The sequence below is a fragment of the Oerskovia rustica genome, from assembly GCF_014836555.1.
In the GTDB taxonomy this organism is placed as follows: Bacteria; Actinomycetota; Actinomycetes; order Actinomycetales; family Cellulomonadaceae; genus Oerskovia; species Oerskovia rustica.
On the sequence record NZ_JACSQQ010000015.1, the window covers coordinates 25172 to 80896 of the forward strand.

The 55725-nt window shown below is 73.0% G+C and carries 56 protein-coding genes and 3 tRNA genes (1 of these 59 running past the window's edge); 26 read left to right on the forward strand and 33 right to left on the reverse strand.

Features of this window, described 5'->3' with window-relative positions:
- From H9652_RS10340 to H9652_RS10355, 4 genes are all read left to right on the forward strand, one after another.
- On the forward strand, positions 1-1198 hold a 1198-nt coding region (locus H9652_RS10340), incomplete at its 5' end, for an AMP-binding protein (protein ID WP_225228048.1).
- Positions 1195-2376, forward strand: a complete 1182-nt coding sequence (locus H9652_RS10345; protein ID WP_318244096.1) for a thiolase family protein — start codon at positions 1195-1197, stop codon at positions 2374-2376. The genes H9652_RS10340 and H9652_RS10345, both read left to right, overlap by 4 nt.
- Positions 2377-2387: 11 nt before the next feature.
- Positions 2388-3137, forward strand: coding sequence for an energy-coupling factor ABC transporter ATP-binding protein (locus H9652_RS10350; protein ID WP_191796168.1), 750 nt, complete (start codon positions 2388-2390; stop codon positions 3135-3137).
- Positions 3134-3772: an energy-coupling factor transporter transmembrane component T family protein gene (locus H9652_RS10355; RefSeq protein WP_191796169.1), complete on the forward strand. Its 639-nt coding sequence runs from the start codon at positions 3134-3136 to the stop codon at positions 3770-3772. Before H9652_RS10350 ends, H9652_RS10355 begins: the two co-directional genes overlap by 4 nt.
- A gap of 3 nt (positions 3773-3775) precedes the next feature.
- On the opposite strand, the gene H9652_RS10360 is transcribed toward H9652_RS10355, so the two are convergent.
- Both H9652_RS10360 and H9652_RS10365 read right to left on the reverse strand, forming a co-directional pair.
- Positions 3776-4729: a phosphotransferase gene (locus H9652_RS10360; protein ID WP_191796170.1), complete on the reverse strand. Its 954-nt coding sequence runs from the start codon at positions 4727-4729 to the stop codon at positions 3776-3778.
- A gap of 109 nt (positions 4730-4838) precedes the next feature.
- Positions 4839-5384, reverse strand: coding sequence for a hypothetical protein (locus tag H9652_RS10365; protein ID WP_225228049.1), 546 nt, complete (start codon positions 5382-5384; stop codon positions 4839-4841).
- Between the two features lie 304 nt (positions 5385-5688).
- On the opposite strand from H9652_RS10365, the gene H9652_RS19755 reads away from it, so the two are divergent.
- From H9652_RS19755 to H9652_RS10375, 3 genes are read left to right on the forward strand one after another with little or no spacing between them, the layout of a single operon-like run.
- Complete coding sequence (locus H9652_RS19755) at positions 5689-6240, forward strand: hypothetical protein (protein ID WP_225228078.1); 552 nt, start codon at positions 5689-5691, stop codon at positions 6238-6240.
- Entirely contained in the window at positions 6210-7991 is a 1782-nt protein-coding gene (locus H9652_RS19760; protein WP_318244097.1) for a choice-of-anchor I family protein, read from the forward strand. The genes H9652_RS19755 and H9652_RS19760 overlap by 31 nt, the downstream gene beginning before the upstream one ends.
- A gap of 6 nt (positions 7992-7997) precedes the next feature.
- Entirely contained in the window at positions 7998-9056 is a 1059-nt protein-coding gene (locus H9652_RS10375) for a WxL protein peptidoglycan domain-containing protein (RefSeq protein ID WP_191796171.1), read from the forward strand.
- Between the two features lie 51 nt (positions 9057-9107).
- Here the strand turns inward: H9652_RS10375 and H9652_RS10380 are convergent, their stop codons facing one another.
- Genes H9652_RS10380 through H9652_RS10390 form a run of 3 tightly spaced genes read right to left on the reverse strand, consistent with a single transcriptional unit; the run spans position 9108 to position 11916 of the window.
- Positions 9108-10373, reverse strand: a complete 1266-nt coding sequence (locus H9652_RS10380; protein WP_191796172.1) for an MFS transporter — start codon at positions 10371-10373, stop codon at positions 9108-9110.
- Complete coding sequence (locus tag H9652_RS19765; RefSeq protein WP_225228050.1) at positions 10370-11104, reverse strand: ArsR/SmtB family transcription factor; 735 nt, start codon at positions 11102-11104, stop codon at positions 10370-10372. The genes H9652_RS10380 and H9652_RS19765 overlap by 4 nt, the downstream gene beginning before the upstream one ends.
- A 50-nt stretch (positions 11105-11154) precedes the next feature.
- Positions 11155-11916: a phosphatase PAP2 family protein gene (locus H9652_RS10390; protein ID WP_191796173.1), complete on the reverse strand. Its 762-nt coding sequence runs from the start codon at positions 11914-11916 to the stop codon at positions 11155-11157.
- Between the two features lie 149 nt (positions 11917-12065).
- Here H9652_RS10390 and H9652_RS10395 point away from each other — a divergent pair, with 149 nt between their 5' ends.
- A complete protein-coding gene (locus tag H9652_RS10395; RefSeq protein ID WP_191796174.1) occupies positions 12066-12215 on the forward strand; it encodes a hypothetical protein in 150 nt (49 codons plus the stop codon).
- Positions 12216-12318: 103 nt separating this feature from the next.
- Here H9652_RS10395 and H9652_RS10400 read toward each other — a convergent pair whose 3' ends face one another.
- On the reverse strand, positions 12319-12894 hold the full coding sequence (locus H9652_RS10400) for a type 1 glutamine amidotransferase domain-containing protein (protein WP_191796175.1): 576 nt from the start codon (positions 12892-12894) through the stop codon (positions 12319-12321).
- 188 nt (positions 12895-13082) lie between these two features.
- Between H9652_RS10400 and orn the strand changes: the two genes are divergently transcribed.
- From orn to H9652_RS10420, 4 genes are all read left to right on the forward strand, one after another.
- A complete protein-coding gene (orn, locus tag H9652_RS10405) occupies positions 13083-13757 on the forward strand; it encodes an oligoribonuclease (RefSeq protein WP_225228061.1) in 675 nt (224 codons plus the stop codon).
- Positions 13758-13827: 70 nt separating this feature from the next.
- A tRNA-His gene (locus H9652_RS10410) sits at positions 13828-13903 on the forward strand.
- Positions 13904-14042: 139 nt separating this feature from the next.
- Positions 14043-15449, forward strand: a complete 1407-nt coding sequence (locus H9652_RS10415) for an FAD-binding oxidoreductase (RefSeq protein ID WP_318244098.1) — start codon at positions 14043-14045, stop codon at positions 15447-15449.
- Complete coding sequence (locus H9652_RS10420) at positions 15446-16720, forward strand: class I SAM-dependent methyltransferase (RefSeq protein WP_191796177.1); 1275 nt, start codon at positions 15446-15448, stop codon at positions 16718-16720. The genes H9652_RS10415 and H9652_RS10420 overlap by 4 nt, the downstream gene beginning before the upstream one ends.
- Positions 16721-16799: 79 nt before the next feature.
- Here H9652_RS10420 and H9652_RS10425 read toward each other — a convergent pair whose 3' ends face one another.
- Positions 16800-17192 (reverse strand): nuclear transport factor 2 family protein, encoded by a 393-nt coding sequence (locus tag H9652_RS10425; RefSeq protein WP_191796178.1) that lies wholly within the window; start codon positions 17190-17192, stop codon positions 16800-16802.
- A gap of 293 nt (positions 17193-17485) precedes the next feature.
- Here H9652_RS10425 and H9652_RS10430 point away from each other — a divergent pair, with 293 nt between their 5' ends.
- Positions 17486-17965: an aromatic ring-opening dioxygenase LigA gene (locus H9652_RS10430; RefSeq protein ID WP_138825011.1), complete on the forward strand. Its 480-nt coding sequence runs from the start codon at positions 17486-17488 to the stop codon at positions 17963-17965.
- Between the two features lie 162 nt (positions 17966-18127).
- On the opposite strand, the gene H9652_RS10435 is transcribed toward H9652_RS10430, so the two are convergent.
- The gene (locus tag H9652_RS10435) at positions 18128-19048 is read right to left on the reverse strand and encodes an ATP-grasp domain-containing protein (protein WP_191796179.1); all 921 of its coding nucleotides are present in this window, start codon (positions 19046-19048) and stop codon (positions 18128-18130) included.
- Between the two features lie 66 nt (positions 19049-19114).
- Entirely contained in the window at positions 19115-20161 is a 1047-nt protein-coding gene (locus tag H9652_RS10440; RefSeq protein WP_191796180.1) for an ABC transporter ATP-binding protein, read from the reverse strand.
- A 68-nt stretch (positions 20162-20229) separates the two neighbouring features.
- Between H9652_RS10440 and H9652_RS10445 the strand changes: the two genes are divergently transcribed.
- From H9652_RS10445 to H9652_RS10455, 3 genes are all read left to right on the forward strand, one after another.
- Positions 20230-20970, forward strand: coding sequence for an ABC transporter permease (locus H9652_RS10445; RefSeq protein WP_191796181.1), 741 nt, complete (start codon positions 20230-20232; stop codon positions 20968-20970).
- Complete coding sequence (locus tag H9652_RS10450) at positions 20967-21647, forward strand: ABC transporter permease (protein ID WP_191796182.1); 681 nt, start codon at positions 20967-20969, stop codon at positions 21645-21647. The genes H9652_RS10445 and H9652_RS10450 overlap by 4 nt, the downstream gene beginning before the upstream one ends.
- Before the next feature lie 86 nt (positions 21648-21733).
- Entirely contained in the window at positions 21734-22744 is a 1011-nt protein-coding gene (locus tag H9652_RS10455) for a glycine betaine ABC transporter substrate-binding protein (RefSeq protein ID WP_191796183.1), read from the forward strand.
- A gap of 31 nt (positions 22745-22775) precedes the next feature.
- Here H9652_RS10455 and H9652_RS10460 read toward each other — a convergent pair whose 3' ends face one another.
- Positions 22776-24287, reverse strand: a complete 1512-nt coding sequence (locus tag H9652_RS10460; protein ID WP_191796184.1) for a dihydrolipoyl dehydrogenase family protein — start codon at positions 24285-24287, stop codon at positions 22776-22778.
- Positions 24288-24367: 80 nt separating this feature from the next.
- Positions 24368-24817: a MarR family winged helix-turn-helix transcriptional regulator gene (locus H9652_RS10465; RefSeq protein ID WP_191796185.1), complete on the reverse strand. Its 450-nt coding sequence runs from the start codon at positions 24815-24817 to the stop codon at positions 24368-24370.
- 108 nt (positions 24818-24925) lie between these two features.
- Here H9652_RS10465 and H9652_RS10470 point away from each other — a divergent pair, with 108 nt between their 5' ends.
- Positions 24926-25405: a nuclear transport factor 2 family protein gene (locus tag H9652_RS10470; RefSeq protein WP_191796186.1), complete on the forward strand. Its 480-nt coding sequence runs from the start codon at positions 24926-24928 to the stop codon at positions 25403-25405.
- A gap of 43 nt (positions 25406-25448) precedes the next feature.
- On the opposite strand, the gene H9652_RS10475 is transcribed toward H9652_RS10470, so the two are convergent.
- The 7 genes from H9652_RS10475 to H9652_RS20305 all read right to left on the reverse strand — a co-directional run bounded on the left by H9652_RS10475 (position 25449) and on the right by H9652_RS20305 (position 31517).
- Positions 25449-26027, reverse strand: a complete 579-nt coding sequence (locus tag H9652_RS10475) for an AAA family ATPase (RefSeq protein ID WP_191796187.1) — start codon at positions 26025-26027, stop codon at positions 25449-25451.
- Positions 26028-26149: 122 nt separating this feature from the next.
- The gene (locus H9652_RS10480; RefSeq protein ID WP_449866968.1) at positions 26150-27706 is read right to left on the reverse strand and encodes a solute symporter family protein; all 1557 of its coding nucleotides are present in this window, start codon (positions 27704-27706) and stop codon (positions 26150-26152) included.
- 110 nt (positions 27707-27816) lie between these two features.
- A complete protein-coding gene (locus tag H9652_RS10485) occupies positions 27817-28158 on the reverse strand; it encodes a DUF485 domain-containing protein (RefSeq protein ID WP_191796188.1) in 342 nt (113 codons plus the stop codon).
- Between the two features lie 312 nt (positions 28159-28470).
- Positions 28471-29208 carry a tRNA (guanosine(46)-N7)-methyltransferase TrmB gene (gene trmB / locus H9652_RS10490; RefSeq protein ID WP_191796189.1) on the reverse strand — a complete coding sequence of 246 codons (738 nt, stop codon included), beginning with the start codon at positions 29206-29208 and terminating at the stop codon, positions 28471-28473.
- A 43-nt stretch (positions 29209-29251) separates the two neighbouring features.
- Positions 29252-30589: a TrpB-like pyridoxal phosphate-dependent enzyme gene (locus H9652_RS10495; RefSeq protein WP_225228051.1), complete on the reverse strand. Its 1338-nt coding sequence runs from the start codon at positions 30587-30589 to the stop codon at positions 29252-29254.
- A gap of 274 nt (positions 30590-30863) precedes the next feature.
- A tRNA-Lys gene (locus H9652_RS10500) sits at positions 30864-30939 on the reverse strand.
- 110 nt (positions 30940-31049) lie between these two features.
- Positions 31050-31517: a GroES family chaperonin gene (locus H9652_RS20305; protein WP_318244099.1), complete on the reverse strand. Its 468-nt coding sequence runs from the start codon at positions 31515-31517 to the stop codon at positions 31050-31052.
- A 65-nt stretch (positions 31518-31582) separates the two neighbouring features.
- Here H9652_RS20305 and bcp point away from each other — a divergent pair, with 65 nt between their 5' ends.
- Both bcp and H9652_RS10515 read left to right on the forward strand, forming a co-directional pair.
- The gene (gene bcp, locus H9652_RS10510) at positions 31583-32062 is read left to right on the forward strand and encodes a thioredoxin-dependent thiol peroxidase (protein ID WP_191796190.1); all 480 of its coding nucleotides are present in this window, start codon (positions 31583-31585) and stop codon (positions 32060-32062) included.
- Positions 32063-32123: 61 nt separating this feature from the next.
- Positions 32124-32205: transfer RNA gene (locus tag H9652_RS10515), tRNA-Leu, on the forward strand.
- Positions 32206-32219: 14 nt separating this feature from the next.
- On the opposite strand, the gene H9652_RS10520 is transcribed toward H9652_RS10515, so the two are convergent.
- Positions 32220-32690: a hypothetical protein gene (locus H9652_RS10520; RefSeq protein ID WP_191796191.1), complete on the reverse strand. Its 471-nt coding sequence runs from the start codon at positions 32688-32690 to the stop codon at positions 32220-32222.
- Positions 32691-32794: 104 nt separating this feature from the next.
- On the opposite strand from H9652_RS10520, the gene H9652_RS10525 reads away from it, so the two are divergent.
- Positions 32795-33391: a protein-L-isoaspartate O-methyltransferase family protein gene (locus H9652_RS10525; RefSeq protein WP_318244100.1), complete on the forward strand. Its 597-nt coding sequence runs from the start codon at positions 32795-32797 to the stop codon at positions 33389-33391.
- Here H9652_RS10525 and H9652_RS10530 read toward each other — a convergent pair.
- The 3 genes from H9652_RS10530 to H9652_RS10540 are packed head-to-tail and all read right to left on the reverse strand — an operon-like array spanning position 33378 to position 38505.
- Complete coding sequence (locus H9652_RS10530; RefSeq protein WP_318244101.1) at positions 33378-33995, reverse strand: thymidine kinase; 618 nt, start codon at positions 33993-33995, stop codon at positions 33378-33380. The genes H9652_RS10525 and H9652_RS10530 overlap by 14 nt on opposite strands.
- 59 nt (positions 33996-34054) lie before the next feature.
- A complete protein-coding gene (locus tag H9652_RS10535) occupies positions 34055-34618 on the reverse strand; it encodes a GNAT family N-acetyltransferase (protein WP_318244102.1) in 564 nt (187 codons plus the stop codon).
- A gap of 38 nt (positions 34619-34656) precedes the next feature.
- Complete coding sequence (locus H9652_RS10540; RefSeq protein ID WP_318244103.1) at positions 34657-38505, reverse strand: Rne/Rng family ribonuclease; 3849 nt, start codon at positions 38503-38505, stop codon at positions 34657-34659.
- A 514-nt stretch (positions 38506-39019) separates the two neighbouring features.
- Here H9652_RS10540 and H9652_RS10545 point away from each other — a divergent pair.
- The 4 genes from H9652_RS10545 to cydC are packed head-to-tail and all read left to right on the forward strand — an operon-like array spanning position 39020 to position 45386.
- A complete protein-coding gene (locus H9652_RS10545) occupies positions 39020-40540 on the forward strand; it encodes a cytochrome ubiquinol oxidase subunit I (protein ID WP_191796194.1) in 1521 nt (506 codons plus the stop codon).
- A gap of 33 nt (positions 40541-40573) precedes the next feature.
- On the forward strand, positions 40574-41749 hold the full coding sequence (gene cydB / locus H9652_RS10550; protein WP_191796195.1) for a cytochrome d ubiquinol oxidase subunit II: 1176 nt from the start codon (positions 40574-40576) through the stop codon (positions 41747-41749).
- The gene (gene cydD / locus H9652_RS10555) at positions 41746-43542 is read left to right on the forward strand and encodes a thiol reductant ABC exporter subunit CydD (RefSeq protein WP_191796196.1); all 1797 of its coding nucleotides are present in this window, start codon (positions 41746-41748) and stop codon (positions 43540-43542) included. Before cydB ends, cydD begins: the two co-directional genes overlap by 4 nt.
- On the forward strand, positions 43539-45386 hold the full coding sequence (cydC, locus tag H9652_RS10560; protein ID WP_191796197.1) for a thiol reductant ABC exporter subunit CydC: 1848 nt from the start codon (positions 43539-43541) through the stop codon (positions 45384-45386). Before cydD ends, cydC begins: the two co-directional genes overlap by 4 nt.
- 34 nt (positions 45387-45420) lie before the next feature.
- Here the strand turns inward: cydC and H9652_RS10565 are convergent, their stop codons facing one another.
- The 4 genes from H9652_RS10565 to H9652_RS10580 form a co-directional block, all read right to left on the reverse strand.
- On the reverse strand, positions 45421-45825 hold the full coding sequence (locus tag H9652_RS10565) for a DUF4259 domain-containing protein (protein WP_191796198.1): 405 nt from the start codon (positions 45823-45825) through the stop codon (positions 45421-45423).
- 84 nt (positions 45826-45909) lie between these two features.
- Positions 45910-47298 (reverse strand): dipeptidase, encoded by a 1389-nt coding sequence (locus H9652_RS10570; RefSeq protein WP_318244104.1) that lies wholly within the window; start codon positions 47296-47298, stop codon positions 45910-45912.
- Positions 47295-47795 carry a hypothetical protein gene (locus H9652_RS10575; protein WP_191796199.1) on the reverse strand — a complete coding sequence of 167 codons (501 nt, stop codon included), beginning with the start codon at positions 47793-47795 and terminating at the stop codon, positions 47295-47297. The genes H9652_RS10570 and H9652_RS10575 overlap by 4 nt, the downstream gene beginning before the upstream one ends.
- A gap of 1 nt (position 47796) precedes the next feature.
- Positions 47797-49350, reverse strand: coding sequence for an APC family permease (locus H9652_RS10580; RefSeq protein WP_225228052.1), 1554 nt, complete (start codon positions 49348-49350; stop codon positions 47797-47799).
- A 272-nt stretch (positions 49351-49622) separates the two neighbouring features.
- Here H9652_RS10580 and H9652_RS10585 point away from each other — a divergent pair, with 272 nt between their 5' ends.
- Complete coding sequence (locus H9652_RS10585; RefSeq protein WP_191796200.1) at positions 49623-50597, forward strand: phosphoglycerate dehydrogenase; 975 nt, start codon at positions 49623-49625, stop codon at positions 50595-50597.
- Positions 50598-50615: 18 nt separating this feature from the next.
- Here the strand turns inward: H9652_RS10585 and mutM are convergent, their stop codons facing one another.
- The 6 genes from mutM to coaD all read right to left on the reverse strand — a co-directional run bounded on the left by mutM (position 50616) and on the right by coaD (position 54477).
- Positions 50616-51599, reverse strand: coding sequence for a bifunctional DNA-formamidopyrimidine glycosylase/DNA-(apurinic or apyrimidinic site) lyase (gene mutM / locus H9652_RS10590; RefSeq protein WP_191796201.1), 984 nt, complete (start codon positions 51597-51599; stop codon positions 50616-50618).
- Positions 51592-52365, reverse strand: coding sequence for a ribonuclease III (rnc, locus tag H9652_RS10595; protein ID WP_318244105.1), 774 nt, complete (start codon positions 52363-52365; stop codon positions 51592-51594). The genes mutM and rnc overlap by 8 nt, the downstream gene beginning before the upstream one ends.
- A gap of 5 nt (positions 52366-52370) precedes the next feature.
- A complete protein-coding gene (gene rpmF / locus H9652_RS10600) occupies positions 52371-52565 on the reverse strand; it encodes a 50S ribosomal protein L32 (RefSeq protein WP_030150858.1) in 195 nt (64 codons plus the stop codon).
- Between the two features lie 2 nt (positions 52566-52567).
- Entirely contained in the window at positions 52568-53155 is a 588-nt protein-coding gene (locus H9652_RS10605) for a YceD family protein (protein ID WP_318244106.1), read from the reverse strand.
- A 255-nt stretch (positions 53156-53410) separates the two neighbouring features.
- Positions 53411-53935: an ATP synthase subunit B family protein gene (locus H9652_RS10610; RefSeq protein ID WP_191796203.1), complete on the reverse strand. Its 525-nt coding sequence runs from the start codon at positions 53933-53935 to the stop codon at positions 53411-53413.
- Positions 53932-54477: a pantetheine-phosphate adenylyltransferase gene (coaD, locus tag H9652_RS10615; protein WP_191796240.1), complete on the reverse strand. Its 546-nt coding sequence runs from the start codon at positions 54475-54477 to the stop codon at positions 53932-53934. Before coaD ends, H9652_RS10610 begins: the two co-directional genes overlap by 4 nt.
- Before the next feature lie 151 nt (positions 54478-54628).
- Here coaD and H9652_RS10620 point away from each other — a divergent pair, with 151 nt between their 5' ends.
- A complete protein-coding gene (locus H9652_RS10620; RefSeq protein ID WP_191796204.1) occupies positions 54629-55513 on the forward strand; it encodes a hypothetical protein in 885 nt (294 codons plus the stop codon).
- Between the two features lie 129 nt (positions 55514-55642).
- Here H9652_RS10620 and rsmD read toward each other — a convergent pair whose 3' ends face one another.
- Positions 55643-55725, reverse strand: the final stretch of a protein-coding gene (gene rsmD / locus H9652_RS10625; RefSeq protein ID WP_191796205.1) for a 16S rRNA (guanine(966)-N(2))-methyltransferase RsmD. The gene runs 502 nt beyond the window's last position; 83 of the gene's 585 nt are visible here — the last part of the coding sequence; the start codon falls outside the window, past its right edge; it ends in the stop codon at positions 55643-55645.

The following is a 55725-nucleotide window of genomic DNA, read 5'->3' on the forward strand; positions in this document are numbered from 1 at the left end:
CCCCCACGGGTGGCCGCGCGCCCAGCGCGCCGAGGTCCTGCGCACCATCGCCCCGGCGGGCTTCGTCGAGGTCCCGCTCCCGCGGGGCAGCGCGACGGACGCGCTCGCCCCGCTCGGCGGCCCGGTCGCGGACAGCGGGCCCGACGACGTCGCTCCCGCCGAGCCATCGGCGTCGGATCTCGCGTGGGCCGGGTTCTCGTCGGGGAGCACGGGCCGGCCGCGCGCGGTGGTGCGCACCCGCGCTTCGTGGACAGGCTCGTTCCCGGCGACCGCGCGACTCACCGGCACCGGTCCCGAGGACACCGTGCTGGTGCCCGGTCCGCTCGCGTCGTCGCTGTACTGCTTCGCGGCCGTGCACGCACTCGCGACGGGGGCGTGCGTCCAGCTCGCCAGGGGCGACGCCGCGATCACGACGGCCCTGGCGACCTCCGACGTCGTGCACCTCGTGCCCTCGGCGCTCGAGCGGATCCTCGACGCGATCGAGGCGGGCACCCCGAGCCGACTGCGGACCGCCGTGGTCGGGGGCGCGTCGCTGCCGAACGACGTGCGCGAGCGCGCGGCCCGCGCGGGGGTGGGCGTCGTGACGTACTACGGGGCCGTCGAGCTGTCGTTCGTCGCGATCGACACCGACGGCACGGGCCTGCGCCCCTTCCCGGGCGTCGAGGTCGAGGTGCGCGAGCTGCCGGGGGCGACGCTCGGCGAGGTCTGGGTGCGGTCGCCGTGGGTCGCGCAGGGGTATCTCGCCCGCGCGACCGGCCCGTTCCGCCGCGACGGCGAGTGGTGCACGGTGGGCGACCTGGCCGAGGTGCCCGTCCCCGAGCCCACCACGGGAGAGGATGTCCCGCTGGTCCTGCGCGGCCGGGGAGACGGCGCGATCCTCACCGGCGGCGCGACGGTCGTCCCGGAGGACGTCGAGGTCGTGCTGCGCGCGATCCCGGGCGTCGAGGACGTCGTGGTCGTCGGGACCCCGCACCGCCGGCTGGGCGCGGTCGTGACGGCCGTGGTGCAGTGCGCGGACCGGCCGGGGCTCCGCGCGCACCTCGAACGCGTGGCCCGGGCCTCGCTGTCCTCGGCCCAGCGCCCGCGCCACTGGTACGGCGTGCGCGAGCTGCCCCGGACGCCGTCGGGCAAGGCCGCGCGCGGCGCGATCAGCGAGGCGCTGCTGTCCGGGGAGCCCGCGTACGAGGCGCTGCGGTGAGCGCGTCGCCCGACTCCCCCGTGGTCGTCGCCGCGCGGCGGACCTGGATCGGCACGGCGGGCCACGGGCTCGCGGGCGTCGGCGCGGTGGACCTCGCCGCGCCGGTCCTGGGCGCAGCCCTCTCCGACCTCCCCGGGGGCCTGGACGTCGACGACGTCGTGCTGGGCAACTGCACTGGACCGGGCGGGAACCTTGCGCGGGTCGCGGTCCTCGCGGCCTCGCTGCGCGACCCGGACGGGCCGTTGACCGAGCACGTCCCCGGGGTCACGGTCGACCGGCAGTGCGGCAGCGGCCTGGCCGCGATCCTGCTCGCGGCCCAGGGCGTCCGCGCCGGTGACGGCGACGTCGTGCTGGCCGGGGGCGTCGAGAGCGCCTCGACCGCCCCGCTGCGCGCCCACCGCCCGCCGCGCGGATCGGAGAACCTGCCCGTCCCCTACGACCGCGCCCCCTTCACGCCGCCCGAGCTCGGCGACCCCGACATGGGCGCCGCCGCCGACGCCCTGGCCCGCGAGCGGGGCATCGGCCGCGAGCGCCAGGACGCCTATGCCGCACGATCGCACGCACGCGCCCTCGCCGCCCACGCGGCGGGCAGGTTCGCCGACGAGATGGTCCCGGTCGGGACGCTCGACCGCGACGAGCGCGCTCGCCGGCTCGACCCTGCGCTGCTCGCACGCCTCCCGGCCGTGTTCACCCCGGGCGGGACAGTGACCGCGGGCAACGCGAGCCCGCTCAGCGACGGCGCCGCAGCGGTCGTGATCGTCCCGGAGCGGGTGCGCGCCCGCCTGGGGGTGCCCGGCCTGCGGCTCGTCGGCGGTGTGACGCACGGCTGCGACCCGCGGCTGCCGGGCTGGGGGCCTGTCCCGGCGGTGCGCGAGCTCCTGGCCCGTACGGGCCGGAGCATCCACGACGTCGCCGCGATCGAGCTCGTCGAGGCCTTCGCGGCGCAGGTCCTGGCGTTCACGGGCGCGCTCCGACTGCCCGACGACGACGCTCGCCTGTGCGCGGACGGCGGCGCCCTGGCGCTGGGGCACCCGTGGGGGGCGAGCGGCGCCGTGTCGGTCGTGCGGCTGTTCAGCCGCCTCGTGCGCGCGGGGGCCCCGGCGGGCTCGCTCGGGCTCGCGGCCGCGGCGGTGGGCGGCGGCCTGGGTGTGGCTGGGTTGTTCGAGGTGGTCCGATGAGAGGGGCACGCATGCACAGGTCGACCGTCGAGAACCAGACACCGGACCCGGCGACCGCGCCCGCCGAGGTGGGCTGCGTCGTCGGGCTCGAGGACGTGCACGTGCGTCTCGGCGAGCGCGACGTCCTGCGCGGGGTCACCGCCCGGTTGCGCGAGCGGCGCATCGGGATCGTCGGCGCGAACGGCTCGGGCAAGAGCACCCTCGCGCGGCTGCTCAACGGGCTCGTCCTGCCCACCCACGGCACCGTGCGGGTCGACGGCCTCGACACGCGCCGCTCCGGGGCCCAGGTCAGGCGACGTGTCGGCTTCGTGTTCTCCGACCCCGACGCGCAGATCGTCATGCCCACCGTCGCCGAGGACGTCGCCTACTCGCTGCGACGCAGCGAGCACGACCGCGCCGTCCGCGACCGTCTCGTCGCGGACTGGCTCGAACGCCACGGGCTCGACGGTCACGCCGACCACCCCGCGCACCTGCTCTCGGGCGGCCAGAAGCAGCTCCTCGCGCTCACGTCGGTCCTCGTGACCTCGCCGCGCCTCGTCGTCGCCGACGAGCCGACGACCCTGCTCGACCTGCGCAACACGCGCCGCGTCGCCGCACTGCTGTCCGAGATCCCGCAGCAGGTCGTGCTCGTCTCGCACGACCTCGACCTCATGACGGGCTACGACCGCGTGCTCGTGATCGACGAGGGCCGGGTCGTGGCCGACGACGAGCCCGCACCGGCCGTCGCGTACTACCGCCGGCTCCTGGACGAGCGGCCATGACCCCTGCGAGCGCGGCCCGGCCGAGCACGGCGGCGGGCACGGCCGGTGCCTACGTCGTCGGGCGCTCGCTGCTGCACCGCGCACCCGCAGGACCCAAGCTCGCCGCGCTCATGGTGTGCTCGCTCGCCCTGCTGCTCGTGCGCGACGCCGTGGGCGTGGGCCTCGCGGCCCTCGCGGTCGTGGGGCTCTACGGGTTCGCGGGCCTCGGGTGGCGCAGCGCGTGGGGCCAGGTGCGCCCTCTGCGCATGTTCCTGCCCGTGGTGTTCGCGCTCCAGTGGTGGCTCATGGACCTCACGTCCGCCGCGGTCCTCAGCACGCGCCTCCTGGTGCTCGTGGCGCTCGCGGGCCTCGTGACCTGCACGACGCGGGTCGCCGACCTGCTCGCGGCGATCGAGCGCGGGCTCTCGCCGCTCGGCCGCGTCGGAGTGGACGTCGAGCGCATCGCTCTCGTGCTGGCCCTCGCGCTGCGCAGCGTGCCCGTGATCGCGGACCTCGCGGGACGGGTCCGCGACGCGCAGCGAGCCCGCGGCCACGAACGCGACGTGCGCGCCTTCGCCGTGCCGCTCGTCGTGGGCGCGATGCGGCAGGCCGACGCGCTCGGCGAGGCGCTGCGGGCGCGCGGTTTCGACGACTGACCGTCAGGCCCGCCGCTGCTCGAGCCACTCGATCGCGACGGCGCCCTGCCGCCGCTGGAACGCGCGCAGGGTCGGCATGTTCAGCGGGGCGGGGTGGCGCGCCGCGTCGAAGAAGTACCCGGCGAGTCCGGCGAGGAACGCGTCGACGTCCTCGCGCGTGGCCCCCCGGAACAGCGGGTGGGTCGCCGCGATCCGGTCGACGTCGACCGTGCTGCCGTTGACCCGCGCGTCGAGCAGCAGGGTCACGCCGTCGATCCAGCGCGCACCCGTCCCGGCCCAGGGCCAGTCGACGACCCACACGCGGGCGGACGTGTCGACCAGCAGGTTGTCGAACCGCAGGTCGAGGTGGACGAGCCGGTCGCCGTGCGCGGCGCGGGCTGCCCCGGCCGCGAGCGCCTCGAGCTCGTCGAGGTGGCTGGCGGCCCAGGCCGGGAGCGCCGACACGTCACCGTCGGAGCGCAGCCGCGTCCAGCCGTCGAACGACGGCGCGAGCTCGGCCGTCGCCTCGGGGAACGGCGCGGCGCCCGAGGGGTCCCGGACCACGGGCTGCTCGAGCAGCGCACCGAGGAGCGCGATGAGCTCGCGGCGCTCGGGCGGCAGACCGGGGTGGCGGCCGTCGACGTCCTCGATCACGAGCGCGACCCACTCGTCGGACTCGTGCGCGCCCAGGAGCCGGGGGGCCGGCGCGGCATCGGGCAGGCGGCGCAGCACGTCGAGCTCACGGCGGTGGATGTCGTAGGCGTCGGCGCTTCGGGTGCGACTCACGGCCTTGACGAAGGCCCGGTCGCCCGCAGCGGTGCGCACGCGGTCGGCGCTGCCCGGGGAGTACCCGTGCGCCTGGCTCTCGGCCAGGACCACCTCGCCGCCCAGGATCGTCTCGACGTCCGCGCGCACCTGCGGTGCGAGCTCCTGCCAGGTCGTGCGCCGCGTCGAGACGGTGCGTCGTGTCGAGTCCATCCGGGTGACAGTAGTCGGCGCGCGGCGCGGGACCGTTGAGCGCGCGCCCGCGAGTCCTGTCGTGTCCTCGCAGGTCAGCCGCATCACCCGCGCCGAGCGCCTCGCGCGCCTACTTCCCCTCGGGGGTCGGCTGCTTCTCGATCTCGACCCTCGTGAGCTCGGGGGTGAACGCGTACACGTCCTCGCCGTCCGAGGAGATCCACCACTTGCCGCACATCACGGTGCTCGCCTTCTCCTGACCGTCGGGCCACCACGCCGCCAGCAGGGTGGCGTCCGTCCGGAAGTCGTCGGCCGTGAACCCCTCGCGCTCGGGCTGCGGGATGAGCGGGTTCTCGGCCGAGACCGTGGTGCAGTCGGCCGGCAGGCCGTCGAGGCTCCCGCGGTACGTGAGCAGGCGCTCCATGCCCGTGGTGCGGAAGATCCCCTGGACGGTCGCGGCGTCGTCGGGCACCCAGGACGGGACGACCTCGTCGACCTTGCCCGCCTTGCCGGTGTCGAACGCGTAGGTCTTGGTGTGGCCGTCGTTGCGTTCCTCGAGGCTCTCGGAGAGGCCCCCGCACGCGCTGAGCGTGAGGGCTGCGAGGCCGCCGAGGGCGACGACGGCGAGCGTGCGGGGTCGGCGGGCGATGGACGGGGACGTGGTGTTCGTGGTCATGGCATCGACGCTACGGAGGCGCCCGGGGGCGACGCGTCGGGTCCTGGTCGGGTCCTGCGCGCGCTCGTCTGCACCGCTCGCGGGACCCTGTGGCAGGCGGTCTCCCCCTCTCGTCGCAGGCCGAGGGCGAGTCCCCCAGGGTCATCCCCTAGTCGCCGAGATGCCGGATTCGTCGCGTACGCCCCATCGGCCATCCGGCGGCCCTCGTCCCGTCGGCCGCCGTTCACCGGCCGGTCACCGGCCGGGCCTAGGTTCCGAGCGTCCGCCCTGCACCCTGTGGGGCCATCGGAACGAGGAGCACGGAATGCGCGTGGTTCACCAGTCCCGCCTGCGGCACCCGAGGTCGGCCGGGATCGTGGCCGTCGGCCTCACGGTCGCGGTCGCCGCCGGGACGTTCGGGGTCGTCGGCACCGCCGTCGCGGCCCCCGACCCGTCCGTCCCCCCTGCCGTCACGCTCTCGCCGCTCGGCACGTACTCGACGGGCCAGCTCGACGAGTCCGCGGCGGAGATCGTCGCGTTCCACGCGGCCTCCACGCGACTGTTCGTCGTCAACGCCCAGTCCGGGAAGGTCGACGTCCTCGACGCCCGGGACCCTTCGGCCCCGACCCGCCTGTTCGAGCTCTCGGTCGGCGGCACGGCTTCCGCGGACGGCTCGGTCGTCGCGGCCGACGCCGTCGTGAACTCGGTCGCGATCCGCCCCGACGGCCTCGCGGTGGCCGCGGTCGAGTCGAGCACCAAGACCGACGACGGCTGGCTCGTCCTCTTCGACGCGGCCGCGCCCGTGACCACGCCGGGGGCCGCCCCCGCGACGCGATCCTCGGCGCCGTGCGCGTGGGCGCGCTGCCCGACATGGTGACGTTCTCGCCCGACGGCTCGCGCATCGCGGTCGCGAACGAGGGCGAGCCTGCGGACGACTACAGCGTCGACCCCGAGGGCTCGATCTCGATCGTCACGGCCCCCGCCGGCCTCGCGAGCGCCGCCCAGGCGGACGTCCGTACGGCGACGTTCCACGCGTTCGAGGCGGGTGGCGCCATGCCGCTCCCGGCCGGGGTCCGCGTGTTCGGCGGCCGGGAGGCCGCGGGCACCGGCACGCCCGATCGCCCGGTGTCGGAGAACCTCGAGCCCGAGTACATCGCGTGGGACGCGACCGGCACCCTCGCCTACGCGAGCGTCCAGGAGGCGAACGCGCTCGCGGTCGTCGACGTCGCGAGCGCGACCGTGACGGACCTGCTGCCGCTCGGGACGCAGGACCACGCCGCCGCGGGCACGGGCCTCGACGCGTCCGACAAGGACGGGAAGATCGACATCCGCGCGTGGCCGGTCAAGGGCCTCTACCAGCCCGACACGATCGCCTCCTACCAGGCGGGCGGCGCGACGTACCTCGTCACGGCCAACGAGGGCGACTCGCGCGACTGGGCCGGGTACTCCGAGGTCGCGCGCGCCAAGGACCTCGGCAAGAAGGGTGTCCCGGGTCTGTGCGCCGACGCGTTCTCGACGTTCGTCGGCGCGCCCGGCAACCCGGCGACGCTCGCCGACCTCACCGCGGACGCCCACCTGGGCCGGCTCAACGTCAGCACAGCGAGCGGCCTGCGCGCCGACGGCTCGTGCTACGAGGAGCTGTACTCCTACGGGTCGCGCTCGTTCTCGATCTGGTCGACAGACGGCCGTCAGGTCTTCGACTCGGGCGACGCGTTCGAGCAGCTCGTGGCCTCGGTCAACCCCGACTTCTTCAACTCGAACCACACCGCGTCCGGGTTCGACGGGCGCAGCGACGACAAGGGCCCCGAGCCCGAGGGCCTCACGCTGGGCGCGGTCGGCGGTCGCACGTACGCGTTCATCGGCTTCGAGCGCGTGGGCGGCATCGCGGTCTTCGACATCACCGACCCCGCGCGCGCGACCTCCGTGTCCTACGTCAACCGCCGCGACTTCTCGGTGAGCGCCGAGGCGACGCCCGAGAGGCTCGCCGAGGCAGGCGACCTGGGGCCCGAGGGCCTCACGTTCGTCCCCGCGAGCGACTCGCCCACGGGCGCGCCGCTGCTCGCGGTCGGGAACGAGATCTCGGGCACCACGACGTTCTACGGCGTCGACGTCCCCGGGGCCGAGCCCGACGACGGGCGGATCGACCTCACGGTCACCATCCCCGCCGCACCCGTCGAGCCGGGCGAGTTCGTGTGGACGATCGACGGCGGCAGCCGCGTCGTGGACCTCGGCACGGCCCGGCTCGCGGGCGACCACCTCGCGGCCATGGGACGGCTGAGCGCCGTGACGGTCACCGACACCCGTGCGACGGCTCCCGCATGGTCCGTCTCGGCCCAGGTCGACGACTTCACGAGCGGCGCCGGCGCGGGTGCGCGCACGCTGCCCGGCAAGCACCTCGGCTGGACCCCGTCGCTCGTGACGGCGGGCGGCGGGACGTTCGCGGGCGCCCCCGTGGCCTCGGGTCTCGTGAGCGGCAACGGCCTCGCCGACTCGGCCCTCCTCGGCTCGGCCGCAGCCGGGCACGAGCTGGGCAGCGCGGTCCTCGGGGCCGACCTCGACCTGCGCTTCCCGGTCGACGCCGCCGCGGGCACGTACACCGCGACACTCACGCTGACCGCGATCGGCTGACCGGCCGTGGATCGTCGCGCCGCGGCCGCCCGTCGTCGTCGCAGTGCGGCGGCCGTCCTCGCCGGGGTGGTGGCAGCGCTGCTGTCGACCGCCCCGGCCGGGGCCCTCGAAGCGCCCGACGGCGCAGCACCGGTCGAGCCCGTGCCGGTCGGCGAACCCGTCAGCTGGGGCGTGGCCCCCGCCTCGGCCCCGACGTTCGACCTCGTCCTCGACCCCGGGGCCACGGTCACCGACGAGCTCGTCGTGACCAACCACGGCGACGTCCCGCTCGACCTCGCGGTCTACGCGGCCGACGCCTTCACCTCGCCCACGGGTGCTCTCGACGTCCTGCCCGCGGGCACGCCGTCCGAGGACCTGGGCGCCTGGATCACCCCGGACGCCGCGCGCGTCGCGGTAGGCCCGGACGAACGGGTCACGGTCCCCTTCACCCTGACCGTCCCGGCCGGGGCGACGCCCGGCGACCACACGGCCGCGCTCGTCACCTCGCTCGTGACGGGGGCGGGCGAGGGCGGGGTCGCGGTCGACCGGCGCCTCGGCACGCGAGTCCTGGTCAGGGTCGCGGGCGACCTCGTCCCGTCGGCGGCGATCACGGCCGTCCATGCCGCCTACACCGGGGCGTGGAACCCCGCGGGCACCGGGGACGCGCAGGTCTCGTACACCGTGACCAACACGGGCAACGTGCGCCTCAAGGGCCCGCTCTCGGCGACGGTCGCGAGCGGTGTCGGCAGCGTGTCGGTCCCGCTGGGCGACCTGCCCGAGCTCCTTCCGGGCGGCGCGATCACCCTCACGGGGACGGTGAGCGGCGTCGCGCCGCTCGGGTGGCTCAGGGCGTCCGTGACCCTCACGCCGGTCGTCGCCACCCCGGCGAGCACCACCCTGCCCGACGGCGCCGCCTCCCACCCCGTGCCCCTCGCCACGGGCGAGGGGCACCTGTGGGCGGTCCCGTGGTCGGCGCTCGCCCTGGCGACCCTGCTGGTCGGTGCGGTCCTGGGCTGGCGGGCGCTGCGCCGTCGGGCACGCGTACGGTTCGAGGCCGCGGTCGACGCGGCCCTCGCAGCCCGTTGAGTGCGTGATTCGGCTGCGACTCGCCGGGCGTGTCGCAGCCGAACCATGCACTCAACGGCCGGCAGCCTCCGCGGGCTCGGCGGCCTCCTCGGTCGCGGACGCGCGCGAGCCCCTGAGCGAGAGCAGCATCGAGACCGCGAGCCCCGCCGCGGTGACCCCGACGAGCAGACGGTAGTCGACCGCGCCGACGACGGCCGCCGCGACCACGGTCATGACGAGCTGCGGCACGTTGAGCAGCATGTTCGTCGCGGCCGACGTGCGGCCCTGGAGCGTCGGCGGGGTCTTGAGCTGGCGCTCGGTCACGAACCCCACGATCGCCCACGTGACACCCAGCCCGATCGCCCCCATCCCCACGATGATCGCGACGAGGTTCGTGCCCAGGGCGGGCAGGATCCCGAGCGTCACGATCCCCAGCGCGAGGGCGACCAGGCGCTGCGACCCGATCCTCTTGATCATGCGTGCGGCCGTGAGCCCCGCGACGATCGCCGTGACGCCCTGGACGCTCGAGATCGGCCCGAGCATCTCCGGGCCAAGTCCCAGTCCGTTCTCGATGACCGCGAAGCTCACCGCGTTGAGCACGCCCACGGCCCCGAACGCGACCGCGAGCGCAACGGTCAGGACGCCGAGCGGCGCGGTGCGGATCAGGTGCCGGAAGCCCGCGGTGACCTCGGCGAGGAACGGCTCACGCTCGTCCTGCGGCGTCGGCGGGGTCTCGACGAGCACGATCCGGGACACGAAGAACGCCGCGACCACGAACGCCACGACGGCCGAGACCACGAGAGGCAGCGGCCCGACGGCGACGTACACGCCCGCACCGATGACCGGCATGACGAGGCGGAACGTCTGGTCGATCGTCGTGAGGCGGCCGTTGGCTGCCCCGAGCGCCTCGTCGGGCAGCAGGTCGCGGATGAGCCCGGACTGGGCCGCGGCCGTCGCGAAACCGATCCCGGAGTACAGCACCGTGACGACGAAGATCAGCCACACCTGGTCCGGCCCCCTGACCGCGAACAGCGAGAGCAGCGAGACCGCGCCGACGAGGTAGGCGACGATCATCATTCGGCGGCGCGAGACGCGGTCGGCGACCTGGCCGAGCAGCGGCGAGACGAGCGCCGGGAGGCCCAGCGCCGCGAACACGAGGCCCGCGGTGCCGTTCGAGCCCGTGAGGTCCTTGACCCACACCGCGAAGATGACCGCGAGGACCGAGTCGGCGAAGTTCGTGAAGCCCCACGCGACCGTCAGGAGGCGGAAGGGGCGCGTGCGCAGGGCCTGCTTGACCAGTGCCGCGGTGCCGGTGCCGGTGTCCGTGTCCGTGCTCATGCGTCGGCCTCCTCGCCGGTCGGCAGCTCGACCGTGACCGAGCCGGGGGTGGACGCGCTCGTGCCGGGAGCGGCCGGGTCCACGGCGGACACCGGAGCGTCCGGGTCGAAGGGGTCCGCGTTGACGACACCGAAGAGCCGTGCGGGCCGCGATCCCTCGGGGCGCAGCTCGGGGTGCGCCCAGCGGCCCTCGAAACGGTCGGTGATCGCCTGGAGCTCGCGCGAGAGCTCGGTGAGCTCGGCAGGCGTCGCCCAGAACGAGCTCTTGGTCATGACGGACGCGAGCAGCCACTCGTGGGGCTGGCGGGGCGCGCCGTCGATCCAGTGCGCGATCCGCGCGGCCTCCTGGTCGACGACGATCCGCGCGAGCTCGCCCGCGGCACGCAGCGACTCGGGCTGCTCGGGGTCGTAGCGGCTGGTGCGACCGGTACCCACGGGCTTCCACGGCTTCTCGCGCCCCACCCTTTCGGCCGGTTCGACGAACCCGTACTTGGCGAGCATCCGCAGGTGGAACGAGCAGCTCGCGACCGACTCCCCCGTGACCTCCGCGCAGCGCGTGGCCGTGGCCTGACCCTCGTCGTCGAGCAGGTCGAGGATCGCGAGGCGCAGCGGGTGCGCCAGGGCGCGGATGCGCTCCGGGTCGGAGGTCGTGACGGCCTCGTCTCGCTGCGCCGGAGCCGGGGGCTGCGCGGGCTGGTGAGCGGCGTCGTCGGGCGGGGTGGTCTGCGGCATGACAGCCACGGTACAACTCTAAAGAAGTCTTGCGCAAGACTTCTTTAGAGTCAGATGAGCGCCTGGCTCTCCTGCCGCAGGTCGTGCAGCCGGTCGATCACGACCACTCCCCCGAGCACCGCGACGGCCAGGCTCGCACCGGCCAGGACGTCCGTCACGAAGTGGTAGCCGAGGTAGAGCCTGCTCCCACCGACCACGACGATCACGACGACGCTCACCACGACCCACAGCGCGAACACGATCCGCCGCTGCCGCCCCTCCTTCCACTGCCGCCACACGAGGTATCCCCCGACGAGCACGAGGGTCGCCGCGCCGATCGTGTGCCCCGACGGGAACGAGAAGCTGCGCTCGACGCCCGCGACGACCATCGCGGACTCGTCCGGTCGCGGTCGGGCCACGAGCGCCTTGAGGACCGTCGAGACGAGCGTCGAGGTGATCATGGCCCCGACGAGCAGCCCCGGCTCCCACCAGCGCTTGGTCGCGAGCCCCCACCACAGACAGCCCACGGCCACGAGGATCGGCAGCACCACGGGCCCGAACATGTTGGTGATGAACGTCAGCACGGTCGTCGCGGCCGCGCTCCGGTGCGCGACCATCCACTCCAGCACCACGTCGTCGGTGAACCAGAGGTCGTCGCGCTCGCGCACGGAGTCGTAGACGACCAGAAACCCCAGGACGCCGATCACGATCAGGACCAGGCCCGGCAGCGCGGCGACCAGCCGCGAGCGCCACACGTCCCGCCCGCCCGACGGCGCCGCCTCCCCCGCACTCAGGTCACCTCGGGCGTCACGCGCCTCGTCGTCAGGGTTCATCCCGAGAGCCTAGGGAGAAAAAGGGGTGCGCCGCTCGGTGAGGAGGTGGAAGTGTGGCACCCATCACCGCGGTGGCGTCCGTCCGGTCAGTACCGGGCGGTGGAGGGCCCGGCCAGGTCCACGAATCCGACGTCACGAGAGACACCACCATGCATCCCCAGCTCATGTACGACGTCGCCGACCTCGGTCGGCGCGAACAGCTCCAGGAGCAGACCCGCCGCCGCAGCTCGCTGCGCCGGGCGACGACGCGCCTCCCGGAGCACACCCGGCGATCCCGCCGACCCCGTCACACCGCATGACGCGGCTCGACCCTCCGGCGCCGCCCGTCCACCGGGTCCCCGCACGCCGAAGGCCCTGACTCCTCACGGGAGCCAGGGCCTTCGCGCTGTCCGCGGACTCGCGTCAGGCGCGCTCGGCGCGCTCGGCCAGGACGGCGTCCACCTCGCGCAGGAAGTCGGGGAGGTCGCCCGGGTTGCGGGACGTCACGAGCGTCCACCCGCCGGCGTCGTCCCGGACCACCGACCGGTCCTGCCAGGTGCCGCCCGCGTTGCGCACGTCGGTCCGCAGCGACGGGTAGGTCGTCAGGGTCTTGCCCTCGAGCACGCCCGCCTCGACGAGCACCCACGGACCGTGGCAGATGGCCGCGACCGGTCGCCCGGTGGTCGTGAACGACGTCACGGCGGCGATCGCCTCGTCCTCGAGCCGCAGCGAGTCGGCGTTGAGCGTGCCGCCGGGGACGAGCAGCAGGTCGTAGCCCGCAGGGTCGACGTCCTGCAGCCGGAGGGTGGGCGCGACCGTCGTCCCCGGGTCCTTGTCACCCACGAGGGTCTCGACGGGGTCGATCGTCACGGCCGCGACGTCGACGTCCGCCCCTGCCGACCGCAGGTGCTCGAGCGGCACCACCAGCTCGTCCTGCTCGACGCCGTAGTTCGTCACGATCGCCAGGACGCGACGGCCCGCCAGGTCGGTGTCAGCCATGGTTGTCTCCTTCTCGTCGTCGTCAGAGCACCCGGGTGCGGTCGCATCCAGGTCCTCCTCGACCGTAGGTCGGGCCCGTCCGGCTCGCAGCACGGGCGTCCAGGGCCTCGGCCCCGGCCCCCACGGCCTAGGCTGTGGGCGTGAGCCCCGTGAACACCAACGACCGCATCGTGTGGATCGACTGCGAGATGACCGGCCTCGACCTGGGCGCCGACGCGCTCATCGAGGTCGCCGCCGTCGTCACCGACTCCGAGCTGAACGTCCTGGGCGAGGGGGTCGACGTCCTCATCACCCCGCCGGACGAGGCGATCGAGCAGATGGGTGACTTCGTCCGCGAGATGCACACCACCTCGGGGCTGCTCGAGGAGCTGCCGGGCGGCACGACCATGGCCGACGCGCAGGCCCGCGTGCTGGAGTACATCCGCACCTGGGTGCCCGAGCCGGGCAAGGCCCCGCTCGCGGGGAACTCGGTCGGCACCGACAAGACGTTCCTCGAGCGGGACATGCCGGAGCTGGTCGGCCACCTGCACTACAGGATCGTCGACGTCTCCTCGATCAAGGAGCTCGCGCGTCGCTGGTACCCGCGGGTCTACTTCGCGTCCCCGGCCAAGACGGGCGGCCACCGTGCCCTGGGCGACATCCTCGACAGCATCGACGAGCTGCGCTACTACCGCGAGGCCCTGTTCGTGCCCCAGCCCGGCACGGACTCGCGGACGGCAAAGGCGATCGCCGAGCGGATCAAGGCGACGAGCGTGGGCACGACGCTCGGGACGATCGTCGCGCCCTTGCCAGGAGCCGCCGCGGGAGACACCGCAGCCCCCGGTTCGGCGCCCGCCGGGGCCGACGCCGAAAACCTGTCCTGAGACCCCTCAGAAACCAGGTACACTTTTCGACGGCTGCTAGAACGGTTCCTCGGAACCCGAGCAGGCCGTGGTGGGTATAGCTCAGCTGGTAGAGCACCTGGTTGTGGTCCAGGGGGTCGCGGGTTCAAGTCCCGTTACTCACCCCACGGGAAGAGGCTCCTCGCGTTCGCGCGAGGGGCCTCTTCTGCTTCCAGCACGCAGCATCACCCCCGCGAGACGCCCCCGCGGCGGCTGTGATTCCGCTCACCGGTGGCGGCTTCGCCTGCCCGTCCTACAGTGGGTGAGGTGTCAGCCCCCGCGAACACTGCCGTCCGTGGTGAGCACCAGCACGCGCAGGCCGTGGCCTCGTTGGTGCGCTCCGCCGCTGCCGTCGACCCCGGTCGCCCCTTGCGCCTCGCCAAGCGGACGACGAACCTGTTCCGCCCCCGGCGCCCGTCCCCTGGTCCCGGCCTCGACGCGTCGGGCCTCACGGGGGTGATCTCGGTCGACGACGCCGCTGGCACGGCAGACGTCCAGGGCATGTGCACGTACGAGGACCTGGTCGCGGTGACGCTGCCGCAGGGGCTGGTCCCGACCGTCGTCCCGCAGCTGCGCACGATCACGGTGGGCGGCGCCCTGGCGGGGCTCGGCATCGAGTCGAGCTCGCTGCGCAACGGCCTGCCGCACGAGGCGGTCCTCGAGATCGACGTCCTGACGCCGTCCGGCGAGCTCGTCACGGCCGGGCCCACGGGCGAGCACGCCGATCTCTTCCACGCGTTCCCCAACTCGTACGGGACCCTGGGGTACGCGACACGCGTGCGGCTGCGCCTCGACCGGACCGAGCCGTTCGTCGCGGTCCGCAACGTGCGCTTCGGGTCGGTCGCGGAGGTCGCTGCGGCGGTCGGCAAGATCGCGGCGGACGGCTCGTGGGACGGGCAGCGGGTCGACTTCTGCGACGGGGTCCTGTTCGCCCCGGGCGAGGTGTACCTGTGCCTGGGCCGCTTCGCGTCGCGTGAGGAGGCCCGGTCGCTCGCGCCTGCGCCGAGCGACTACACCGGGCAGCGCATCTACTACCTCTCGGTGCGTGAACGTCCGCTCGACGTGCTGAGCACCCACGACTACCTCTGGCGCTGGGACACGGACTGGTTCTGGTGCTCGCGCGCGTTCGGGGCGCAGAACCCGTTGGTGCGCAGGCTGTGGCCGCGCCGGTGGCGACGCTCGGACGTCTACCGCCGGATCGTGGGCCTCGACGAGCGCCTTGACCTCACGGGCCGGCTCGCGGACCTTCGCCGTCGGCCCCGCAACGAACGGGTGGTCCAGGACGTCGAGGTGCCCCTCGACCAGCTCGAGAGCTTCATGGCGTGGTTCACGGGCCACGTCCCCATGACGCCCGTGTGGCTGTGCCCCCTGCGGCTCGCCTCTCCCGAGCCGTGGCCGCTGTACCCGCTCGAACCGCACCGCGTGTACGTCAACGTGGGCTTCTGGGGCGGCGTGCCGATCGCCGAGGGAGGGCGCGACGGCGACGTGAACCGCCTGATCGAGATGGCGGTCGCGGTGCGGCACGGCCACAAGTCGCTCTACTCGACCTCGACGTACGGGCACGAGACGTTCGACACCTTGTACGGCGGCATCGACTACGCGGCCGTCAAGGACCGCTACGACCCGGCGGGGCGCACGCCGACGCTCTACGAGAAGGCGGTGCAGGGAGCATGACGCAGATCGCGGTGGCCGAGGTCCTCGACGAGCTGGCGGACGGCCCGTTGCCGTTCGGCTTCAGCGCGTACGACGGGTCGAGCGCAGGTCCGGCGGACGCCCCGTTCCACGTGCACCTGGCGAACGAGCGGGGTTTGCGGTACGTCGCGACGTCGCCCGGGGGGCTGGGGCTCGGCCGCGCGTACGTCGCGGGCGACCTGCAGGTGGACGGGGTGCCGGGCGGCGACCCGTACCCGTTGCTCCGGGCGGCCGCCGACGGGCTGCGCCTGCGCCGCCCGAGCCCTGTGGAGGTGGCCCGGTGGGCGCGCGGTCTGGGCCTGGGCGTCCTGCGGCCTCCCGAGCCGCCGCCCGAGGAGCACCTGTCGCGCCTGCGCCGGCTCACCGAGGGGCTGCGGCACTCGCGACAGCGGGACGCCGAGGCGATCAGCCACCACTACGACGTCTCGAACACGTTCTACGAGCGCGTCCTGGGGCCGTCCATGACGTACACGTGCGCGTGCTTCCCCACGTCGCAGGCGACGCTCGAGGAGGCGCAGGAGCACAAGTACGCGCTGGTCGCAGGCAAGCTGGGCCTGCGCAGGGGCATGCGCCTGCTCGACGTCGGGTGCGGCTGGGGCGGCATGGTCCGGCACGCGGCGCGTGCGGGGGTGCGGGCGCTGGGGGTCACGCTGTCCCGGCAGCAGGCCGAGTGGGCGCAGGCCCGGATCGAGGCCGAGGGGCTGGCGGACCTCGCGGAGGTCCGGTACGGCGACTACCGCGACGTGACCGACGGCGGCTTCGACGCCGTGAGCTCGATCGGGCTGACCGAGCACATCGGTGTCGCGAACTACCGCGCGTACTTCACGTTCCTCCAGGGTCGCCTGCGTGACGGCGGCCGGTTGCTCAACCACTCGATCACGCGCCCGACCAACACGGCCCGTCCTCGCGCGGGCGGTTTCATCGACCGGTACGTCTTCCCGGACGGGGAGCTCACGGGCTCGGGCAGGATCATCTCGACCATGCAGGACGTGGGTCTCGAGGTGCGGCACGAGGAGAACCTGCGCGAGCACTACGCGATGACGCTGCGCGAGTGGGGCGCGAACCTCACCCGGCACTGGGACGAGTGCGTGGCCGACGTCGGGATCGGCACGGCCCGCGTCTGGGGCTTGTACATGGCCGGCTCGCGGCTCGCGTTCGAGCGCAACGAGATCCAGCTCCACCAGGTGCTCGCGGTGCGCCCCGAGCCGGGCGGGGCGTCGGGCTTCCCGCTGCGCCCGGACTGGACCCCGTAGGCCCGACGGCGCCGCGCCCCTCGCCGCGGCGCCTCCCGGTCGGGCGCGGGTCGGGCAGGGTCGCGCGACGGCCCCGGGGTCAGGACCCGTCGCGGGCCGCCGTGAGGTGCGTGTGCGCGCACCGCCACCCATCGGGGCCCCGGACGAACACGTCGGTGATCCACTCGTCGGAGGCGAACGCCTGGCCCTGGTAGTGGCCGGTGTTGGTGCCGCGGCCGACGAGCACGGCGACGTGGCCCAGCGAGCGGACGCTGCCGGTGATCTTGCTCATCGACTCGTGCGTGAGGTCGCCTGATCGCACGAGGGCCAGGAAGTCCTCCCGGGACGTGGTGCCGTCCTCGCCGACGATCAGCCAGTCGTCGGTCATGAACCGGCCGATCGCGTCGGCGTCGTTGGCCACGATGGCGTGCCCCCAGTCCGCCTCGACGGCTTCCAGCTCGCCCTGCAGGTCGTGGTCGGTGTCGTGTCCCATGCCACCCTCCTGGTGCTCACGGACCCGTTTCGGAGGGCCGCTCGGGACCTTGGTCCCGGGCCCGGGAAACCTTCGGCCCTACGCTCGGGGACGGCCCGTCCGGTCGTTCCTCCCGGCATTGACACTCTGTCATCTCCGCGTGACGGAGGCCACAGAATCTCGCTTGTGAAGACGTTCACAAGGTCTGTAGGGTCGACTTATCGAAGCGCTCCCAGCATAGGGATCGCAACGAAGTTCGATCCTTTCGCACCTCATCTCAGGTCGCCTCGACCTCTTCTTCTGGGAGTCACACCATGAGCACCAGCACCGCTGGTCCCGCCCGCTCCGTCCGCCTCATCGGCCTCGTCACGATGATCGCAGGCCTCGTGCTGCTGCTCGCCGGCGCAGCCACCTGGGCCACCATCACCTCGCAGCTGGCCGCCGAGAAGATCACGGTCTCCGAGGACGCGTCGATGCTCGCCGGCTCGCCGGTCCGCGGCCCCTTCAGCGCCTACGCCCAGGCCGAGATCATCAACGAGCACGCGCTCAAGATGAGCGAGGGCAAGACCTACGCCGAGCTCGACAAGGAAGACCCGACCCGCGCGACGGTCATGAACGGCTCGTTCCTCCGCGCCTCGCTCTTCACCTCGGTCGTCTCCTACGGCGTCAGCGCACTGGTCATGGGCCTCGGTGTCCTGTTCGGTCTCCTCGGCTACGCCCTGCGTCGCATCGGAGCAGCCCCCGCACTGAGCGTCGGCACCGCGAACCCCACCCCTGAGGTCGTCAACGCCTGACACAGCAGCACCAGCACGACCAGCTCGGCAGATCACCCGGCAAGAATCTCCCGGCATGGTGAAGGCCCGACGAGCAACCGCTCGTCGGGCCTTCATCTCGTCCGGGGTCGGGCACCGTGACGTGCGCCCGTCGATCGAGGCGCCCTGGGACGCCCCCGGCGGTCAGGCCTCGGGGCTCGCCACGAGCCGCCGCGCCACCGCGTCCGCGAAGCGGTCGAGCGATCCCTTGCCGAGCGAGAAGAAGAGCGAGGGCTCGGTGAGCTCGGCCTCGATGACCATGGGGGCGCCGTCGTCCCCGTTCACCAGGTCGACGCGCGCGTAGAGGTTGGGCTCCTGCCCCGGGACGGCCTTCGCCGCGACCCCGAGCGCCTGCTCGGCGACCGCGAGCTGCTCGGGGCTCGCCTCGAAACGGCTCATCTCCTCCTGCTTGTACAGGCCCTGGGTGGGACGGTGCGGACCGGTGAGCAGGGCGTTCTTGCGCACGGCGTGCGAGAACTCGCCGTCGATGAAGATCAGGCCGGTCTCCCCCGCGGTGTCGACGCTGCGGACGTACGGCTGGACCATGACCTGACGGCCGGAGGCCAGGAGGTTCTTGGCGTGCTGGATCGCGAGCCCGCGCGAGTGCGCCTCGCCGGACTGGTAGCGCCCCGTGTCCTTGGCCCCGGCGCTCACGACAGGCTTGATGACGAAGTCGCCCTGCGCGGGCAGGCGCGTGTGGATGGCGCGCGAGGACAGGTTCTGGCTCGGGTCGAGCCAGAGCGTCGGGATGACCGGGACGCCCTGCTCCTCGAGCTCCTTGAGGTAGCGCTTGTCGGTGTTCCAGCTGATGACGGCGGCGGGGTTGAGCACACGACCGGCACGCTCGGCCCACTCGACGAACTCGTCGCGACGGGGCGCGTAGTCCCAGGCCGAGCGCACGACCACCGCGTCGAACGACGACCAGTCGACCGACTCGTCGTCCCACACCGACGGCACGGCCTCGATGCCCCGGGCGGCGAGCGCTCCCACGAGGGGGGCGTCGTCCGGGTCGAGGTGGGGCAGGACGGAGCAGGTGGCGATGGCGATGCGCGCGGTGGTGGTCACGCGTACGAGCCTAGACGCCCCGCGCGCACCGTACACGCGCGGGCGGTGAGATCTCCGTCGCGCCCCCTAGGCCGCAGCGGCGTCCGCGGTGCGACGCAGGGCGGCGAGGATCCCGTCCGCGGTGAGGGACCCGACGACGTCGCCCGCCTCGTCCGCGACGGGCACCCGGCCCATCGCGGCCCCGGGCAGCGCCGCGATCGCCTCGAAGGCGACGGACAGCGGCGCGCCCAGGCGGATCGGGTCGGGGGCGGGCGCCGAGATGAGGTCGACGCTCTCGAGGTCTGCGCGCTGCACCATCGCGAGCCCGAGCATGCGGACGGGCGCGCCCTCTCCGATGAACTCCCGCACGGCGTCGCTCGCGGGGTGGGCCAGGACGGTCAGGGGCTCGGCGAGCTGTTCGAGGTGCCCGCCGAAGCTGAAGACCGCGATGCGGTCGGCGAGGTGGACGGCCTCGTCGATGTCGTGCGTCACGAACAGGACCGTGGTCCCGAGCTCGCGCTGGATACGCCGGAACTCGGTCTGGAGCCTTCGGCGCCCGGCAGGGTCGACGGCACCGAAGGGCTCGTCCATGAGCAGGACCGGCGGGTCCGTCGCGAGGGCCCGGGCCACGCCGACGCGCTGGCGCTCGCCGCCCGAGAGCTCGTGCGGGTAGCGCTTGGCGTAGGTGTCGGGGGCAAGACCGACGAGCTCGAGCAGCTCGCCGACCCGTGAGCGGGTCCGTGCCTTGTCCCAGCCGAGCAGCCCCGGGACGGTCGCGACGTTCTGGGCGACGGTGCGGTGCGGGAACAGGCCGACGTTCTGGATCACGTACCCGATCCGCCGCCGCAGGGCCACGGGGTCCCCCTGCGTGATGTCCTCGCCGCTCAGCAGGATGCGCCCGGCCGACGGCTCGACGAGGCGGTTGGTCATGCGCAGCGTCGTGGACTTCCCGCAGCCGGACGGCCCGACGAGCGCGAGCATCTCGTGCTCGCGCACGCTCAGGGACAGGTCGCCCACGGCGACCGTCCCGTTGGGGTACTCCTTGCGGACGCCGTCGAACACGATCGCCGCCTCGTCGGTGATCGTCGGGAACGCTGGGGTGGCCTCGGTGGTGCCGGTCGGGGTGCTCGCCATGCCACGACGCTACCCGGCGCGCCACCCCGTCGCGCGAGCGGTGGGCGGCTCGGGATAGGTTCGACGGCATGCCGCCCAACCCGTGGTTCTCGTGGAGCTACGTCCAGAACAACTGGGGAGAGATCTCCCAGGCGCTCGTCGAGCACACGACGATCACCATCCAGGCCGTGCTGATCGCCCTGGTCATCGCCCTGCCGCTCGCGGCGCTCGCGCACCGTGTGCGCTGGCTCGCCGTCCCCGTGCTCGGCACGACGGGCGTCATGTACACGATCCCCTCCCTCGCGCTGTTCTCGATCCTCGTCCCGTTCACGGGGATCGGTCGGACCCCCGTGCTCATCGGTCTCGTGATGTACGCCCTGCTCATCCTGGTGCGCAACGTCCTGGTGGGCCTGCAGGGCGTCGACCCGGACGTACGCGACGCGGCCAAGGGCCTGGGCTACGGGCCCACGCGGCTGCTGGCAGCGGTCGAGATCCCGAACGCGCTGCCGAGCATCATGACCGGCGTGCGGCTCGCGACGGTCTCGACCGTGGCGCTCGTCACGGTCGGGTTCGTGGCGGGGTACGGCGGGCTGGGCACCCTGATGTTCCGCGGCTTCCGGTCGAGCTACAACGCCCAGATCATGACGGCCACGCTCCTGTGCCTGCTGCTGGCCGTCGTGCTCGACCTGCTGCTTCTCCTGCTGGGCCGGGTCCTGACACCGTGGTCGCGCACCCGTGCGCCGGGCTCGACGGCCCGCCCGACGGGACGGGGCACGACCGAGGCGGCGGTCGCGCAGGCGGCCGAAGCGGCGAGCGAGCGGACCGCATGAACGTCGTCGAGGAAGCCCTGACGTGGCTCAACGACCCGCTCAACTGGACCGGCCCCGACGGGCTGCTGGTCCGCACGGGCGAGCACCTGGAGATGACCGCGATCGCGGTCCTCCTGGCCGCCCTGATCGCGCTGCCCGCGGGCATCTGGCTCGGCCACTCGGGCAAGGGCGCAGGGCCGACGATCGTGATCGTCAACACCTCGCGCGCGCTGCCGACGTTCGGGATCCTGCTGATCCTCGCGGCGGGCGGGCTGTTCGGTGACCGGGCCGCGGTCATCTCGGCCGTGATCTTCGCGATCCCGCTCATCCTCGCGAACGCCTACACGGGCGTCGCCGAGGTCGACCCCGACGTCAAGGACGCGGCGCGCGGCATGGGCATGAGCTCGCAGCGCTCGCTGTGGCTCGTCGAGCTGCCGCTCGCGGTGCCGTTGGTCGCGGCGGGGCTGCGGACCGCGATCGTGCAGGTCATCGCGGTGCTGACGCTCGCGGCGTTCGTCGGTGGCGGGGGGCTCGGCGTGCCCCTGCGCGTCGGGTTCTCCAACCAGCGCTACGGGCAGGTCCTCGCGGTGGGCGTCGTGATCGCGGTGCTGTGCCTCGTCGTCGACGCGGTCCTCGCGCTCGTCCAGCGGGCCGTGACCCCCGCGCCGCTGCGCGTGAAGGCGGGCACCGTGCGCTGAGGTCCCCCTCGGGTTGCCGGGGCCCTCCCTCGGGGGTGGAATGGGTTGTCCGTGCGAGCCGACGACCCGAGAGGCACCTGACACCCATGTCACGGCGATCCACCACCTTCCGCACCCTGACCGCTTCCGCCCTCCTCGTCGTCGCTCTCGCGGCGTGCGGCGAGGCCGGTTCCTCCGGCACCGAGGCGTCCGGGGATTCCACGTCGACCGCGAGCGGCACCGTGTGCGAACCCGTCGCCGGCGACGCGCTCGTCGTCCTCGAGGACGACAAGAACCTGCAGACCGTCGACAACATCATCCCGGCGGCCAACGCGGCCGCCGTCGCGAACCAGCCGGCCGTGCTGGAGCTGCTCGACACCGTGTCCGCGGCGCTCGACACCGACAAGCTCATCGCGCTCAACAAGGCCGTCGACGTGGACCGGCAGACGTCCTCGCAGGCCGCGCAGAAGTTCGTCGAGGACGAGGGTCTCGCGGCGACGTCGACCCCGGGGACCGGCACGTCGCTCGTCGTGGGCGCGGCCAACTTCTCCGAGAGCACGACGCTCGCCGAGATCTACGCCGCGGTCCTGCGCTCGGGCGGCTACGACGTCACGGTCCAGACCGTCGACGCGCGCGAGACGTACCTGCCGGCGCTCGAGTCGGGCCAGCTCAGCGTGTTCCCCGAGTACGTGGGGACGCTCACCGAGTTCCTCAACAAGGAGATCAACGGCGCCGACGCCGAGCCCCTCGCGAGCGGTGACCTCGACTCCACCGTGACCGCGCTGCGCGACCTCGGGACGCAGAAGGGCCTGACGTTCGGGGAGCCGTCGGCGGCCCAGGACCAGAATGCGTTCGCCGTCACGACGGCCTTCGCCGAGAAGTACGACGTGTCGACGCTCAGCGAGCTCGCCGAGGCCTGCCCCGGCGGTGTCACGCTCGGCGCCGGCCCGGAGTGCCCCGAGCGCGCGTTCTGCCAGCCGGGGCTCGAGGAGACCTACGGCCTCAACGTGACCAACTTCGTGAACCTCGACGTGGGTGGGCCGCTGACGAAGTCGGCGCTCCTCCAGGGCGAGATCGTGCTCGGCCTCGTGTTCTCCTCGGACGGCCAGCTCGGCTGACCGAGCAGGCGGCTGCTCGGGGCCTTCGCGGCTACAGGCCGTAGGTCTCGAGCAGCCGTAGCCAGACCTCGCTGATCGTCGGGTAGGCGGGCACAGCGTGCCACAAGCGTGCAAGCGGCACCTGCCCGACGATCGCGATGGTCGCGGCGTGCAGCATCTCCGCCGCGTCCGGGCCGACGAACGTCGCGCCCACGACGACCTGCCGGTCGGTGTCGACCACGATCTGCGCGGTCCCCTCGTAGCCCTCGGCCACGAGCACGGCCCCGGACACGGACCCCAGCTTGTACGACACCGCCTTGACCGTGAGCCCCGCCTTCCTGGCCTCGGCCTCGGTCAGCCCCACCGACGCGACCTCGGGGCGGGAGAACACGACCTGGGTCTTCGCACCGTGGTCGGCGGTCGCGGCGTAGCGGCTCCACGGCTCGGGGGTCTCGCCGTCCGCCCCGGCTGCCGCGGCCTCCCCCGGCTTCGCCCTCCCGAACCTCGCCGCGACCACGTCGCCCACGACGCGCCCCTGGTACTTGCCCTGGTGCGTGGTCGCCACGCGTCCGGTCACGTCCCCGCACGCGAACAGCCAGCCGCCGTCGACACCCTGGACCTCGAGCTGGTCGTCGACCGCGAGCGCCTTCCCGGGCTCGAGCCCGACGACGTCGACCCCCAGGTCCGCGGTGCGCGGCACGCGGCCCGTCGCGACGAGCACCTGCGCCGCCGCGACCGACCCCTTGCCCCGGGGGCCGTCGTACGCGAGGCGCGCTCCGCCGTCGGGAAGGGACGACGCTCCCGTGACGCTCACACCCAGGCGCACGTCCACGCCGATCGTCTTCAGGCCGGCCGCGACGGCCTCGCTCGCGAAGGGCTCCGAGCGTCCGAGCAGGCGTCCGCGCGAGAGCAGCGTGACCTGCGACCCCAGGTCGCGGAACGCCGTCGCCATCTCGACGCCCACCACTCCCCCGCCCAGGATCACGATCGAGGGCGGGACGTCCTGGACGCTCGTGGCCTCGCGGCTGCTCCACGGGTCGGTCTCGGCCAGCCCCGGGGTGTCGGGCAGGACGGGCACGCTGCCCGTCGCGACGATCACGGCGTGCCGGGCGGCGAGCAGGCGGGTCTCGGGGAGGTCGTCGACGTCGGCGTCGGGGTCCTCGGGGCCGACCTCGACGAGCTTTTCCCCGACGAGCCGGCCCAGGCCGCGCACGAGCGAGATGCCGGCGCCGTCGAGCCACTGGACCTGCCCCGAGTCGTCCCAGTGCGAGACCATCTCGTCGCGGCGCGCGAGGATCGGCGCCGGGTCGAGCTCCGGGTCGGCCCGGACGCCGGGGACCGCGCGCGCGGCCGCCAGCGCCGCACCCGGGCGCAGCAGCGCCTTGGACGGCATGCACGCCCAGTAGGAGCACTCGCCGCCGACGAGCTCGGCCTCGACCACGGCAACGCTCAACCCGGTGCGGCTCGCGCGGTCGGCGGCGTTCTCGCCGACGGGCCCACCACCGATCACGATCACGTCGTAGGTCTCGTCCGGGGTGGCCTGGGTGCGTGGGTCGGTGCTCATGCCTCCCATCGTGACCCGGACCTCGCGCGGTTGCCCGCCGGGGCGCGGGGGCGGGTGCCCAGGGAGGAGAGCCCAGCCCCCTAGCGGCGCGCGGCGTGCCCGGTGACCAGCTCACGCAGCAGAGCGACCAGCACGTCGCGGTCCTTGCTCGGCAGCGACGAGAGGAGGGCGTCCTGCGCGTCGCCGAGCGCTGCGCCGAGCTCGTCGAGCCGACGCATCCCCCTGGGGGTCAGCGTGACGATGTTGCGACGCCGGTCGGACGGGTCGGCTCGGCGCTCGACGTCACCGTCGGCCGCCAGTCTGTCGAGCAGCGCGACCATGTCGCTCCGGTCGATCCCGCACCGGCGCCCGAGCGCGGCCTGGCTCGCTGGGCCGAACTCCTCCAGGGCGGCGAGCACGGCGTAGTGGGACCGGTGCGCCCCCGCGGCGGACAGGTGCTCCGAGACGGTCCGGGCCGCCTCCAGCGCCGCCTGGGAGAGCAGCCAGCTGGGAAGTGCCCGGAGGCGTTCAGGGGCGGTCTCGGTCTCCATCCCCAGATCCTACGCTTTGTTGGCTCTACCTATTGTGGGCACTGCCAACAATAGTTAACGTTGGGGGCTCCAACGACTTGCCGTGGTCACGAACTCTCGGAGGCTCTCATGCCCGTGCACGACGACGCCCACCTTCCCGTCACGCACCACGACGCCCTGCGCGGGCTGCTCGACCGCGAGGACGTTGCACGCCTCGTCTCCCGCCTCACGTCCGCCCTCGACGACGGCGACGCCGACCGGCTCCGAGACCTGCTCGTCCCGGACGCACGCGCCACCACCCCCGGTGGAACCGCGCAGGGGGTCGACGCCGTCGTCGCCCAGGCCGCGCGCAACCATCGGCCGGACGACGGCGTCCAGCACCTCGTCGGCAACGTCCTGGTCGATCTCGCACACGACCACGCAGAGGTCCGGGCGAACGTGGTCGCCGCGTTCGCCCGACGCGAGCCGCAGGCGGACAGGCCCGTCACCCTCGGAGCGGTCTACCGACTCAGGGCACGCAGGACCGACGCCGGCTGGCGACTGACGCACATCACGACGGAGCCGATCTGGACATCGACCACCCCCGTCACGCGCGCTGGACCGGCCTAGCAGGACCTGGCGCGGCTGCCCGCCGGGCGGGGTGACGCCCGCCTCAGGTCGCGTCGTCGACGTGGGCCTCGTCGAGGCGCTCGAGGATCTGTGCGACCGTCTCCGCGACGGTCCACCCGGTCGTGTCGAGGTGCAGCCCGCCCGGGGTCTCGCGCGCGGCCGCAGCGAACTCGTCGGGCGTCCACGCGCCGTAGGCCTGCTTGTGCCGGGCGGCGTCACGCGCGGCGAGGGCCGCGGCGTCGGGCACCAGCACGACGGCGTAGCGCGGCCGGGTGCGCAGGCTCGCCGTGAAGCGGGCCAGGTCGGGCCCCAGCAGGATGTCCTGGACCACGGCCGTGATCCCCGCGGCCGCGTACGTGTCGGCGGCGCGGGCCGCGAGAGCGTGCCGCAGGTCGAGCTGGGCACGCGCCTGCGCCGACAGCGGCGGGTCCATCGACGCCTGCCCGCTCACGACGAACCGGCGGAACATGTCGCCGCGCACGTGGGCCGCGAGGGGGAAGGACCGGGCCAGGGCCTGCGCGACCGTCGACTTCCCGGAGGCCATGGCACCGGTGACGACGAGGACGGGAGCGGACGCGCGGACGTGAGCGGCGCCGTCGGGCAAGGAGGTCTCAGCAGGCATGCTTCGGACCCTAGGACGTGCGGCGGCCCGGACGCGAGCGGATTGCGGGGCGCTCGCCGAGCGTGCAGCTCGGGCCGTGCGCGGGAGTCCGCGACCCGAGCCGCACGCTCGACGCGAACGGACTAGTGCACGACCGCCTTCTCCGAGCCCGCGCCCGTGAGCGAGCGGACCTCCATCTCGGCGAACTTCTCCGGGTGCGACGTCTCCTTGCTCAAGAACGTCCCCAGCACACCCAGCAGGAACGCGAGCGGGATCGAGATCAGGCCCGGGTTCTCGAGCGGGATGACCGCGAAGTCGATGCTCGTGTCCTTGATCATCGACAGGCTCGCACCCGTGGCCGGGTCCACCTTGCCCGAGACGACGGGCGAGAACGCGATGAGCACCAGGCACGAGACCAGGCCCCCGTACATGCTCCACAGCGCGCCCGACGTGTTGAACCGCTTCCAGAACAGCGAGTAGATGATGGTCGGCAGGTTCGCGCTCGCCGCGACCGCGAAGGCCAGCGCCACGAGGAACGCGATGTTCTGGCCCTGCGCGAAGATGCCGCCGACGATCGCGAGCACGCCGATCACGAGCACCGTGAGGCGTGCGACCTTGACCTCGCCGTCGGGCTTGACCTCGCCCTTCTTGATGACGTTCGCGTAGATGTCGTGCGCGAAGCTCGTCGCGGCCGTGATCGTCAGCCCCGCGACCACCGCGAGGATCGTCGCGAACGCGACCGCCGAGATGATGCCCAGCAGGATCTCGCCGCCCAGCTCGTAGGCGAGCAGGAGCGCCGCGGAGTTCACGCCGCCGGGGGCCGACGAGATCGCCTCGGGACCCACGAGCGCGCCCGCCCCGTAGCCCAGCACGAGCGTGAACAGGTAGAAGATGCCGATGAGCCAGATCGCCCAGACGACGCTGCGGCGCGCCTCCTTGCCCGTGGGCACCGTGTAGAAGCGGGTCAGGACGTGCGGCAGGCCCGCCGTGCCGAGCACCAGGGCCAGCGCGAGCGACAGGAAGTTGAGCTGCGACATGGGCGTCGCCCCGTACTGCTTGCCCGGCTCGACGAGCGCCTCCCCGCCCGGGCCCGCCTTGTCGATCGCGCCCTGGAACAGGTCCGACAGGTTGAAGCCGAACTTCGCGAGCACCCAGAACGTCATGACCCCGGCACCCGCGATGAGCAGGACCGCCTTGATGATCTGCACCCACGTGGTGCCCTTCATGCCGCCGATCATCACGTACGCGATCATCAGGACGCCCACGATCGCGATGACGACGGACTGCCCCGCGGTCGACGAGATGCCGAGCAGCAGCGCGACCAGGCCGCCCGCCCCCGCCATCTGGGCCAGCAGGTAGAAGAACACGACCATGAGCGTCGCGAGCGCCGCCGCCATGCGCACCGGGCGCTGGCGCAGGCGGAAGCTCAGGACGTCGGCCATGGTGAACTTGCCCGTGTTGCGCAGCAGCTCGGCCACGAGCAGCAGCGCCACGAGCCACGCCACGAGGAAGCCGATCGAGTACAGGAACCCGTCGTAGCCGTTGATCGCGATGGCCCCGCAGATGCCCAGGAAGCTCGCGGCCGACAGGTAGTCGCCCGCGATCGCCGTGCCGTTCTGCGGGCCCGTGAAGTTGCGCCCGCCCGCGTAGAAGTCCGCAGCGGACCTGTTCTGCTTCGAGGCCCGCAGCACGATCACCATGGTCACCGCGACGAAGGCCGCGAAGATCCCGATGTTGATCCACGGGTTCCCGACGTCCGAGGCCTCCGCAGCCAGGGTCACGACGGGCGGCTCCACGCCCGGCGCCCCCCTCACCGGTCCTCCCCCTCGATCTGTCGACGCATGTCGTCGGCGACCGGGTCGAACCGCTTGTTCGCCCAGCGCGCGTAGATCATGGTGATCGCGAACGTCGAGACGAACTGGCCCAGCCCGAACAGCAGCCCGACCGTGATGTTGCCCGACACCCTGATGCTCATGAAGTCGTGCGCGTAGTCCGCGAGCAGGACGTACACCAGGTACCAGACCAGGAACAGGGCAGTGACGGGAAAGACGAAGAGGCGGAACCTGCGGCGCAGGTCCTGGAACTCGGGGGAACGCTGGACCCGCTGGTAGTCGGTCTCCGCGACGGGATCGTCCGTCGAGATGTCGGTCATGATGCCTCCGTTGGCTCATGCGTGCGGCACGCGGCGTTGCGTGGCTCGGGCGGCTTTTTCACCCGCTCCGCCAATGTGCCGTACATCACTCTTGTCGCCAAACACCCGATCCGGGCGTGTCGGAGGCTGCGGCGCCGGGTCGACGGGTGGGCGGCCTCGCCTGGTGCCGCGGCGGGCCACCGGGCACGGTTCCGACGCCGAGCGTGCAGTTCGGGCTGCCCACGGGCGCCCGTGACGACCACAAGTGCACACTCGACGACGTGCCCGAGGCGAGCGGCGTCGTCGGACCGACGGCGGCGCCCCGCAGCGCGCTCAGACCCGGCGGAACTCCAGGTCCGTGATGCCCCGGCCGGCCGCGTGGCCCTTGTTCTCGAAGCTCGTGAGCACGCGCCCCTCGAAGCGCGGCGCGACCGCACCGACCCCGTGGACGTTCTCGAACGACGGGTTCGCGCCGACGACCTCCAGCATCTGGTCCGCGTACTCGGCCCAGTCGGTCGCGAGCCGCCACGTCCCACCGGGACGGACGACCCGCGCGGCGAGCTGCGCGAGCTCGGGCGTCACGAGGCGGCGCTTGTGGTGGCGCGCCTTGTGCCACGGGTCGGGGAAGAAGATCCAGAGCTCGTCGACCGAGGCCTCCGGCAGCATCGTCGTCAGGACCTCGGCCGCGTTCGCCTGCACCAGGCGCAGGTTCGTCAGACCTCGCTGCGTCGCCCGCAGCACGGTCTGCGCGAGTCCTGGCGTATAGACCTCGACGGCCAGGAAGTCACGTTCCGGGGTGGCCTCGGCCGCGTTGACCACGGCCTCCCCCAGGCCCGACCCGACCTCCACCACGAGAGGAGCCGTCCGCCCGAAGGTCGCGGCGACGTCGAGCACGTGAGCCGGGTCGACGGACGTGCGCGCGATCGACCGAGGGACGTCCAGGACGAACTGGTCGGCGTGGTCGTCCCACGCGCGCTGCTGGCGAGTGTTGAGGCGGCCGCTGCGGCGGACGAAGGACACGATGTCGGTACGGAAGCCCTGCTCGCGGGCCTCGGAGAGGGTCTCGGGCACCCGCCCAGTCTAGGCGGGCGCCCGAGACCCCTCCCGCGGAGGGTCAGACGTACTGCGCGTACGCCGGCAGGTCGAGCTGACCGTTGCCCGACAGGCCGATGACGACGACCTCGGGCTCGGTGAGCGTGCGCGCGTACGCGATCGCCGCCGCGACCGCGTGCGTCGACTCGGGCGCCGGGATGATGCCCTCCGAGCGGGCGAACTCGAGCCCCGCCCGGAACGCCTCGTCCTGGTCGATCGCGATCGCGTCCATGAGCCCCAGGTTCACGGCGTGCGAGACCATGGGCGACATGCCGTGGTAGCGCAGACCGCCCGCGTGGATGGCCGGCGGCACGAAGTCCTTGCCCAGCGTGTGCATCTTGAGCAGCGGCGTGAGCCCAGCGACGTCGCCGTGGTCGTAGCGGTACTCGCCCCGCGTGAGCGACGGGCACGCCGAGGGCTCGCACGCGACGAGCCGCGTCGTCGTGCCCTCGCGCAGGTTGCGCCCCAGGAACGGGAACGTGAGCCCTGCGAGGTTGGACCCTCCGCCCGCGCACCCGAACACGACGTCGGCGACCGGCTCCCCCGCCTCCTCGAGCTGGACCAGGGCCTCCTGACCGATGACCGTCTGGTGCAGCATCACGTGGTTGAGCACGCTGCCCAGCGAGTAGTGCGCCTGCGGGTCCTGCGCCGCGACCTCGACGGCCTCGCTGATCGCCATGCCGAGCGAGCCCGTGGTGTCCGGGTCGCTCGCGAGGATCGCACGGCCCGACGCCGTCAGCTCCGAGGGCGACGAGTGGCACACGCCCCCGTAGGCCTCCATCTGGAAGCGGCGGTACGGCTTCGAGTCGTACGACGCCCGCACCTGCCACACCTCGCACGTGAGCCCCAGCAGGGCTGCGGCCATCGACAGCGAGGCCCCCCACTGCCCCGCGCCGGTCTCGGTCGTGAGCCGCGTCGTGCCCTCCATCGCGTTGTAGTACGCCTGCGCGATCGCCGTGTTGGGCTTGTGCGAACCGACCGGGCTCACGCCCTCGTACTTGTAGTAGATCCGGGCGGGCGTGCCGAGCGCGCGCTCCAGGCGGTGCGCACGGATGAGCGGCGCCGGCCTCCACATCGCGTAGATCTCACGGATCGTCTGCGGGATCTCGATGTAACGCTCGGTGCTGACCTCCTGCTCGATCAGCGCCAGGGGGAACAACGGGGCCAGGTCCGCGGGCACCAGGGGCTCGAGCGTGCCCGGGTGCAGGTGCGGCGGGACGGGCTCGGGCAGGTCCGCGTTCAGGTTGTACCAGTGCGTCGGGACGGTGGAGGGGATCTCGACGCCGAGCGGCTCGAGCGAGCGAGCGGTCGGGGCGGCAGGCACCGAGGGTGCCGGGGCGGGGAGGGGGGACGTCGTCAAGGAACTCTCTCCTTCGTGGATGGGCACGTGCGGGGGCAACGTTCCGGGCGATCCACTCCGGGAGACCTGCTGGACCGCCCTTCGTCGGGCTCGGTCAGCACGCCACAGCGTCCGACCGTCAGCGGTCGGGCCACCAGGTGTGTGCGGTGAGCAGGTTCACGGGCAGACCATAGCCCGCGGGGCGGCGAACTGTGAAGCGCGTCTCACGGACGGCCGTGCGCCGGGGACGACGAAGGCCCCTCCCCGCGGCGACGCAGGTGAGGGGCCTTCGAGGTGGTGCGCCATCATGGACTCGAACCATGAACCCGCTGATTAAGAGTCAGCTGCTCTGCCAATTGAGCTAATGGCGCGCGAGAAGAAACACTACTGAACCGGCCCCCCGGAGACAAATCAGGGGGCCGGACAGGGCTGTGACCTGCGCGACAACCCGCTGCGCGGGCCGCCGTCGGTGCCGCGCGTGCTACAGGTACAGCCCGGTCTTGCCGCTCGTCTCCTCGGGCTGCGAGACCGCGCTGACGTCCTTCTCGCGCAGCAGCACGAAGCTCTTGCCGTTCAGCTCGACCTCTGCGCGCTCCTCGGGGTCGAACAGCACGCGGTCGCCCCGGCTCACGTGCCGCACGTTCTCGCCCGTCGCGACGACCTGGGCCCACGCGAGCCGCTTGGGCCCGACGGCCGTCGCGGGGATCACGAGCCCCGCCGACGACTGCCGCTCGGACGAGTCGACCTCGGGCAGGACCAGGAGGCGGTCGTGCAGCATGCGCAGCGGCAGGCGCTCGGGCTCGCTGCCCGACGGCGTCGCGCGCGTCGCGGAGGACTTCTTCCGGGAGGTGCTGGCCGCGGCGGCCGGCTCGGGGCGCGCGTCCGGCTCGGGCCCGGCGTCCGGCTCGGGTGCGGGGGCGTCGTGCGGGGTGGGGGTCGTCGTGCTCACGGTCCCCACGCTACCGGTGTCCTCTAGGCTCGGTGTGAACCGCGATACGCACCACGAGGAGTTCCATGAGCACGCGCCTTGCCGTCGGAGACGACGCCCCCGACTTCACCCTCCCGACCGCCGACGGCGGTTCCGTGACGCTGTCCGACCTGCGCGGCAGCTCGGCCATCGTCTACTTCTACCCCGCGGCCTCGACGCCCGGCTGCACCAAGGAGGCGTGCGACTTCCGCGACTCGCTCGCGTCGCTCCAGGGCGCGGGCTACAAGGTCGTCGGCATCTCGCCCGACGCGCTGCCCAAGCTCGTGAAGTTCGCCGAGGAGGAGTCGCTGACGTTCCCGCTCGCGTCCGACGAGTCCAAGGAGACGCTCGAGGCGTACGGGGCGTGGGGCGAGAAGAAGCTCTACGGCAAGACCGTGACGGGCGTGATCCGCTCGACCGTCGTCGTCGACCCCGACGGCAAGGTCGCGCTCGCGCAGTACAACGTCAAGGCGACGGGCCACGTGGCCAAGCTGCGCCGTGACCTGGGGATCGACCCCAAGAAGTAGGCCGCCCGGTCCGCGAGCCGCCGATCGGTGCACCCCTCGCGCGCCCGTAGACTGTGCGGGCGCGCGAGTGGCGTAATTGGCAGCCGCGCCAGGTTTAGGTCCTGGTGTCTTCGGACGTGCGGGTTCGAGTCCCGCCTCGCGCACCTTCTGTCCCCGGTCAGCCGACCGGTACCTCGATCGTCCCGGGCACCAGTCCCGGCTTCGTCTCGGTGCAGTCGGTGTCGGCGGCCAGTCCCCACCCCTTGACCTGGACCGCGTCCCCGGCGCACCCGACGAGCTCCCGGTCCCCGAGCGGCTCCTCGAGCGCGACCGTCGTGGGCCGGACCCCGAAGTCCTCGCTGCACGCTCCCCTGGTCCGCTGGACGAAGGCCCGTACCTCGACGGTCCCGGTGCTCTCGTCGACCTCGACCTCGTCGACGTCGATGCACGTGCTGCCCCCGGCGAAGACGGCGACCTCCAGGTCCGTCCCGTCCTGCGCGAGGAGCACCCACTCGACCCGCAGACGTTGCGGCTCCCCCGCCTCGCAGCCCGCGAGGACGGCCACGCCCAGCATGCACACCGCGACCGCAGGCGTGATCGTGCGCGCGCGGCCGCACGTCGCCGAGGACCACCACGTCGCTCTCGTCATGCGCCGGACCCTACCGCCGCACGGGCCCCCGCGCAGGTCCCCGATCACGCAGCGCGCACGCGCCCGTCCTACTCTGGGAGGAGGTCCCGAGGAGGCGATCCCCAGTGCCGAACGGTCGGAGAACCCAGGCCATCTACGCGCACGAGGTCTCGGCGGCGATGTCGGCGATCGACCGGCGACGCTTCCTGCCGCGCAACCAGCGCCCGTACGCACGCGACGACCGGCCGCTGCCGATCGGCCACGGCCAGACGAACTCCCAGCCCCGGACGGTCGCCGACACGCTGCGCCTCCTCCAGGTGCCGCGCGGTGCGCGCGTCCTGGACGTGGGGTCGGGCTCGGGGTGGACGACGGCGCTGCTCGCCCACCTGGTCGGGTCGAGCGGGAGCGTCGTGGGCGTCGAGATCGACCCGGACCTCGCGGAGTGGGGGGCGGCGAACCTCGCGACCTACCCCATGTCGTGGGCGCGGATCGAGGTCGCCGAGCCGGGCGTGCTCGGGCGCCCGACCATGGGGGGCTACGACCGCATCCTCGTCTCGGCGGCCGCCCAGGTCCTGCCGCAGGAGCTCGTCGACCAGCTCTCGATCGGAGGGCGCCTCGTGATCCCGGTGCAGCACGTGCTGGTCCTCGTGGAGCAGCACCTGACGGGCACCGTGACGAGCCGGCACGGGAGCTACAGCTTCGTGCCGCTCATCGGGTCGTAGCCGCGGCTCCCGCGCGCCAGCGCGCGGCCGAGAAGTGGACCCGGCACCGTGCCTGGTAGGACTCGACGCCACCGACGTGCTCGGCCCCCGCGGTGAGGGCGTCACCACGTCCGTCGTCGCCACGGCCGACGACGACGCGCTCGTGGAAGGGGGCGTCCTCGCCGCAGACCGTGCAGACGGCCGTGAGGCGATCCCGGCGCTCGGCCAGCGCGCCGAGCGCCGGGATCGGGTCGAAGGGGCGTCCGTCGAACGTCACGTCGAGCCCCGCGACGATCATCACGAGGCCCGCGTCGGCCGCGTGCTGCACGACGTCGAGCAGGTCGGGGCCGAAGAACTGCGCCTCGTCGACCGCGACGAGCTCGACCGCGGGATCGACCAGGTCGAGGACCTCCGTGGCGGACGTCGCGGCACGCGAGGGGATGTCGAGGCCTGAGTGCGAGCTCACGATGCCCTCGCCGCGCCGGTCGTCGAGCGCGTGGTGCACGACCTCGACGCGGCGACCCGCGATCTGCGCCCGGCGTACGCGCCGCAGCAGCTCCTCGGTCTTGCCCGCGAACATGGGCCCGCTGATGACCTCGACCCGTCCCCGCCGCACGTCGTCCACGCAGCCAGTAGACCATGGGGTGATGACAACGGCAGGGCCCACAAGGCATGCCCCGGGGCTCAGCCTCGCGCGTCCCACTCCGAGCGCAGCACACCCATGACGACCGCGTCGTACCGCTGCCCACGCACGACCCGCGCGTCGCGGAAGCGGCCCTCCTCGACGAACCCGAGTCGTCGACCCACACCCAGCATCGGCCCGTTGCCGGACCACGTCGCGAAGTCCAACCGAACCCAGTCGGTCACCGAGAACAGGTAGGTGGTCCACAGCGCGAGCGCCTCGCGACCGATGCCCCGCCCGCGCACGGCCGGGTCGTAGACACCGATGCCCATGCGCGCCCACGCGGTCTCGCCCGACTCCCAGTACCAGGAGACGGTCCCGACGAGGTGGTCGTCGGGGTCCGCGATCACGGCCGAGCGAGGGGGCAGGCCGTCCACCACCCCGGGCGGCGTCAGCGCGAGGGCGGCGACCCGAGCGTCGGCCTGCGCGTCGTCGGGCACGGGGTAGTACGGCCCGTCCCACTCGTGCCACTCGTGGTGGGGACGCAGCCACTCACGGAAGACGGCGAGGTCCGCGGGCCGCCAGCCTCGGAGCCGGGCAGCATGCCCGACGCCGTAGACCGGCACCTGCGGATCCCTCGCCGTCATCGGTGGTTCAGCGTGCGTCAGTCGACGTCGCCCTGCGGCGAGGAGCCCTCGTCGGAGGCCTCGTCGGTCAGGTCAGCCGACGACGCAGCCTCCCCAGCAACCTCCTCGTCAGCGGCGGCCTGCTCGACCGGAAACGAGTCCTGGTCGTCGGCGACCTCCGGGGCACCCTCCGTGGACTCGGCGTCCGTCAGCGCGGTCTCGATCCCGACCGCTTCGACCTCGGCCGGTACGACGACCTCGGCCTCGGTCACCTCGGTGACCGCCGCCTCAGCGCCGACGGCCCCCTCGACGGACGCGCCGCCGGCGTGGTCGTGGTGGTGCGCGTGGGCCGCCGCGGCAGCGATCGTGGCGAGCGTGGCCTTGACGGCCTCGCGCGCCTCCGACGTGACCTCGGGCAGCACCGGGACCGCAGGGGCCGCGGCCGGCGCCGTCTCCTTGGTCGCGCGCTTGCGGCGCGACCGGGAACGCGAGCTCTCCGACTCTGCGGGCTCCTCCTGCGCTGCGGCAGGAGCCGGGGCGTGCTGGTGACCGCCGCCGTTGTTCGAGCCGCCCGACTTCTCGATCGGGTCGGTGTGCACGATGAAGCCACGACCGTTGCAGTGGTCGCACGTCTCGCTGAACGCCTCGACCAGGCCCTGGCCCACGCGCTTGCGCGTCATCTGGACCAGGCCGAGCGAGGTGACCTCGGCGACCTGGTGCTTGGTGCGGTCGCGGCCCAGGCACTCGACCAGGCGACGCAGCACCAGGTCGCGGTTGGACTCGAGCACCATGTCGATGAAGTCGATGACGATGATGCCGCCGATGTCGCGCAGGCGCAGCTGGCGGACGATCTCCTCGGCGGCCTCGAGGTTGTTGCGCGTCACCGTCTCCTCGAGCGTGCCACCGGAACCGGTGAACTTGCCCGTGTTGACGTCGACGACCGTCATGGCCTCGGTGCGGTCGATCACGAGCGAACCGCCCGAGGGCAGCCAGACCTTGCGGTCCATCCCCTTGGCGAGCTGCTCGTCGACGCGGTGCGCCGAGAAGGCGTCCTTCTCCGACGTCCAGCGCGAGACGCGCTCCTTGAGGTCGGGCGCGAGCTCGGCGACGTAGCTCGAGATCTCGTTCCAGGCGTTGTCGCCCGAGACGACGAGCGAGCTGAAGTCGTCGTTGAAGATGTCGCGGACGACGCGGATCGCGAGGTCCGGCTCACCCTGGAGCAGTGCCGGGGCGGAGACCGACTTCGCCTTCTTCTCGATCGCCTCCCACTGGCTCTGCAGGCGCTCGACGTCGGCGCGCAGCTCGTCCTCGCTCGCTCCCTCGGCTGCCGTGCGCACGATCACGCCCGACCCCTCGGGGACGACCTCGCGCAGGATCTTCTTGAGGCGGGCACGCTCGGTGTCCGGGAGCTTGCGCGAGATGCCGGTCATGCCGCCGCCGGGAACGAACACGAGGTAGCGGCCCGCGAGCGTGATCTGCGACGTGAGGCGAGCGCCCTTGTGGCCGATCGGGTCCTTGGTGACCTGGACCAGCACGGAGTCGCCGGACTTGAGCGCCTGCTCGATGCGGCGCGGCTGCCCGTCGAGGCCCACGGCGTCCCAGTTGACCTCGCCGGCGTACAGGACGGCGTTGCGGCCCTTGCCGACGTCGATGAACGCGGCCTCCATGGACGGCAGGACGTTCTGGACGCGGCCCAGGTAGACGTTGCCGGCCATCGAGACCTGCGACTGCTGCGAGACGTAGTGCTCGACGAGCACGCCGTCCTCGAGCACGGCGATCTGCGTGCGGCCGTTCTTCTCGCGCACGACCATGGAGCGCTCGACCGACTCGCGGCGTGCGAGGAACTCGGCCTCGGTGATGATCTGGCGGCGGCGACCCGCGTCGCGGCCCTCGCGGCGGCGCTGACGCTTGGCCTCGAGGCGCGTCGAGCCCTTGAGCGCGGTCACCTCGTCCGAGGACGTGCTGCCGCTGCGCTCGCGCGTGCGGGTGCGGGTGGACGACGTGGAGGTGGAGACGCCGGCGGTCTCGCTGCCGTCGGCCCGTCCGCCACGACGACGGCGGCGACGGCGACGGCTCGATCCCGAGCCCTCCTCGCCGTCGTGCTCGTCGACGTGGTCGTCCTGCTGGTCCTGCTGGTCCTCGGTGGTCTCGGCGCCCGGCTCACCCTCGGAGGCTGCGCCCGCGGGCTGCTCCGCCCGGTCGTCCGACTCGTCGTCGCCGTACTCGTCGCCGTCGGCTCGTGAGTCGCTGCCGCGCGAGCGGCGGCCACGGCCACCGCGACGGCGACGACGGCGCGGTGCGCCCTGCTCGTCGTCCTCGGCGGAGGCCGACTGCTCGTCGGTCTCGACCACGATCTCGAGGTCGTCGGCCTCGAACGCGTCGGCCGGGATCTCGACGCCCTCGGCGACGAGCTCGGCCTCGATCAGCTCGATCTCCTCGACAGCGGCCAGGTCCGCCCCGACGAGCTCGACCTCGACGGCGGACGCCTGCTCGGGCGCCGACTCCGCGGCGGGGACCGCCGGGGCCTGGGGGGGGGGGGGCGCCCGGGTGGGCGCGGGCGCCCGGGCGCCGGGGGGGGCGGCCCGGCCGCGGCCGCCGCGCGTGCGGGCGGGGGCCTCACGCTGCTCGACCGGGGACTGCTCGGCGGTCGCCTGCGGAGCCTGCTCGGCGGGAGCCTCGGGGGCCGGGGCCTCCACGCGGGCGGGCGCCTCCTCGGTCGGGCGCGTGCCCGGCGTGGCGAAGCTCGGCAGGGCGTCCGTGGGCGACGTGGTGGGGCGCACGACGCGGCGCGAACGGCGCGGCGCGGCGGCCGGGTCCGGAGCCTGGAACAGGAGCGCGGTGGTCGCCAGACGCGGGGTGGCGGAGCCGCCACCGGTCGACGCGGGCGAGGCGGGCGCCTCCTCCACGACCGGGGTGGCCGCCTCGGCCTCGGCCTTGGCTGCTGCCGAGACCTTGTTGACGCGGCGCGAGCGGACCTTGGGCGCGGCGGGCTCGACGGGAGCCTCGACGACGGGAGCGGTCTCCTCGGCCGGGGCCTTCGAGGTCGCACGGCGACGCTTGGCTGCGGGGGCCTTCTCGACCGGCGCGTCGCCGGGCACCTCGGTGGTGGTCTCCTCGGCGGCCGGTGCTACGGCCTGCGCTGCGGAGGACCGCGTGGCCCGACGGCGCTTCGCGGCCGGGGCGGCAGGCTCGTCCGCCGCGGGGGTCGCCTGAGCGGCAGGGGCTGCAGCGGGCACGTCGGCGACCGGTGCGGCAGCGACGGGTGCGGTGGTGGGCTCGGCAGCCGGCTCTGCGGCGGGCTTGCGGGTGCGGCGGGCGCGGGCGGGCTTCTCGGCCGGGGCGTCCTCCTCGGCGGCGGGCTTGAGCCCGAGCTCGGACAGCACGTCGAGGACCGGCGCGTCGGCGGCGGCACGGGCCGCAGCGCCCCGCTTGCCACCACGACGGGGGGCATCGGCCGGGGCGTCCGCGGCGGGCGCCTGCACCGTGGCGGGAGCCTTCGCGGCGGGCGCCGTCGTGGTCGCGGGCTTCGTGGCGGGGGCCTCCGTGGCGGGTGCCTCGGCGGCGTTCGAGGCCGAGGGGGTCGTCGTCGGGCGGACGACGCGGCGCGAGCGACGCGGGGCGGCCTCGGCGGTCGGGAGGTCGATCCCGAGCGAGCCCGTGGGGGCGACGGGGTTGACGGCCGCGGGCTGCGCGGGGGCCTTCACGGCGGGGAGGGAGATCTGGGCTGTGGCCGCCTGGGCGACGGCCTCGGCGGAACCGGGCGCCGCGGCGGTCCGGGTGACGCGTCGTCGGGCCGGCTTCTTGGCGGGTGCTGCGTCCTGGCCGGCGGCCGAGCTCGTTGGGTCAGGGGTCGAGCTCGTCGTGTCAGGGGTGTGGTCGAGGGTCACGCGATGCGCTCCTGGTACCCCGAAGGTCCGTCCCCACATCGTGCGGCCCGTTCGGGCGGTTGTCGTCGCTCGGGACGTGCGCATCGCAGCGCTGTCGTCCCCGCGACGGAAGTCGGCGGTGGCGGCTCGGGCAAGGGCGGGCGGCGGGGGGCGCTTCGCCGGGCGGGCCATTCTTCCCGTTCGGCGGCGCTCCGCGAGCCGCGGACTGCGGTTGCGTCGAGCACGTACTGGGCGCGGAGGAGATGTGGTCCCCCTTGCTGGGTCAAGTATCGCACAGCCGACGTCGATCAGATGGGCATCTACAGGTCCGCCGCCCGTGTCGTCCAGAGGACCAAGGTCCCGACTCGGACCTTGTGAAGGTTCTCACAAACTGTCGTTTCCCGAGAGTTTTGGCGCCTGCTCCCCTCGCCGATGGTGCAGATTGGTCATAGCGTCGGCAGTAGGAACGCTGACCCTGCCCTGAGACAACCCCTCAGAACCCCCGGCAGCCCCCAGGAACCCCCCAGGAGCGTTTGTGGACGTCCTCGATCTCGCGAGGTGGCAGTTCGCCATCACGACCGTCTACCACTTCATCTTCGTGCCGTTGACGATCGGGCTCGCTCCTCTCGTCGCCATCATGCAGACCGCATGGGTGCGCACGGGGAACGAGCGGTGGCTCAAGCTCACCAAGTTCTTCGGCAAGCTCCTCCTCATCAACTTCGCGATCGGCGTCGTGACGGGGATCGTCCAGGAGTTCCAGTTCGGTATGAACTGGAGCGAGTACTCGCGCTTCGTCGGGGACGTCTTCGGTGCTCCGCTCGCCATGGAGGCGCTCGCCGCCTTCTTCATCGAGTCGACGTTCCTCGGGCTGTGGATCTTCGGCTGGGACCGCCTGTCCAAGAAGGTGCACCTCGCGTGCATCTGGGCCGTCGCGATCGCCGTGAACCTCTCGGCGTTCTTCATCCTCGCGGCCAACTCGTGGATGCAGCACCCCGTCGGGACCATCTACAACCCCGAGACCGGGCGTGCCGAGATGAACGACATCGGCGCCGTGCTCACCAACAACACGCTGTGGGCGGCGTTCCCGCACACCATCACCGCGGCCTTCCTCACCGCGGGCACGTTCGTCGCCGGCATCGCCGCCTGGTGGATGGTGCGCCTCGTGCGCACCAAGAAGGCCGAGAACATCGACCTCGCGCGCAACGTCTACCGCCCGGCCATCACGCTCGGCGTCATCGCGATGATCGTCGGCGGGCTCGGCGTCGCGGTCAGCGGCGACTTCCAGGCCAAGCTCATGTTCCAGCAGCAGCCCATGAAGATGGCCGCGGCCGAGGCCCTGTGCGAGAGCTCGCCCGACGGCGCACCGTTCTCGATCCTCGCGATCGGCGACCTGTCCGACTCGTGCGAGGGCGTCAACCACATCCTCGAGATCCCCGGCATGACGTCGTTCCTCGCCAAGGGCAGCTTCACCGCCCCGCTCCCAGGTGTCGACGAGGTCCAGCAGAGCATGACCGAGCGCTACGGCGACCTCACCGCGGCCGGCGAGCCCGTCAACTACTCCCCCAACCTGGGGCTGACGTACTGGAGCTTCCGCCTCATGATCGGCTTCGCGGTCGGGTCGATCGTCCTTTCGGCCATGGCGCTGTGGCTGACCCGCAAGGGACGCGTGACCGACAACAAGTGGTTCGCCCGCGTCGGGATCTGGGCCATCCCCATGCCGTTCATCGCGTCGTCGTTCGGCTGGATCTTCACCGAGACCGGGCGCCAGCCCTGGGTCGTCGCCCCCAACCCCTCGGGGATCGACTCGATCCGCCTGCTCACCGAGCGTGGCGTGTCGACCGTGGTGAGCCCCGGCGTCGTCCTGACCTCGATGATCGTCTTCACGCTGGTCTACGGGGCCCTCGCGGTCGTCTGGTTCAAGCTCATCCACCGCTACTCGGTCGAGGGCGTGCCCGAGATCGTGCACGACGACTCCCCCGAGGCGCGCGCCAAGGGCGACCCCGACGCCCCGGACTCGACCGACGAGTCCGACCGCCCCCTGTCCTTCGCGTACTGACGCGCTCTGACGGCTCAAGGAGACCCAGTACTCATGGAACTCACCATTCTCTGGTTCGTGCTCATCGCGATCCTGTGGATCGGCTACCTGGTCCTCGAAGGCTTCGACTTCGGCGTGGGCATGCTCCTGCCGATCCTGTCCCGCAGCAAGGACAAGGCGAAGAAGGACACCGAGCGTCGGCTCATCATCAACACGATCGGCCCGGTGTGGGACGGCAACGAGGTCTGGCTCATCACCGCGGGTGGTGCGACCTTCGCGGCCTTCCCCGAGTGGTACGCCACGCTGTTCTCCGGGTTCTACATCCCGCTCTTCCTGATCCTGCTCGCGCTCATCGTGCGCGGTGTCGCGTTCGAGTACCGCGGCAAGATCAACGACGACCGCTGGCGCGCACGCTGCGACCAGGCCATCGTCTTCGGCTCGTGGATCCCCGCGATCCTGTGGGGCGTCGCGTTCGCCAACCTGGTCCGCGGCGTCGAGCTCGACGCGGCCCACCAGTACGTCGGCGGCTTCTGGGCCCTGCTCAGCCCGTTCGCGCTGCTCGGCGGCCTCACGACCGTGCTGCTCTTCCTCATGCACGGTGCCGTGTTCATCGCCCTCAAGACGGACGGCGAGGTCCGGGTCAAGGCCCGCCGCCTGGCCGGCTGGTTCTCGATCGCCTCGGTGTTCGTGGCCGGCGGCTGGGCCGTGTGGGCCCAGGTCGCCTACTCGGTGCCGTGGACGTGGGCCGTGGTCGTCGTCGCGGCCGTCTCCCTGGTGGGTGTCGTGCTCGCCAACGCCAAGGCCCGCGAGGGCTGGGCGTTCCTGTTCTCCGCGCTCGCGATCCTCTCCGCGACCGTGCTGATCTTCGGGTCCATGTACCCCGACGTGATGCCGGCGCTCGACCCCGCGAACTCGCTGACCATCGACAACGCGTCCTCGACGCAGTACACGTTGACCGTCATGACGTGGGTCGCCGTGTTCCTGGTGCCGCTCGTGCTGGTCTACCAGTCGTGGACGTACTGGGTGTTCCGCCGTCGCCTGTCGACCAAGGACATCCCGCCGCCCATCGGTCTCTCGCTCAGGAAGCTCAAGGACTCCGCGTTCGGCGGGCCGTCCTCGGGCGGCGCCAAGAACCTGGACCTGACCCCCGCCACGGGTGAGCGGGACCCGGGGACGGACGCGGCGGCGTCGAGCAGCACGAACGACGGCACCGGCAGCACGTCCGCGTGAAGCCTCTCGATCCACGGCTCCTGCGCCAGGCGCGGGCGGCTCGCGGGTACGTCGTGCTCACGGCGGTGCTCGGCCTCGTCACGGCCGGGCTCGTCGTGGCGCAGGCGCTGCTCATCGCGAGCGTCCTCGCCCCCGCGATCCAGGGCAGCCTCACGCTGCCCGACGTCGCCACCCCTCTGTCGTGGCTCGCCGCGGTCGTGGTGGTGCGTGCCGGGGTCGCGTGGGCGCAGGAACGGTTCGCGCTCAAGGCCGCGACCAGGACGGTCGCGGAGCTCCGCGAGCAGGTCGTCAGCCATGCGGTGGCCCTCGGGCCCCGCTGGCTGGCGACCGGCCGCGGACCGGCCGTCGCGACGCTCGCGACGCGCGGGCTCGACGACCTCGAGCCCTACATGGTCCGCTACCTGCCCCAGCTCCTGCTCGCGGCGACCGTCACGCCCGCGACCCTGGCCGTGGTGCTGGGCCTCGACTGGATCTCCGCGCTCATCATCGCGGTCACGATCCCCCTCGTCCCGCTCTTCATGATCCTCGTCGGGCAGCTCACGGCCGGGACGTCCGAGCGACGGCTCCAGGTCATGCAGCGGCTCGGGTCGCAGGTCCTCGACCTGCTGGCCGGGCTCCCGACCCTGCGCGCGTTCGGTCGCGAGCACGGCCCCGAGAAGCGCGTCCGGGCGCTCGGCGACGCGAACCGCCGCGCCACCATGGGCACGCTGCGCGTCGCGTTCCTGTCGGGCATGGTCCTCGAGCTGCTCACGACGCTGTCGGTCGCGCTCGTCGCGGTCGGCATCGGGCTGCGGCTCGTGTACGGCGAGGTCGGGCTCGAGCCTGCGCTCGCCGTCCTGGTCCTGGCGCCCGAGGTCTACCTGCCGCTGCGCCAGGTCGGCATGCACTTCCACGCCTCGACCGACGGCATCGCGGCGGCCAACCAGGCGTTCGAGGTGCTCGACGAGCCGGTGCCGCCCGTCGGGACCACCCCCGCCCCGGCCCTCGCCGGCGCACGCATCACGTTCGACGGCGTCAGCGTGCGCGCGGGAGAGCGCGACGTGCTGGCCCCGGCCGCGCTGACGACGGCGTTCGGCGCCCGGGCGGCGGCGACCGACGCCTCCGGGACCGGTGCGACGCCGTCGGGCACCGTGGTCGCCCTGACCGGGCCCAGCGGGTCCGGCAAGACCACCACGGCCCTGGTGCTCCTGGGCCTGCTGGCCCCCGACGCCGGGCGCGTCCTGGTCACCCCGCGCGACGGCGAGCCCGTCGACCTCGCGGACGTCGACCCGACCACCTGGTGGCCGCAGGTCGCCTGGGTGCCGCAGCGCCCCACGCTCACCCCGGGGACCGTGCGCGACGTCGTGCTCGACGGTCGCGAGGTCCCCGACGCCGACCTCGCCGCCGCCGCGCGCCTGTCCGGGCTGGACGCCGTGCTCGACGTCCTGCCCGACGGCTGGCACACGGTGATCGGGCAGGGAGGCGTGGGCCTCAGCGTGGGTCAGCGCCAGCGCGTAGCCCTCACGGCCGCGCTCCTCGGGGACCCGGCCCGTGTCCCGCTCGTCGTGCTCGACGAGCCCACGGCCCACCTGGACGCGCGCGGCGAGCAGGCCGTGCTCGACGCCGTCCGCACGTGGCGCGACCAGGGACGCACGGTCGTCGTGGTGGCGCACCGCACGAGCCTCGTCGAGCTCGCCGACCAGGTCGTGACGGTGGCCTCGGCACCGCTCCCGCCCGCCGCGGGCACCGAGCCCGCCCCTTCCGTGCCGGACGCGTCGACCGCGTCCGCCTCCTCGTCAGGAGCCGTCGCATGAGCGACCTCGACCAGGTACCCGGCGAGCCCGTCGCCGCCGGGTCCACCGCGCGGGTCGGCACCGCCGACGATCGCACCGGTACCGACCCGCTGTGGCGCGCGGTCCGGCTCCTCGACGTGAGCTGGGGACGTGCCGCGAAGGCGATCGGCCTGGGCTCGCTGGCCCTCGCGAGCTCGGTCGGCCTCGCGGCCGTCGCGGCCTGGCTCATCGCGCGCGCCTCGCAGATGCCGCCCGTGCTCCAGCTGTCCGTGGCGACCGTGGCCGTACGCGCGTTCGGCATCTCGCGCGGCGTGTTCCGCTACCTCGAGCGCCTGGCCTCGCACGACGTCGCCCTGCGCGGCATGGCCTCGCTCCGCGCGAACGTGTACACCTCGCTCGCCTCCGGACGTACAGCGGCCGTGGCGGGGGTGCGACGCGGTGACCTGCTCGCCCGTGTCGGCGCAGACGTCGACGCCGTGGGCGACGTCGTCGTGCGCGCGATCATCCCCGCCGGCGTCGCGCTCGTCGTGTCCGCGGGATCGGTGATCCTCGTCGGGGCCTTCCTGCCCTCGGCCGGCCTCGCCCTGCTCGCGTGCCTGCTCCTCGCGGGCGTCCTCGGCCCGTGGCTCTCGGCCCGCGCCGCTCGGCGCACCGAGGAACGGGGCGCCGCCGCGCGCGCCGAGATGACCTCGACCGTGCTCGAGACCCTCGAGGGCGCGGGCCCCCTGACCGTCTCGGGCCGCCTCGCGCAGCGCGTGGACTCGCTGCGTCGCACCGACCGCGAGCTCGCGGCGGTCACCGACTCGGGAGCCAGGACGTCGGGCACGGCCGCGGCCGTCAACAACGCCGCGATCGGCCTCGCCGTGCTCGCCGCGCTGCTCCTCGGGATCCCTGCGGTCGCCGCGGGCACGCTGACCCCGGTCGAGCTCGCCGTCGTCGTCCTCACGCCCCTCGCGGTGTTCGAGGCAGCGGGCGTGCTGCCCGCCGCCGCGGTGCAGATGCACCGCTCGCGCCAGGCCGCGCGACGCATCATGGAGCTGCTCGACGCCGCCGCTACCGATGTGTCAGAACCGCCGAGCACCAGAGGGCACGCCTGGTCCGACAGGTCGGAAGTCGTCGTGACCCGCGCGGCGTGCGGCTGGGACGGCCGCGCGGCCGTCACCGGGGTCGGCCTGCTGGTGCGCCCCGGGCGCTCGGTCGCGGTCGTCGGCCCCTCGGGCGTCGGCAAGACGACCCTGCTCATGACGACCGCCGGTCTCATCCCCCCGGTCGCGGGGAGCGTGTCCCTCGACGACGCGCCCATCGCGACCTTCCCGCCCGACGACGTCGCGCACCAGGTCGTCTTCGTCGCCGAGGACGGGCACGTCTTCGACACCACGGTGCTCGAGAACCTGCGCGTCGCCCGGGGCGACGTGACGCCGGACGAGGCGTCGGCCGCCCTGGTCGACGTCGGGCTCGACGAGTGGCTCTCAGGACTGCCCGACGGGGTCGAGACGACCCTCGGCCCCGACGCGACGACCATCTCCGGCGGGGAGCGTCGTCGGCTGCTCGTGGCGCGCGCACTGCTCGCCCCCGCTCCCCTGCTGCTCGTCGACGAGCCCGCCGAGCATCTCGACCCGGCGACGGCCGACGAGCTGCTCACCCACCTCGTGGCGACCAGCCGCACGGGCGGGCGCGGGATCGTGGTCGCGACGCACCGCCTGTCGGCCCTCGCCGCGGTCGACGAGGTGCTGCTCCTGGGACGGCCCGCCGACGCGTCTCCCGACGCGCCGGCGACCGTGCTGGCCCGTGGCACGCACGCCGAGCTGCTCGCGCACGACGAGGGCTACCGGTGGGCGCTCGCGCAGGAGACCGCGAGCGTCTGACCTGGCGGCGCGTACGACGCCACCACGAGTCGGCTCAGCCCGGCGACCGCAGGCTCGCCAGGCGGCTCACGACCGGGTCCCGCCACTCCGCGAGGTCCTCGGGCCCGTTCTCTGCCCAGAGCTCGTGGAGCTCGGACGTGTCGCTGCCCTCGACCGCGCGCTCGAGCGTCGTCAGGACCCATGCGTGCTGCTGGTCGGTCAACGACGCGGCGAACGCGACGGCGTCGACCCCCTCGAGGTGATCGTCCGCAGGCCGCAGGCCGCGGGCCACGGCGAGCACCTCCGCGACCGCGATCGCGGCCTGCGCGTCGTCGACCTCGAGGTAGTCCTCGTCGAGATACCCGCTGAAGTCCTCGATCCCGAAGTTCCCTGCGTGCAGTGCCGCGAGCAGGTCGCCGGCGCCGTCGTTCTCGAACGGACCTGAGCCCCACGTCCCCATGTCTTCTTCTCCGTCTCCGCGGGCTGCTCCGCCCGTCGGGACGACCCTACGGGGATCCGGTGACACGGGCCCGCGCGGCGCGGCTCAGCCTCGGGACGCCCCCAGTCGTGACAGGAAGAGCGCCTCACCGACCGCGAGCTGCTCGATCTCGCTGGGCGCGACCGACTCGTTGGGCGCGTGGATGAGGCACGCGGGCTCCTCGACGCCGAGCAGCACGATCTGCGCGTCGGGGTAGCCAGAAGCGAGCACGTTGCACAGCGGGATCGACCCGCCCTGGCCGGCCGTCACGGTCTCCTTGCCGAACGCGTCCGCCAGGGCGCGCGAGAGCGTGTCGAAGACCGGGCCGTCGGTGCGCGCCTGGAACGGCTGTCCGACGGCGTCGCGCACCGTCGTGACCCTGACCCCCCAGGGCGCGTGGTTCTCCAGGTGGGCCACGAGCTTGTCCTGGAGGTCTCGCGCGTCCGCGCCGGGCGGGATGCGCAGGTTGAGACGGGCGGCCGCGCGCGGCTGGATCGCGGCGGCCGAGCCGACGACGTTCGGAGCGTCGATGCCCAGGATCGTCACCGCCGGACGCGCCCAGAGCTGGTCGGAGACGCGCCCCGACCCGAGGAGTCGCGTGCCGTCGAGCATGCCGGCGTCGCTGCGGAACTGGTCGGGGTCGTAGTCGACGCCGGGCCAGGTCGCGTCGGCGATCTCGGACGGGACGCCGTCGATGGTGGTGTTGCCCTGGTCGTCGCGCAACGAGGACAGGAGGTGGACGAGGGCCGCCAGCGCGTCGGGGGCCGCTCCCCCGAACATGCCCGAGTGGATCTCGCCCTCGAGCGCCTCGACCGTCACGACCACGTTGGCCGCGCCACGCAGGGACACGGTGAGCGTCGGCAGGCCCAGGGTCGCGTTGCCCGTGTCCGCGACGAGGATCGCGTCCGCCGAGAGCTCTCCCGGGTGGGCCTCGACGTACTGGTCGAGTCCCGCGGTGCCCTGCTCCTCGGAGCCCTCGATGACGATGCGGATGCCGACCGGGTAGTCGTCACCGCCGAGCGCTCGCAGGGCGCGCAGCGCCGTGAGGTGCGTGACGATGTTGCCCTTGCAGTCCGCGGAACCCCGCCCGTAGAGGCGCCCGTCCCGCTCCGTCAGCTCGAACGGGGGCGTGCGCCACGCCGCGTCGTCGAGCGGCGGCTGCACGTCGTAGTGCGAGTAGAGCAGGACGGTCGGCGCCCCGGGCGGCCCGGGGCGGTGGCCCAGGACCACGTGCGAGCCGTCGGGGGTCTCCTCCAGGTGCGCGTCGTCGATCCCCTCGGCACGGAAGGCGTCGGCGACCCAGTGGGCTGCGCGCTCGCAGTTCTCCTTCGGGAACAGCCGTTCGTCGGCGACCGACGGGATCGCGACGAGGGTCCGCAGGTCGTCGAGCGCTCGAGGCAGCAGCGACGCCACCTGCGCCTTCACGGGGGCGAGATCTTCCGGTGTGCTGCTCACGAGTCCTCCTGGTGCGTCGTGCTGCTGTCGAGATTGAGCGAGTCGACGTAGGCGTCGAACTCGTCGAGCTGCTCGGGGCAGTACACCTCGACCACGAGGCGGTCCCCGGCGAGCCGTCGCTCGTCGACGAGCGACGGTCTGCTGCCCGGACCGGTGGCCCCGTTCGTGGACCCGAGGTTGGCCGTCGCCTTCACCAGTGCGGCCGGGTCGGTGCAGAACCCGCCGCCGTCGGCACCGAGGACCGCGACGATCTGGTCCTCGTCGAACGCCGTGATGCCGATCGCCTCGAACTCGGCGTGGAGCTCGGCGGCCCGCTGCTCGGCCAGCTCGCGGTCCTGCGCGGCGTGGTAGTTGTTGTAGAGCACGGCCATGAGGACTCCGACGGCGACCGCGAGGAGCGCTGCGGCGGTGTAGAGGATCCAGCGCCGGGGGTCACCCGGTTCGTCCTCGTGCTGCGGCAGGCCGTCAGGGCCCTCGGTGGTGGACGTCGCGGTCATGTCACGCCTCCTTCGGTCCGTCGGCCGGGGCGTCGACGAGCGGTTCCTCCGGCCCCCCGACGTTGTCCGGGTTCTTCCACCCCGGCTTGCGCAGGAAGTAGAAGAGCGCGGGCACCAGGATCCCGACGACGCCCAGCCCGCCACCGACGATCAGCAGGTACACCCCGCCGCTGCCGCTCGAGAACTGCGCGGGCGGCACGAAGCCGATGATCATCGCCGCGACCGACGCCAGGAAGCCGACCGTGCACAGCAGCGTGAGCGCCGGCGCGCGATACCCGCGGGGGTGGTCGGGCTGGTTCCGCCGCAAGCGGACGGCCGCGACGAAGAGCAGCAGGTACATGATCAGGTACACCTGCGTGGTGATGACCGACAGGATCCAGTAGGAGCTCGAGACGTCCGGGATGAACGCGTAGAGGAGCGCGATGGCGGTCGTCACGAGCCCCTGCGAGACCAGGATGTTCTGCTGGACGCCGTGCTTGTTGAGCTTCTGCAGGAACGGCGGCAGGTAACCCTCCTCGCGCGCGACCGTCAGCAGCCCCTTCGAGGGGCCCGCGAGCCAGGTGAGCATGCCGCCGAGCGAGGCCGCGATGAGCATGAGGCCCAGGATCGGCGTCAGCCAGCTCACCCCGAAGTTGGCGAAGAACGCGTCGAAGGCCTGCATGACACCGGCCGTCAGGCTGAGCTGGTCGGCCGGGATGACCCAGCTGATCGCGAGCGCCGGGAGGATGAAGATCAGCAGGACCAGGCCGATCGCGAGGAACATCGAGCGCGGGAACTCCTTGGCGGGCTTGCGCAGGCTCGTCACGTGCACCGCGTTCATCTCCATGCCCGCGTAGGACAGGAAGTTGTTGACCACGAGCACGAGCGACGCGATCCCGGTCCACTGCGGCAGCAGGTGCGAGGCGTCCATGGGAGCGGCCGAGGCGTTGCCCTGCCCGAGGAACACGAGCCCCAGGACCACGAGCAGCGCGCCGGGGACCAGCGTCCCGATGATGAGCCCGAAGCTGGACAGGCCCGCGACGGTCTTGGTGCCCTGCGACGACACCCAGACCCCGGTCCAGAACAGCACGACGATGACGATCGCGACGTACAGGCCGTTGCTCGCGAGCGACGGGTTGATGACGTAGGCGAACGTGCTCGCCACGTACCCGAGCAGGCTCGGGTAGTAGAAGATCGTCATCGCGAACTGGCACCAGATCGCGAGGAACCCCGCGGGCTTCGAGATGCCGTCGGCGACCCAGCGGTACACGCCTCCCGACCAGCCGGACGCGAGCTCGGCGGACACGAGCGAGGTGGGCAGGAGGAAGACGATCGCCGGGACGATGTACAGGAACACCGCCGCCAGCCCGTACACGGCCATGGTCGGCGCGGCACGCAGGCTCGCGACCGACGACGTGATCATGAACGCGAGCATGAGCCAGGTGATGTAGTTCTTGGGCGTCCTGGCGGTGATCGCCGCGCGCATCTCCTCCCGCGTGGGCGGCGCCCCGCGGGACCCCGGCGCGGCCGTCGAGGTCGCCCCCGTCTCGCCCGACTCCGCTGTGGATGAGGTCATCGTTCCTCCGTGCCGCCAAGACCCCCTGGACGGGCGGGTCGCCGTGAACCGCTGGGACGTGCCAGACGTTGCGAACATATCGCCAGGGACCGGTTTGCGCTCCCGGAACGCCGGGCGGTCCGCGCGGCCCTCGCCCGCCAGGTCGGACGACGTGTCGGCGCTGGTAGCGTCGGCGTGTCCACCGCGCCGGGTCCGGGCCGGGCTGCGCCGGCCGTCCGCTCGACCACCGCCCGACTGCCGCCCGTCGCACCTTCCCTCGTCTGGAGCCACGCGTGAAGATCCTCGTCCCCCACACGATCACCCTCGACCTCACCTCGGGGGCGGCCCCGGCGGGCCGGGACCGCTCGGAGACTCCGGACAAGGTCGTCCTGTACGACGCTTCCGCTCCCCTGCCCCCGGAGCACCGCGACGCCGAGGTCCTCGTCGCGTGGGCCAACTCCCCCGAGAACCTGGCCGACGCCGCAGCCCACCTCCCCCGGCTCCGCTGGGTGCAGACGCTCGCCGCCGGACCGGACGCGATCCTCGCGGCGGGCTTCGCTCCCGAGGTGGTCGTGACCAACGGCCGGTCGCTGCACGACGGCCCCGTGGCCGAGCACGCCCTCGCGCTCACGCTGGCCGCGGTCCGCGACCTCGACCGCCTCGGGGCCGCTCAGCGCGAGCACTGCTGGGACTCCGCGACGGTCGACTGGCAGGCCGATCCCGCGACGAGCCGACACTTCACGCTGCACGGCGCGCGCGTGACGATCTGGGGGTTCGGGTCGATCGCCGCCAGGCTCGCGCCCCTCTACGCGGCACTGGGGGCGCACGTCACAGGGGTCGCGAGCACGGCAGGCGAACGGCACGGCTTCCCGGTCGTGACCGACGAGGACCTGCCGCGGGTCCTCGCCACGACCGACGTCCTGGTCTCCCTGCTGCCGGCCGTCCCGGCCACCCGCCACGCGTTCGACGCCGCGCGCATCGACGCGCTCCCGGACCACGCGGTCTTCGTCAACGTGGGCCGGGGTGCCACGGTCGACGAGGAAGCCCTCGTCGCCGCGCTGCGCGAGGGCCGGCTGGGCTGCGCGGCCCTGGACGTGACGGAGACCGAACCGCTCCCGTCCGACTCCCCGCTCTGGGACACCCCACGCACGATCATCACGCCGCACGTCGCTGGCGGGCGTCCCCAGGGAGCGTCAGCGCTGGTCCGGGAGAACGTGGAGAACCTGCGCGCGGGCCGCCCGCTGCGCAACGTAGTCCCGCGCGGCTGAGCGCCGCCCCACGGGCACCTACCAGCGAGCGTTCCGCGGCACCTTCTGGCAGACGGGGCACGTGTACGACGACCGGTTCATGAACTCGTCGCGCCGCACGAGCGCACCGCAGCGGGTGCAGGCCTCGCCCTCGCGGCCGTACACCGCGAGCGAGCGGGAGAAGTAGCCGGACTGGCCGTTGACGTTGACGTAGAGCTCGTCGAAGCTGGTGCCGCCCTGGGCGAGGGCTTCGCGCATGACCTCCTCGGCCGCGTCGAGCACGCGGTGCGCCTCGGCCAGGCGCAGGGTGTCGGTGGGGCGCGCGTAGTGCAGGCCGGCGCGCCACAGCGCCTCGTCGGCGTAGATGTTGCCCACGCCGGACACGAGGCGCTGGTCGAGCAGGGCTCGCTTGATCCCGGTCCGACGACGGCGGATCGCCCTCGCGAGGTCGTCGCGCCGCAGCGCGGGGTCGAGCAGGTCGCGCGCGATGTGGGCGGCGGGCTCGGGGATCTCCGCGAGAGCCGAGCCCCAGCCACCGGGGCCATCGTCGGGGGTGGGCGCGAGGTCCGTGACCGACAGGTGCCCGAACGTGCGCTGGTCCACGAAGTCGAGGGTCCGCGGCGTCCCGGGCTCCCCGGGGAGCGCGGACAGCTCGAGCCGGACACGCAGGTGCGGCACCTTGTCGACCGCGGCCGTCCCCGAACGGACCAGGAGCTGGCCACTCATGCCCAGGTGCGCCATGAGCGCGGTGACGTGATCGCCCGCGGGCGCTGCGCCGTCGGGCAGAGGGCTGCGAACCGAGGCGTGGGCGGGCTCCTGCGACAGGAGGAGCCACAGGTACTTGCCGCGGCGGACCGCGGCGCCCACGCGCTGGCCGACGAGCTGGCCGCGGAAGCTCTCGGGGCCGCCCTCGTGGCGGCGGACCGAGTAGTCGCGCAGGACCTCGACGCCGGTGACGACCCGGCCCGTGACGTGGCGGGCCAGGCCGTCACGGACGGTCTCGACCTCGGGGAGCTCAGGCAACGGTCCCGTGCGCCCCGTCGATCGGCTCGCCCGGGTCGGCCGCGGAGGCCGCAGGCACGGCCGCCGCGGGTAGCGGAAGCTCGATGATCGCCCGGTAGGCCATCTCGGCGGCGTCCTGCTCCGCGTACTTCTTGGCCGAGCCGCTCCCCGTGCCGTACACGACGCCGTCGAGCGAGACCTCGGACGTGAAGGTGCGGGCGTGGTCCGGACCGTCGCCCTGGCTCGCGTACGCGGGGGCACCGAGGTTCCGCGCGGCAGCCGCCTCCTGGAGGGAGGTCTTCCAGTCGAGCCCCGCACCCAGGTCCGCGGCGACGGCGAGCGTCGGGTCCACGAGACGGTGCACCAGGTCGCGCGCGACCTCGAGGCCATGGCTGAGGTAGGTCGCGCCGATGAGGGCCTCGACGGTGTCCGACAGGATCGAGTCCTTGTCGTTCCCGCGCGTGCGCACCTCGCCCTTGCCGAGCAGGATGTACCCGCCGAGCCCCAGGGTGCGCGCGATCGCGGCGAGGGACTTCTGCGAGACCGTGGCGGCGCGCATCTTGGCGAGCTCGCCCTCGGGGAGGTCAGGGTGGCGGCGGTACAGCGCCTCGGTCACGACCAGGCCCAGGACCGCGTCGCCGAGGAACTCGAGGCGCTCGTTGGTCGGGATCCCGCCGTGCTCGTGCGCGAAGGAACGGTGCGTCAGTGCAAGCACGAGAAGCTCGGGATCCAGGTGGATCCCGAGCCTCTCGAGAAGACCGGCGGCCGCGGGGGCGTCCGGCGTCACGCTATTCAGCCTGCGTGCTCGGTGCGCAGCGCCTCGACGTACTGACGGCTCTTGTAGGTGCCGCAGGTCGGGCACGCAGCGTGCGACAGCTTGTCGCCCTTGCACTGCGGGCAGGTCGTGAGGTTCGCGGCGGTGGTCTTCCACTGCGAACGACGCGCACGGGTGTTGCTGCGCGACATCTTGCGCTTCGGAACAGCCACGGCTAGCTCTCTTTCGTCTCGTCGGACACGCTCGGATCCTCGAGCATGCTCTGTAGTGCCGACCACCGGGGATCGACAATGTCGTGCGAGTGATCAGGATCCTCAGCCAGACGTGCTCCGCACTCGGAGCACAGGCCCTGGCAATCGGGCTGACACAACGGTCTGAATGGTAGTGCAGTGACGACGGAATCCCGAAGCGCGGGCTCGAGATCGATCAGGTCGCCCTCGAGCTCGTACACCTCGTCCTCGTCGTCACCGGACTCTGCCGCGGCCTTCGCACGCTCGGGATACACGAACAGCTCCTGGACGTCCGCGACGACGTCAGCCGTCACCGGTTCCAGGCACCGCACGCACTCCCCGACCGCCTGGGCCTGGGCAGTCCCCGTCACCAGCACACCGTCCATCACCGATTCGAGCCGGACGTCCAGCTCGAGGTCGGTGCCTTCAGGGATGCCGATCACGACGGTTCCGAGGTCGGCCGGAGCCTTGACCGAGCGAGTCACCTCACGCATCGATCCGGGACGCCGACCGAGCTCGTACGTGTCGAGCACAAGAGGCGAGCGCGAGTCGAGAGTGATGGGTTCCTCCACAGGGTTTCGGCGACCCGAGCGGGCCACCGGTGTTCAAGGTCACAGCACGCACGCCTGCCCCGCGAGAACTCGGGGGATGGACGAGCGTCCTCGGTCCCAGTCGATGACAGGCAGGACCAACGGACTATCTTACGGCATCGCGGAACTGCCGTCGAACCTCGCGAACTGCCCACCGCGCCGCTCGGGTCCGCGCAGCGTGTGCGGGGAGGCGCGGGCGAGGACCGGGCGAGCCCGACCCGCCCCTCGGTGCAAGCGTCAGGCCCCGTCCGCCTGCCCCTGGTAGTCGCCGATGCGCTGCGCGAGCTTGGCGCGCCCCGCGTGCACCTGCGCCATGATCTTGCCGAGGTCCACCTCGAACTCCGCGAGGCGACGGTCGCAGTAGTCGTCGGCGTCGACGCGCAGCTCCGCGGCGGTCCGCTCGGCCTCCTCGACGATCGCTCGGGCGCGGGACTCGGCCTGGACCGCTACCTGCTCCTTCTGGACCAGCTCGATCGCCCGGGCGCGCGCCGTGTTGAGGATGTCCTCTGCCTGCCGGTTCGCGTCCTCCAGGACGGCGTTGGCCTCGGCCAGGACCTCGTCCGCGTGCGCGAGCTGCTCGGGCAGCGCCTGGCGCATCTCGTCGACGAGGGCAAGAGCGTCGGCCTTGTGCACGAGGACCGAGGACGACATGGGCATCGCCCGGGCGTTCTCGACGAGCAGGGCCAGGTCGTCGAGGATCACGTGGAGACCGGCCTCGGTCTGCGCCTCGTCCTCGGTCTGCCCGAGCGGGTGGTCGTTCATCGGCCTGTTCCTTCCGTGGTGGGGGGCGCCTGCGCCGACCCGTCGGCGCGGGCGGCGCGGTCTGCGAGCGCCTGGCGCACGAGGTCCCCGACGCCCGCGGGCACCAGGTCGTCGACGGGACCGCCGAAGCGGGCCACGTCCTTGACGAGCGAGGACGCGACGTGGGCGAGGGCGGGGTCGCCCGGGACGAACACCGTCTCGACGCCCACGAGATGACGGTTCATGAGGGCCATGGGCAGCTCGGCGTCGAAGTCCGCACCGCCCCGCAGCCCCTTGACGACGGCCGCCGCGCCGGCGTCCCGGCAGAAGTCCACGAGGAGGCCGGGCACGATCTCGACGCGGACGTCCTCGAGCCCCGGGCTCACGGCGAGCGCCGCGCGGGCGATCTCGACGCGCTGCTCGGCGCTCAGCAGCGCTGACTTGGAGGAGTTGCGGGCGACCCCCAGGATCACCTCGTCGAACAGCGACCGCGCTCGGCGGACGATGTCGAGGTGGCCGAGGGTGAGGGGGTCGAACGACCCCGGGCAGACGGCGATGGTCACCTCGCCACGGTAGTACACGCCCGCCGGGAATCCGGGCAGGTCAGGGCTGTCGGGCGACCCGCGGAGCGCCAGCACGGCGCCGGGGCGGCAGCCCGGCCGGGGACGCCCGACCGTCCTGCGCGCACGCCACGAGCGCGGCAGGATGGGGGCCATGCCTCCCGTGTCCGGCCCCGTCGTCGTCCCCCTGCGTTCCGTCGAGCAGCTCACGCAGCTCTACCGGGACGTGCTGAGCCCGTCGTTCCCGCCTGCCGAGCTGGTCTCGCTCGACTCGTTCCTCGCGGACCACGCGGCGGGGCACCTGGAGTCGTTGGGCGTCGTCGAGGTGCCCGACGGCGCCACTCCCCCGGCCGGTCCGGCCGCGGCGGGCACGAGGTCGGGTGAGGCGGGCACCGGGCTGGCCGGGGCGAGCACCGCCTCGGACGGCCTCGGCGAGGAGAGCACCTCGACGGGCGGGACCGGCACGGTGCCGACCGGTCGCGTGGTGGCGGGCGTCGTCGGGTCCTGGTCGGCCGAGGCGCGCGTCCTGCTGGTGCAGTACCTGGCGATCGCCCCGGGGCGCCGCGGAGGTGGCATCGGTGCCGCACTGCTCGGGGCCGCGGTCGCCGCGTGGCTGAAGGACCTGCACCCGGTCATGGTGCTCGGCGAGGTCGAGCACCCGCGGTTCCATGCCGCGAGCGAGGCGCACGGCGACCCCGAGGCTCGGCTGCGGTTCTACGCCCGCCACGGTGGGCGCGTGCTCGCGGTGCCGTACTTCCAGCCCGGCAACGAGCCGGGGGCTGAGCGGGTCCCGGCACTGCTGCTCATGACGCTCGCGACCGAGGACCCGGAGGCGGCGAGCGTACCCGCCGCGCCCCTGCGCGCGTTCCTGCGGGAGTACTTCGAGGCCAGCGAGGGATCCTTGGCCAACGACGCACCGACCCGCGCCCTGCTCGACGCGGTGTCGGGCGACCGGGTCGCGCTGCTCGGCGTGGACGAGCTGGACCACGTGCCCGTGGGGCTGCTCGACGGGTCGTCGCTGCGCGCGCCGGCGGGCTGACGCCGTCCGGCCCCCCGCCGTCCGCCCGCGAGACGGGAGGTTCGGTCCCAGACGGGAGCCTTCGCCCGTTGCGGGGAGACCCGTCTCGGACCGAACCACCCGCACCCCGGCACCCGTCTCGCGCGGGTCTCAGGACGCGTCGGCCTGCGGCTCCTCGGCCGTCGCGGGGCCCGCGTAGTACACCGCGGTCTCGCCGTAGTCCTTGCGGGCGA

What these genes read in the sequence shown, in the direction of transcription:
- H9652_RS10355 (WP_191796169.1), top strand. Translation starts at nt 3,134, where the DNA reads ATGACCCCTGCGAGCGCGGCCCGGCCGAGCACGGCGGCGGGCACGGCC.
- H9652_RS10400 (WP_191796175.1), bottom strand. Translation starts at nt 12,894, where the DNA reads ATGGCTGACACCGACCTGGCGGGCCGTCGCGTCCTGGCGATCGTGACG.
- bcp (WP_191796190.1), top strand. Translation starts at nt 31,583, where the DNA reads ATGAGCACGCGCCTTGCCGTCGGAGACGACGCCCCCGACTTCACCCTC.
- H9652_RS10465 (WP_191796185.1), bottom strand. Translation starts at nt 24,817, where the DNA reads ATGGAGACCGAGACCGCCCCTGAACGCCTCCGGGCACTTCCCAGCTGG.
- H9652_RS10425 (WP_191796178.1), bottom strand. Translation starts at nt 17,192, where the DNA reads ATGGGACACGACACCGACCACGACCTGCAGGGCGAGCTGGAAGCCGTC.
- H9652_RS10475 (WP_191796187.1), bottom strand. Translation starts at nt 26,027, where the DNA reads ATGCCTGCTGAGACCTCCTTGCCCGACGGCGCCGCTCACGTCCGCGCG.
- H9652_RS10610 (WP_191796203.1), bottom strand. Translation starts at nt 53,935, where the DNA reads ATGAACGACCACCCGCTCGGGCAGACCGAGGACGAGGCGCAGACCGAG.
- H9652_RS10575 (WP_191796199.1), bottom strand. Translation starts at nt 47,795, where the DNA reads ATGACCGCGACGTCCACCACCGAGGGCCCTGACGGCCTGCCGCAGCAC.
- H9652_RS10460 (WP_191796184.1), bottom strand. Translation starts at nt 24,287, where the DNA reads ATGAGCACCGACCCACGCACCCAGGCCACCCCGGACGAGACCTACGAC.
- H9652_RS19765 (WP_225228050.1), bottom strand. Translation starts at nt 11,104, where the DNA reads ATGCCGCAGACCACCCCGCCCGACGACGCCGCTCACCAGCCCGCGCAG.
- H9652_RS10390 (WP_191796173.1), bottom strand. Translation starts at nt 11,916, where the DNA reads ATGAACCCTGACGACGAGGCGCGTGACGCCCGAGGTGACCTGAGTGCG.
- H9652_RS10620 (WP_191796204.1), top strand. Translation starts at nt 54,629, where the DNA reads ATGCCTCCCGTGTCCGGCCCCGTCGTCGTCCCCCTGCGTTCCGTCGAG.
- H9652_RS10445 (WP_191796181.1), top strand. Translation starts at nt 20,230, where the DNA reads ATGCCGCCCAACCCGTGGTTCTCGTGGAGCTACGTCCAGAACAACTGG.
- H9652_RS10430 (WP_138825011.1), top strand. Translation starts at nt 17,486, where the DNA reads ATGAGCACCAGCACCGCTGGTCCCGCCCGCTCCGTCCGCCTCATCGGC.
- cydC (WP_191796197.1), top strand. Translation starts at nt 43,539, where the DNA reads ATGAGCGACCTCGACCAGGTACCCGGCGAGCCCGTCGCCGCCGGGTCC.
- H9652_RS10360 (WP_191796170.1), bottom strand. Translation starts at nt 4,729, where the DNA reads ATGGACTCGACACGACGCACCGTCTCGACGCGGCGCACGACCTGGCAG.
- cydB (WP_191796195.1), top strand. Translation starts at nt 40,574, where the DNA reads ATGGAACTCACCATTCTCTGGTTCGTGCTCATCGCGATCCTGTGGATC.
- H9652_RS10395 (WP_191796174.1), top strand. Translation starts at nt 12,066, where the DNA reads ATGCATCCCCAGCTCATGTACGACGTCGCCGACCTCGGTCGGCGCGAA.
- H9652_RS10365 (WP_225228049.1), bottom strand. Translation starts at nt 5,384, where the DNA reads ATGACCACGAACACCACGTCCCCGTCCATCGCCCGCCGACCCCGCACG.
- H9652_RS10580 (WP_225228052.1), bottom strand. Translation starts at nt 49,350, where the DNA reads ATGACCTCATCCACAGCGGAGTCGGGCGAGACGGGGGCGACCTCGACG.
- H9652_RS10380 (WP_191796172.1), bottom strand. Translation starts at nt 10,373, where the DNA reads ATGAGCACGGACACGGACACCGGCACCGGCACCGCGGCACTGGTCAAG.
- H9652_RS10480 (WP_449866968.1), bottom strand. Translation starts at nt 27,706, where the DNA reads ATGGTGATCGTGCTGCGGGCCTCGAAGCAGAACAGGTCCGCTGCGGAC.
- H9652_RS10520 (WP_191796191.1), bottom strand. Translation starts at nt 32,690, where the DNA reads ATGACGAGAGCGACGTGGTGGTCCTCGGCGACGTGCGGCCGCGCGCGC.
- H9652_RS10565 (WP_191796198.1), bottom strand. Translation starts at nt 45,825, where the DNA reads ATGGGGACGTGGGGCTCAGGTCCGTTCGAGAACGACGGCGCCGGCGAC.
- H9652_RS10455 (WP_191796183.1), top strand. Translation starts at nt 21,734, where the DNA reads ATGTCACGGCGATCCACCACCTTCCGCACCCTGACCGCTTCCGCCCTC.
- H9652_RS10485 (WP_191796188.1), bottom strand. Translation starts at nt 28,158, where the DNA reads ATGACCGACATCTCGACGGACGATCCCGTCGCGGAGACCGACTACCAG.
- H9652_RS10450 (WP_191796182.1), top strand. Translation starts at nt 20,967, where the DNA reads ATGAACGTCGTCGAGGAAGCCCTGACGTGGCTCAACGACCCGCTCAAC.
- H9652_RS19755 (WP_225228078.1), top strand. Translation starts at nt 5,689, where the DNA reads ATGCGCGTGGTTCACCAGTCCCGCCTGCGGCACCCGAGGTCGGCCGGG.
- H9652_RS10350 (WP_191796168.1), top strand. Translation starts at nt 2,388, where the DNA reads ATGCACAGGTCGACCGTCGAGAACCAGACACCGGACCCGGCGACCGCG.
- H9652_RS10470 (WP_191796186.1), top strand. Translation starts at nt 24,926, where the DNA reads ATGCCCGTGCACGACGACGCCCACCTTCCCGTCACGCACCACGACGCC.
- H9652_RS10420 (WP_191796177.1), top strand. Translation starts at nt 15,446, where the DNA reads ATGACGCAGATCGCGGTGGCCGAGGTCCTCGACGAGCTGGCGGACGGC.
- orn (WP_225228061.1), top strand. Translation starts at nt 13,083, where the DNA reads ATGACCGGCCTCGACCTGGGCGCCGACGCGCTCATCGAGGTCGCCGCC.
- H9652_RS10440 (WP_191796180.1), bottom strand. Translation starts at nt 20,161, where the DNA reads ATGGCGAGCACCCCGACCGGCACCACCGAGGCCACCCCAGCGTTCCCG.